The 44,810-nt window shown below is 65.2% G+C and carries 42 protein-coding genes, 1 tRNA gene and 1 pseudogene; 30 read left to right on the forward strand and 14 right to left on the reverse strand.

What is annotated here, in order from left to right:
* Positions 1 to 1,319, forward strand: a 1,319-nt coding sequence (locus tag LK542_RS23865) for a DUF4832 domain-containing protein (RefSeq protein ID WP_227813872.1), incomplete at its 5' end; no start/stop codon positions are given.
* Between the two features lie 94 nt (positions 1,320 to 1,413).
* Here the strand turns inward: LK542_RS23865 and LK542_RS23870 are convergent.
* Positions 1,414 to 1,971 carry a PAS and helix-turn-helix domain-containing protein gene (locus tag LK542_RS23870; protein WP_227813873.1) on the reverse strand — a complete coding sequence of 186 codons (558 nt, stop codon included), beginning with the start codon at positions 1,969 to 1,971 and terminating at the stop codon, positions 1,414 to 1,416.
* A 140-nt stretch (positions 1,972 to 2,111) separates the two neighbouring features.
* On the opposite strand from LK542_RS23870, the gene LK542_RS23875 reads away from it, so the two are divergent.
* Positions 2,112 to 2,810: a CoA transferase subunit A gene (locus LK542_RS23875; protein ID WP_227813874.1), complete on the forward strand. Its 699-nt coding sequence runs from the start codon at positions 2,112 to 2,114 to the stop codon at positions 2,808 to 2,810.
* 20 nt (positions 2,811 to 2,830) lie between these two features.
* Positions 2,831 to 3,481 carry a 3-oxoacid CoA-transferase subunit B gene (locus LK542_RS23880; protein WP_227813875.1) on the forward strand — a complete coding sequence of 217 codons (651 nt, stop codon included), beginning with the start codon at positions 2,831 to 2,833 and terminating at the stop codon, positions 3,479 to 3,481.
* Positions 3,482 to 3,559: 78 nt separating this feature from the next.
* On the opposite strand, the gene LK542_RS23885 is transcribed toward LK542_RS23880, so the two are convergent.
* The 9 genes from LK542_RS23885 to LK542_RS23925 form a co-directional block, all read right to left on the reverse strand.
* Entirely contained in the window at positions 3,560 to 4,600 is a 1,041-nt protein-coding gene (locus LK542_RS23885) for a S41 family peptidase (RefSeq protein ID WP_227813876.1), read from the reverse strand.
* 47 nt (positions 4,601 to 4,647) lie between these two features.
* Complete coding sequence (locus LK542_RS23890) at positions 4,648 to 4,809, reverse strand: hypothetical protein (RefSeq protein ID WP_227813877.1); 162 nt, start codon at positions 4,807 to 4,809, stop codon at positions 4,648 to 4,650.
* A gap of 152 nt (positions 4,810 to 4,961) precedes the next feature.
* Complete coding sequence (locus LK542_RS23895; protein WP_227813878.1) at positions 4,962 to 5,324, reverse strand: energy transducer TonB; 363 nt, start codon at positions 5,322 to 5,324, stop codon at positions 4,962 to 4,964.
* Positions 5,324 to 6,580 (reverse strand): M56 family metallopeptidase, encoded by a 1,257-nt coding sequence (locus LK542_RS23900; protein ID WP_227813879.1) that lies wholly within the window; start codon positions 6,578 to 6,580, stop codon positions 5,324 to 5,326. Before LK542_RS23900 ends, LK542_RS23895 begins: the two co-directional genes overlap by 1 nt.
* Positions 6,577 to 6,972, reverse strand: coding sequence for a BlaI/MecI/CopY family transcriptional regulator (locus LK542_RS23905; protein WP_227802648.1), 396 nt, complete (start codon positions 6,970 to 6,972; stop codon positions 6,577 to 6,579). Before LK542_RS23905 ends, LK542_RS23900 begins: the two co-directional genes overlap by 4 nt.
* Positions 6,973 to 7,125: 153 nt before the next feature.
* On the reverse strand, positions 7,126 to 8,427 hold the full coding sequence (locus tag LK542_RS23910; RefSeq protein WP_227813880.1) for a dicarboxylate/amino acid:cation symporter: 1,302 nt from the start codon (positions 8,425 to 8,427) through the stop codon (positions 7,126 to 7,128).
* Between the two features lie 150 nt (positions 8,428 to 8,577).
* Positions 8,578 to 9,864: an amidohydrolase family protein gene (locus LK542_RS23915; RefSeq protein ID WP_227813881.1), complete on the reverse strand. Its 1,287-nt coding sequence runs from the start codon at positions 9,862 to 9,864 to the stop codon at positions 8,578 to 8,580.
* A gap of 41 nt (positions 9,865 to 9,905) precedes the next feature.
* Positions 9,906 to 10,286 carry a hypothetical protein gene (locus tag LK542_RS23920; protein ID WP_227813882.1) on the reverse strand — a complete coding sequence of 127 codons (381 nt, stop codon included), beginning with the start codon at positions 10,284 to 10,286 and terminating at the stop codon, positions 9,906 to 9,908.
* Positions 10,287 to 10,293: 7 nt separating this feature from the next.
* On the reverse strand, positions 10,294 to 11,088 hold the full coding sequence (locus tag LK542_RS23925; RefSeq protein WP_227813883.1) for a 3-hydroxybutyrate dehydrogenase: 795 nt from the start codon (positions 11,086 to 11,088) through the stop codon (positions 10,294 to 10,296).
* A gap of 126 nt (positions 11,089 to 11,214) precedes the next feature.
* Here LK542_RS23925 and LK542_RS23930 point away from each other — a divergent pair, with 126 nt between their 5' ends.
* From LK542_RS23930 to LK542_RS23960, 7 genes are all read left to right on the forward strand, one after another.
* The gene (locus tag LK542_RS23930; RefSeq protein ID WP_227802643.1) at positions 11,215 to 12,096 is read left to right on the forward strand and encodes an alpha/beta fold hydrolase; all 882 of its coding nucleotides are present in this window, start codon (positions 11,215 to 11,217) and stop codon (positions 12,094 to 12,096) included.
* A 34-nt stretch (positions 12,097 to 12,130) separates the two neighbouring features.
* The gene (locus LK542_RS23935) at positions 12,131 to 12,481 is read left to right on the forward strand and encodes a RidA family protein (RefSeq protein ID WP_227813884.1); all 351 of its coding nucleotides are present in this window, start codon (positions 12,131 to 12,133) and stop codon (positions 12,479 to 12,481) included.
* An 8-nt stretch (positions 12,482 to 12,489) separates the two neighbouring features.
* Positions 12,490 to 14,730 (forward strand): bifunctional (p)ppGpp synthetase/guanosine-3',5'-bis(diphosphate) 3'-pyrophosphohydrolase, encoded by a 2,241-nt coding sequence (locus LK542_RS23940; RefSeq protein ID WP_227813885.1) that lies wholly within the window; start codon positions 12,490 to 12,492, stop codon positions 14,728 to 14,730.
* A gap of 72 nt (positions 14,731 to 14,802) precedes the next feature.
* A complete protein-coding gene (locus LK542_RS23945; protein ID WP_227802640.1) occupies positions 14,803 to 15,609 on the forward strand; it encodes an ABC transporter permease in 807 nt (268 codons plus the stop codon).
* Between the two features lie 14 nt (positions 15,610 to 15,623).
* Entirely contained in the window at positions 15,624 to 16,556 is a 933-nt protein-coding gene (locus LK542_RS23950) for an MlaD family protein (RefSeq protein WP_227813886.1), read from the forward strand.
* On the forward strand, positions 16,553 to 17,185 hold the full coding sequence (locus LK542_RS23955; protein WP_227813887.1) for a hypothetical protein: 633 nt from the start codon (positions 16,553 to 16,555) through the stop codon (positions 17,183 to 17,185). The genes LK542_RS23950 and LK542_RS23955 overlap by 4 nt, the downstream gene beginning before the upstream one ends.
* Before the next feature lie 60 nt (positions 17,186 to 17,245).
* The gene (locus LK542_RS23960; RefSeq protein WP_227813888.1) at positions 17,246 to 18,274 is read left to right on the forward strand and encodes a chemotaxis protein CheB; all 1,029 of its coding nucleotides are present in this window, start codon (positions 17,246 to 17,248) and stop codon (positions 18,272 to 18,274) included.
* 13 nt (positions 18,275 to 18,287) lie between these two features.
* Here the strand turns inward: LK542_RS23960 and LK542_RS23965 are convergent, their stop codons facing one another.
* A complete protein-coding gene (locus LK542_RS23965; protein ID WP_227813889.1) occupies positions 18,288 to 19,235 on the reverse strand; it encodes an NAD(P)/FAD-dependent oxidoreductase in 948 nt (315 codons plus the stop codon).
* A gap of 69 nt (positions 19,236 to 19,304) precedes the next feature.
* Positions 19,305 to 20,234 carry a cation diffusion facilitator family transporter gene (locus tag LK542_RS23970; RefSeq protein ID WP_227802635.1) on the reverse strand — a complete coding sequence of 310 codons (930 nt, stop codon included), beginning with the start codon at positions 20,232 to 20,234 and terminating at the stop codon, positions 19,305 to 19,307.
* Between the two features lie 110 nt (positions 20,235 to 20,344).
* On the opposite strand from LK542_RS23970, the gene LK542_RS23975 reads away from it, so the two are divergent.
* The 11 genes from LK542_RS23975 (at position 20,345) to LK542_RS24025 (ending at position 31,204) form a co-directional block, all read left to right on the forward strand.
* A tRNA-Val gene (locus tag LK542_RS23975) sits at positions 20,345 to 20,421 on the forward strand.
* A 228-nt stretch (positions 20,422 to 20,649) separates the two neighbouring features.
* Positions 20,650 to 22,560, forward strand: a complete 1,911-nt coding sequence (gene thrS, locus LK542_RS23980; protein ID WP_227813890.1) for a threonine--tRNA ligase — start codon at positions 20,650 to 20,652, stop codon at positions 22,558 to 22,560.
* A gap of 43 nt (positions 22,561 to 22,603) precedes the next feature.
* Positions 22,604 to 23,149 (forward strand): translation initiation factor IF-3, encoded by a 546-nt coding sequence (infC, locus tag LK542_RS23985; protein WP_227802666.1) that lies wholly within the window; start codon positions 22,604 to 22,606, stop codon positions 23,147 to 23,149.
* Positions 23,150 to 23,444: 295 nt separating this feature from the next.
* Positions 23,445 to 23,642, forward strand: coding sequence for a 50S ribosomal protein L35 (gene rpmI / locus LK542_RS23990; protein ID WP_026354218.1), 198 nt, complete (start codon positions 23,445 to 23,447; stop codon positions 23,640 to 23,642).
* A gap of 30 nt (positions 23,643 to 23,672) precedes the next feature.
* On the forward strand, positions 23,673 to 24,032 hold the full coding sequence (rplT, locus tag LK542_RS23995; protein ID WP_027865360.1) for a 50S ribosomal protein L20: 360 nt from the start codon (positions 23,673 to 23,675) through the stop codon (positions 24,030 to 24,032).
* A gap of 130 nt (positions 24,033 to 24,162) precedes the next feature.
* Positions 24,163 to 25,179: a phenylalanine--tRNA ligase subunit alpha gene (gene pheS, locus LK542_RS24000; RefSeq protein ID WP_227813891.1), complete on the forward strand. Its 1,017-nt coding sequence runs from the start codon at positions 24,163 to 24,165 to the stop codon at positions 25,177 to 25,179.
* Between the two features lie 30 nt (positions 25,180 to 25,209).
* Positions 25,210 to 27,636: a phenylalanine--tRNA ligase subunit beta gene (pheT, locus tag LK542_RS24005; protein WP_227813892.1), complete on the forward strand. Its 2,427-nt coding sequence runs from the start codon at positions 25,210 to 25,212 to the stop codon at positions 27,634 to 27,636.
* 155 nt (positions 27,637 to 27,791) lie between these two features.
* Positions 27,792 to 28,136 carry an integration host factor subunit alpha gene (locus LK542_RS24010; RefSeq protein ID WP_227802631.1) on the forward strand — a complete coding sequence of 115 codons (345 nt, stop codon included), beginning with the start codon at positions 27,792 to 27,794 and terminating at the stop codon, positions 28,134 to 28,136.
* 11 nt (positions 28,137 to 28,147) lie between these two features.
* On the forward strand, positions 28,148 to 28,552 hold the full coding sequence (locus LK542_RS24015; protein ID WP_227802630.1) for a MerR family transcriptional regulator: 405 nt from the start codon (positions 28,148 to 28,150) through the stop codon (positions 28,550 to 28,552).
* Positions 28,553 to 28,771: 219 nt separating this feature from the next.
* Positions 28,772 to 29,404, forward strand: a complete 633-nt coding sequence (locus tag LK542_RS24020; RefSeq protein ID WP_005667428.1) for a response regulator transcription factor — start codon at positions 28,772 to 28,774, stop codon at positions 29,402 to 29,404.
* A 285-nt stretch (positions 29,405 to 29,689) separates the two neighbouring features.
* Entirely contained in the window at positions 29,690 to 31,204 is a 1,515-nt protein-coding gene (locus LK542_RS24025; protein WP_227813893.1) for a CHASE3 domain-containing protein, read from the forward strand.
* On the opposite strand, the gene LK542_RS24030 is transcribed toward LK542_RS24025, so the two are convergent.
* On the reverse strand, positions 31,201 to 32,001 hold the full coding sequence (locus tag LK542_RS24030) for a Crp/Fnr family transcriptional regulator (protein ID WP_227802628.1): 801 nt from the start codon (positions 31,999 to 32,001) through the stop codon (positions 31,201 to 31,203). The two genes, LK542_RS24025 and LK542_RS24030, sit on opposite strands and share 4 nt — an antisense overlap.
* A gap of 267 nt (positions 32,002 to 32,268) precedes the next feature.
* Here LK542_RS24030 and LK542_RS24035 point away from each other — a divergent pair, with 267 nt between their 5' ends.
* The 9 genes from LK542_RS24035 to LK542_RS24080 all read left to right on the forward strand — a co-directional run bounded on the left by LK542_RS24035 (position 32,269) and on the right by LK542_RS24080 (position 44,107).
* On the forward strand, positions 32,269 to 32,946 hold the full coding sequence (locus LK542_RS24035) for a response regulator transcription factor (protein WP_227813894.1): 678 nt from the start codon (positions 32,269 to 32,271) through the stop codon (positions 32,944 to 32,946).
* Between the two features lie 10 nt (positions 32,947 to 32,956).
* A complete protein-coding gene (locus tag LK542_RS24040) occupies positions 32,957 to 34,297 on the forward strand; it encodes a sensor histidine kinase (protein ID WP_227813895.1) in 1,341 nt (446 codons plus the stop codon).
* A gap of 129 nt (positions 34,298 to 34,426) precedes the next feature.
* Positions 34,427 to 34,858: a type IV pilin protein gene (locus LK542_RS24050; RefSeq protein WP_267877571.1), complete on the forward strand. Its 432-nt coding sequence runs from the start codon at positions 34,427 to 34,429 to the stop codon at positions 34,856 to 34,858.
* Positions 34,846 to 35,478 (forward strand): prepilin-type N-terminal cleavage/methylation domain-containing protein, encoded by a 633-nt coding sequence (locus LK542_RS24055; RefSeq protein ID WP_227813896.1) that lies wholly within the window; start codon positions 34,846 to 34,848, stop codon positions 35,476 to 35,478. The genes LK542_RS24050 and LK542_RS24055 overlap by 13 nt, the downstream gene beginning before the upstream one ends.
* Complete coding sequence (locus tag LK542_RS24060) at positions 35,475 to 35,912, forward strand: hypothetical protein (RefSeq protein WP_227813897.1); 438 nt, start codon at positions 35,475 to 35,477, stop codon at positions 35,910 to 35,912. The genes LK542_RS24055 and LK542_RS24060 overlap by 4 nt, the downstream gene beginning before the upstream one ends.
* Positions 35,909 to 37,096 (forward strand): PilW family protein, encoded by a 1,188-nt coding sequence (locus LK542_RS24065; RefSeq protein ID WP_227813898.1) that lies wholly within the window; start codon positions 35,909 to 35,911, stop codon positions 37,094 to 37,096. The genes LK542_RS24060 and LK542_RS24065 overlap by 4 nt, the downstream gene beginning before the upstream one ends.
* Entirely contained in the window at positions 37,093 to 37,683 is a 591-nt protein-coding gene (locus LK542_RS24070) for a hypothetical protein (RefSeq protein WP_227813899.1), read from the forward strand. Before LK542_RS24065 ends, LK542_RS24070 begins: the two co-directional genes overlap by 4 nt.
* 25 nt (positions 37,684 to 37,708) lie before the next feature.
* Positions 37,709 to 42,313 carry a pilus assembly protein gene (locus tag LK542_RS24075; RefSeq protein ID WP_227813900.1) on the forward strand — a complete coding sequence of 1,535 codons (4,605 nt, stop codon included), beginning with the start codon at positions 37,709 to 37,711 and terminating at the stop codon, positions 42,311 to 42,313.
* Between the two features lie 129 nt (positions 42,314 to 42,442).
* The gene (locus LK542_RS24080; protein WP_227813901.1) at positions 42,443 to 44,107 is read left to right on the forward strand and encodes a peptide chain release factor 3; all 1,665 of its coding nucleotides are present in this window, start codon (positions 42,443 to 42,445) and stop codon (positions 44,105 to 44,107) included.
* A gap of 17 nt (positions 44,108 to 44,124) precedes the next feature.
* Here the strand turns inward: LK542_RS24080 and LK542_RS24085 are convergent.
* Positions 44,125 to 44,810, reverse strand: a pseudogene (locus tag LK542_RS24085) (DUF3108 domain-containing protein); the annotation flags it as partial.

Consider the following 44,810-nt stretch of genomic DNA (forward strand, 5'->3'; position numbering starts at 1 on the left):
CGCCGACGCCGACGCCGACCCCGCCGGCCGGCGCGCCGATCGCCGTCAGCTACACGGCCAACAACGCGGTCATCGCCAACCCGGAGCGCGGCTTCTATCGTCACGTCGGTTGCGAAACCCCGCTGAGCCAGAGCCAGCTGACCAACTTCCGCACCGCCGACGGCGAAACCCTGATGCTGTGCGTGTTCTACCTGCGCGAATTCGTCAACGCGCCGATCAGCCAGGCCAAGCTGAACCTGTTCCAGCAGCAGATGGACACCGTCCGCAAGGCCGGCCTGAAGGCGATCGTGCGCTTCGCCTACAACGACAACAACAACCCGGCCGACGCCAAGCCGGCGATGGTCGAGACCCACCTGACCCAGCTGGCGCCGATGCTGGCCGCCAACAAGGACATCATTAGCGTCGTCCAGGCCGGCCTGATCGGTGCGTGGGGCGAGTGGGGCAACACCCAGAACTACGGCGACAGCTACAACATGACCGCGCAGAACCAGGCCGATCGCAAGCGCGTCGTCGACAAGCTGCTGGCCGTGGTGCCGAAGGAGCGCCAGGTGCAGCTGCGCATGCCGCTGTTCAAGACCAAGCTGTACAGCCCGACCGCGCTGACCGCCCTGGAAGCCTTCACCGGCACCGCCAAGGCACGCCTGGGCCACCACAACGACTGCTTCCTGTCGAACAGCTCGGACTACGGTACCTATATCAACCCGTCGGTCGAGTACCCGTACCTGGAGGCCGAGACCAAGTACCTGGCTTCCGGCGGCGAGACCTGCGCCTACACCGCACCGCGCAGCGCCTGCCCGAGCGCGCTCACGGAGATGGGCCGTTTCCACTGGTCCTACCTGAACCTGGACTACAACACCACCGTGCTCAACAACTGGAAGAGCCAGGGCTGCTTCACCGAAGTCGACAAGAAGCTGGGCTACCGCTTCGTGATGCAAAAGGGTTCGTTCTCGAGCACCGCCAAGCCGGGCGGCAGCTTCGTGGTCAACCTGACCCTGCAGAACCAGGGCTGGGCCGCGCCGTTCAACGGTCGCGATGTGGAACTGGTGTTCCGCAACACCGCGACCAACGCGCTGTACCGCGTCAAGCTGGCAACCGATCCGCGCCTGTGGCTCGCCAACCAGACCGTCACCATCAACCAGACCGTGACGCTGCCGGCCGACATGCCGAAGGGTTCGTACGCGCTGCTGCTGAACCTGCCTGATCCGCAGGCTTCGCTGCGCAACCGTCCGGAGTACGCGATCCAGATGGCCAACACCAATACCTGGGAAGCGTCGACCGGCTTCAACAAGCTGAACCACACCGTCGGTATCGCGCCGTAATCCGGCGAAGACGAGCGGGCAGGGAAGGACATCCTGCCCGTGAGCGACAAGAAGCACGCGGACCGCGCTGGTCCGCGTGCTTTTTTATTTGCGCTTAGCGCGCGCCGACCAGCTTGTTGACCAGCTCGGACGAGGTCGATGCGGAGAACTTGCGCATCAGGCTGGCGCGGTGCATCTCCACCGTGCGTGGGCTGAGGTCGGTGTCGCGCGCGATCATCTTGCTGGTCTTGCCCTCGACCAGCAGTGCCGCGATCTCGCGCTCGCGCGGCGTGAGCTCGGCCGAGACCGGCCGCTTCTCGCTGACATCCTCGAAGGTCCAGACGCCGGCGCCCAGCGGCTGGCCCGGATCGAGCGCGCGCCCGGTGACGTGGCACCAGAACAGTTCGCCACTGGCGCGGCGCATGATGCGCTCGTCCGAATAACGTCCCTTGGCGTTCATGATCGGCACGATGCGGTCGCCCGTGCGCAGGAATTCGTCCATGGTCGGATACAGGATGCTGAACGACTGTCCCTGCAGTTGCCCCTGCGCGTACCCGAACATCCCCGCCAGCGCCCCGTTGCAGGACTGGATCACCCGGTCCACCGACACGCACATGCCCACGGGTGCATGCTGGAATATCATCTCGTAATCAATGGCGTAGGATGGGTTCATCTGATCTGGATCGACTGCCGGGCATCTCAAGCGCCGGCCCGTATTTCTACGGTATTGTTATTCGGTACAGGCTATTTTATGCTGAGAATCTACTCTGCAGTACAGAAGAGCTACGGGCTTAATCTATTAAAGGGACGGGTATGAACAAAGTGTATCCTGATGCGAAGTCGGCGCTCGCCGGCATCGTGGCAGATGGGCAGACCATCGCCGTGGGCGGCTTCGGCCTGTGCGGCATTCCGGAAGCGCTGATCGCAGCGCTGCGCGACTCCGGCGTCAAGAACCTGACGGCGATCTCGAACAATGCGGGCGTGGACGGCTTCGGCCTGGGCCAGCTGCTGGAAACCCGCCAGATCAAGAAGATGATCTCGTCCTACGTCGGCGAGAACAAGGAATTCGCACGCCAGTTCCTGGCCGGCGAACTCGAACTCGAATTCACCCCGCAGGGCACGCTGGCCGAGAAGCTGCGCGCCGGCGGCGCCGGCATTCCGGCCTTCTTCACCAAGACCGGCTACGGCACCATCGTTGCCGAAGGCAAGGAGACCCGCGAATTCGACGGCGAACACTATGTAATGGAACGCGCCCTGGTGCCGGACGTCTCCCTGGTCAAGGCGTGGAAGGCTGACAAGGCGGGCAACCTCATCTTCCGTAAGACGGCGCGCAACTTCAACCCGAACGTGGCCACTGCCGGCAAGATCTGCGTCGTGGAAGTCGAAGAGCTGGTCGAGATCGGCGAGATCGATCCGGACCAGGTGCACACCCCGAGCATCTTCGTGCACCGCATCGTCCACAACCCGACGCCGGAAAAGCGCATCGAGCAGCGCACCGTGCGCGCCAACTAAGATCAGACCGGAGACAGAACATGGCATGGACTCGTGATGAAATGGCCGCGCGCGCGGCGAAGGAGCTGCAGGACGGCTTCTATGTGAACCTGGGCATCGGCCTGCCGACCCTGGTGGCGAACTACGTCCCGAACGATATCGAAGTCTTCCTGCAGTCGGAAAACGGCCTGCTGGGCATCGGCCCGTTCCCGACGGAACAAGAGGTGGACGCCGACCTGATCAACGCCGGCAAGCAGACCGTGACCGCGCTGCCGGGCTCCGCCTACTTCAGTTCGGCCGACTCCTTCGGCATGATCCGCGGCGGCAAGATCAACCTGGCGATCCTGGGCGCGATGCAGGTGTCGCAACAGGGCGACCTGGCGAACTGGATGATCCCGGGCAAGATGGTCAAGGGCATGGGCGGCGCGATGGACCTGGTCGCCGGCGTCAAGCGCGTGGTCGTGGTGATGGAACACGTCGCCACCGCCAAGGACGGTTCGACCAGCCACAAGATCCTGGAAAAATGCGACCTGCCGCTGACCGGCGTGGGTGTGGTCGACCGCATCATCACCGACCTCGGCGTGATCGACGTCGCGGACAGTGGCCTGAAGCTGGTCGAACTGGCGCCGGGCGTCACCAAAGAACAGGTGCTGGCGGCGACCGGTTGCGAGCTGGACGTGTCGGCAGTCTGAAAAAAAACCGCGGGGGCGGCCATCCGGCCCCGCGGTGCGCGTTCCCGAAGCCCGCAGTTTTTCGACTGCGGGCTTCGCTTATTTCAGCTCGTCCAGACGCTTGCGCAGCCGCTGCGCATGTTCATCGTCGCTCGGCGATTTCAGCAGCTCGGTCAGGGCCAGGCGTTCCGCCATGCGCAGCGCATCCTCCGCATCGACCTTCACGTCCGGCACCACGCCGCTGCCTTCCCAGTTGGTCTTGCTGATCGGGTTGATCGCACGTCCCATCGGGATGAACGCCCTCAGGTGCTGGTGAATGCGGTGCACGCCGCCGGGATGGGCGCCGCCGCCCGTGGTTTCTCCGACGATCACACCGCGACGCAACTGCTGCAGGTTGTAGCTGAATTCTTCCGCACCGGAGAAGGTCTTCTTGCTGGTCAGGACATACACCTTCTTGGATCCGCCAAATTTCTTGCCGGGCAGGTCCTCCTCGGTCCAGAAAGCATCGGTGCGATTGCCTTCGCGCCAGTACATGTTGTTCAGGTGGGTGCGTTTGTCGAACAGGTAGCCCGACATGAAGGCGACTGTGTGGGGATCGCCGCCGCCGTTGTAGCGCAGGTCGACGATCAGGGCATCGGTATCGGCAACCAGGCTCATCATGGCGCCGAGCGCAGGCCTGGCAGCTTTCACCGGCGCAAAGCTGCGCAGGTCGATATAGCCAATGTTGCCGGGCAGTGTTTCCACCTTGCGGATGTCGTAGTTGCGCGACTTCAGGAAGTTGCCGAATTCGCGCTCCTGCTCTGGCGTTGGCCCCTTGCTGCCGGAATCAGGCGGGATCGGCGTAGCGCGGTAGCGCACGCCCAGGTGCTTGTCGTTGGTCGGTTGGCGCAGGTCCTCGGTCAGCATCGCCGCAAAGGCCGTGAGATCCGCGGCAGAGCGGTAGGCCCCGCTTTGCTCGCGTGCGTTCAGGCGTTCGGCGACGAGCCTGGCCTTGTCCGGGAAAACGTAGAACTCGTTCATTTTTGCGCCGAGCTCGGCGATCACTGCTTTGCGGGTCGCTTCGTCGACCTCCGCGCTGGCATCGCAGGCGAAGGAAGCGAGCAGCGCGGGTACGAGCAGGAGTGTGCGAATCGTATTCATGGGCTTGTTTCCAGAGAGGGAGGGTACAGGCAGCGCGCGTTGGAGATCTATTCCGCCTGGCCGTCGTCGTCGGCGCCCGCGGCAGGCGACCCGAGGCAGATCGCACCGATGTGCTCCTTCAGGGCTTGAATCGCGGTGGCTGGCGCTGCCCCTAAGGCCAGATTGACAGACAGGAGAATCGTGCTTGCCAGTAAGAGGAATTTTGCCATGCTATCTCCGAGTAGTTGTTTTGCCTCATCGTAGCAATCGTTCCTCCGCTCGGCAATGCGGCACGCATAATCGGCAGAAAAAGCTGGCCGTGCAGTTTTAAGAGAAGCAGGAGGAATCGTGGGGACGGCGTCCCGTCACCACGATCGGAGGACTAGCGCAGCCGCCATGCGTACTGGACATCCGTCCATTGCTGCGTCGCTGCGCCGGCCAGGAGGGCAGGACGGAAACTGCAGGTGGAGAGGGCGCGCAAGGCGGCCAGGTCGAGCGACTCGTCACCGCTTGAACGCCTGACCTCGGCATCCCTTACCTTGCCGTCGGCGCCAACCAGCATCGCCATCCCGACCTTGCCCTGCACGCGCTGCATCAGGGCTTCCCTGGGATAGGACGGCCTGGCGCAGCTCTCAGGCAGGATCCGGGCCTGGCGTTCTGCCGGCGCCATACTGGCGCAGCCCGACAGCGCGGCGCCGACGACCGTGGCGCCAATGCCGAGCACGAACGCTGGGCGCCGTTTCATTACTCGAGCGTCCAGACATACTTGACGGCGGTAAACTCCTCGACCGGTTTGCCTTTGGCAGTGGCCGGCTTGAACGTGCACTTCGCCAGCGCGGTATGCGCCGCTTCATCGAGTGCCACATGGCCGGACGACTGCGTGACCTTCGACTCCTTCACCGTGCCGTCCTTCGCCACCAGGAAGCCCAGGCTGACGGTGCCGGTATGATTCTGCTTGATCGACTCGGCCGGGTAGTTGGGCCGTTTGCAGCTACTGAAGTCGGCCACGGCCGGGGCATCCGCCTTGACCTGCTTGGCAGGCGCCGCGTGGGCAAGGCTCGCCGCGCCGATGACCAGTCCCAGTACGGGAATGGCCGCCTTCCAGTTCAACGCCTGCGTATCGGGACGAACCAATCGTTTGATGCGTGACATAAGATCTCCTCCGTTGGCCGCCTGGGCCAGGTGGTGGGTGGAAAACTGGAGTTTCTCCAGTTCGGAAAGGGCCAGGGCCAGGCGCCGCGGTTCGCCCAGTTGCCGTGCCGCGAAATCGTCGGCGATCTGTTCCCGCTCCACACGGATGCGGCTTGAAATCCACCAGACCGCCGGATGGTAGAAGAACAGGGTTTCGACCACGTTCTGGCCAAGGTTGACCAGGTAGTCGTGGCGCTTGATGTGCGCCATTTCATGGGCCAGCAAGGCTTCCAGCAGGTGGGGCGGCATGCCCGACACCAGCGCGGCCGGCACCAGCACCACGGGGCGCCACCAGCCGGCCGTGACCGGACTGCCGAGGCGTTCCACCACGCGCAGGCGCACCGCGCGGGTGATGCCGAACTGCGCGGCGAGGCGCTCGGCGCGGGCCTGCCAGGCCGGATCCTGGCGCTCGTGCAATGCCGCGCGGCTGATCCACAGCAGGCCCGCGACCATCCGCAGCGCCATCGCCAGCGCGCACACGGCCCAGGTGCCGACGATCCAGGTGAGCTGGTCGGCCAGCAGGGCGCCCCAGCCATCGTCAACCGGCGTACCGACAACCAGGCCGGCGGCGAACAACATCATCGCATCGCCGCGCGCGCCGCTCTCGCCCGTCAGGCGCAGCGCGAGCTCGAGGGCGGGCCAGGCCAGGCACAGGGTCAGGCCAAGGCAGGCAACCAGGTAGCGCGCCTGCGGGCGGGCATTTCGCAGCGTGGTGAGAAAGACGGCGGTGGCGCAGCCGATGAGCGCACCCTGCCACAGGAAGTGGACCAGGGTCCAGCCAATGCTGGCGACGATGTCGGCGGCGCTCATTTGCCGTCCTCCGGCTTGTCTTCACGCAGCAGCTCCTCGATCTCTTCCCGTTCCTTCTTCGAGATGCCGGTCTTCAGCGCCGCCAGCACCAGCGCCTTGGCTGAACCGGCAAAGGCGCGCTGCATCAGGTCCTTGAGCAGCTTGGTCTCGACCGAATCCTGGGCTTGCGCCGGGGCGTAGACGTGCGAGCGTTCGCTCTCGTCGCGCACCAGCAGGCCCTTGCCGTGCATGATCTGCATCAGGCGCAGCACGGTGGCATAGGTGACCTCCGGCTTGGTCTTCTGCATTTCCTGGTGCACCTGCTTGGCGGTGCCGGAGGCCATCGGCCACAGGACCTGCAGCAGTTCGAGTTCGGCCGGGGTCGGCTTGGGGGTATCGGGTTTGCGTGGCATGAGCGTCCTCATTGGTTGATGGACCTAGAATAGTCTGTCTAGACAGTGCTGTCTACCGTTTTCGTGCGCCGTGCAGACTTTATGCGTGAGGGGTAGGGGCCAAAAAAAAACGCGCTTCGAAGAGCGCGTTCGCGGGGCGATGCGTGTGGCGGATCAGGCGGCGGCGCGCACCGGCTCCAGGTCTTTCTCGCCGTCGAGCGGCACGCGGCCGTGCAGGACGTCGTCCATGCGCTGGGTATCCAGTTCCTTCTCCCACTTCGACACCACCACCGTGGCCACGCCGTTGCCGACGAAGTTGGTCAGGGCGCGCGCTTCGCTCATGAAGCGGTCGATGCCGAGGATCAGGGCCATGCCGGCCACCGGGATGGTCGGGACCACGGCCAGGGTCGCGGCCAGGGTGATGAAGCCGGCGCCGGTGATGCCCGAGGCACCCTTGGAGGTGAGCATCGCCACTGCCAGGATGGTCAGTTCCTGCATCAGGGTCAGCTCGGTGTTGGTAGCCTGCGCCACGAACAGGGCCGCCATCGTCATGTAGATGTTGGTGCCGTCCAGGTTGAACGAGTAGCCGGTCGGGACCACCAGGCCGACCACCGGCTTGGAGCAGCCGAGGCGCTCGAGCTTGCGCATCAGGGCCGGCAGGGCGCTTTCCGACGAGCTGGTGCCGAGCACGATCAGGAGCTCTTCCTTGATATAGGAGATGAAGCGGAAGACCGAGAAGCCGGTGAACTTGGCGATCAGGCCCAGCACGACGGCGACGAACAGGAAGCAGGTCAGGTAGAAGGAGCCCATCAGCTTGGCCAGCGGCAGCAGGGCATCGAGGCCGTATTTGCCGATGGTGAAGGCCATCGCGCCGAAGGCGCCGATCGGGGCGGCTTTCATGACGATGTTCACCACGCCGAAGATCACGTGCGAGAAGTCCTCGATCATCTTGGTGACCGGACGGCCACGCTCGCCCATCATCGACAGCGCGAAGCCGAACAGGATCGCGATGAGCAGCACCTGCAGGATGTCACCCTTCGCGAAGGCATCCACGAAGGTGTTTGGGATGATGTTCATGATGAAGTCCACCGTCGACTGGTGCTGCGCCTTTTCGGTGTACTGGGCGATCGACTTGGTGTCGAGGTGGGCGACGTCGACGTTGAAGCCGGCGCCCGGCTTGATCAGGTTGGCGACGACCAGGCCGATGGCCAGGGCGAAGGTCGAGACGATCTCGAAATAGAGCAGGGCCTTGCCGCCGACGCGGCCGATCTTCTTCATGTCCTGCATGCCGGCGATACCGGCAACGACGGTACAGAAGATCACGGGGGCGATGATCATCTTGATCAGTTTGATGAAGCCGTCTCCCAAAGGCTTCATCTTGGCGCCCAGTTCAGGGTGGAACACCCCGAGCAGCACGCCAAGCACGATGGCGAACAGCACCTGGACGTACAGGATTTTGTAAAAAGGCTTTTTCATGGCAACTCTTCATAGAGAAGTTTGTGGTGTTGCCATCTTGTCGGAAGCGGCCTGCCTTATCTATTGTGGATATCCGCAGGCCTTATAACTAGTCATGCGTTCGCCACGCGATATGTTAATGCCTTATCGCATGGTATTTCCGGAAAGCGCTTATTGGCGCCGGAACACTTCGCCGCCCTTCATCACGAAACCGACCTTGGAGGCGGCGCCGATGTCGCGCGTCGGATCGCCGTCGACCGCCACCACGTCGGCCAGCAGGCCGGCCTTGAGCTGGCCCAGGTCCTTGCGGCCGAGGATATCGGCCGCCACCACGGTGGCCGCGCGCATTGCTTCCAGCGGCGACATGCCGAGCTTGACCATCCATTCCAGTTCGCGCGCATTGGTCCCGTGCGCGAACACGCCGACGTCGCTGCCGTTGCCGATCGTGACGCCCAGCTTGCGTGCCAGCGCGAAGGCGCGGTGGGCCTGCTGCATGGCTGGGGTGGGTGCGCCACCGCGCACGTGCTTCTGGAAGTATTCGCCGGTCGCTTCCGGCGCGGTGAGCGTCGGGATGTAGGCGGTGCCGCGCTCCTTCATCAACCTGAAGGTCGCCTCGGAAGCGCCGTAGCCGTGCTCGATGGTGTCGGCGCCGGCCAGCACCGCCATGCGGATCGCGTCGTCGCTGCTGGCGTGGACCGCCACCTTGCGGCCGGTGACGTGGGTGGCGGCGACCATCGCCTTCATCTCGTCCATCGTGAAGGTCGGGCGCGAGCTGCCGTCGATGCCGGTGCGGTAATCGCCGTAGATCTTGATCCAGTCCGCACCGCGCGCCGACTGCTCGCGCACTGCCTTGGTCGCTTCAATGATGCCGGTGGCCGGCTGGGCGCCGTAGGGGATCTCCATGTCCGGGCGGTAGCTCTTCTCGGCCGGGCCATAGCTGTAGCTGGCCACGATGGCCTTCGTCGCCACCAGTAGCCGCGGTCCGGGCGCCACGCCTTCGTCGATGGCGCGCTTGATGCCGACGTCGGCGTAGTCCGCACCTTCGGTGCCGAGGTCGCGCAGCGTGGTGAAGCCGGCCTGCAGGGTGCTTGCGGCATGGCGGCCGGCCAGCATGATGCGGTACGCCACCGGCTCCTTGATCACCTGGTCGTCCCAGGTGGTCTCGTTATACGGGTGCAGCAGCACGTGCGAGTGCAGGTCGATCATGCCCGGGATGAGGGTCTTGCCGGGCAGGTCGATGCGTTCGGCGCCGGCCGGCACCGTCATCTTCTCGAGCGGTCCGACGGCCTCGATGCGGCCTTTCGCTACCAGCACGGCCCAGCCCTGGTGCGGCGCGCCTTCGCCGGTCCAGACCCTGTCGGCCGTGATCAGGACTGGGACTGGCGCGGGCGCCGCCTGGGCTTGAATGGCAAAGGCCGTGAACAGGGATAGGGCGAGCTGCTTGAGGCGGATCGTCATCTGGGAATTCCTTGTAGTTGTTATGTGCAGGTAGTGTGCGCTCAGCCTTCCAGGTCGCCGAGCGACTGCTCGACGCCGAGCTGCACGTCGCGCAGGAAAGCGCCGCCCTTGTCGGACAGCGCGATGCTGGGTGCGGCCAGTTCGACCAGGCACACCAGGGTCTGGCGGAACCACTCCATGTCGGTGCCCATCAGCGGCAGGGCGTGGGCGTCGATCAGGTAGTAGACCGCGCGCGTGAGCAGGTTCGGATCGCGTCCGGCGCGCGCGATGCCGGGCGCGAAATCGACGACTTCACGCTGGAAGCGGTCGGCCAGGGTCTCGAGGATGTCGTTCGAGACCTGCGGCTGGCCGGCGGCGAGCACCACGCGGGCCAGGTCGAGGCAGGCTTCCTGCAGCTGCTGTTCGTCGAGGGATTGGCTCATCGAACGCTTACTGCGCGGCCCAGCCGCCGTCCATGTTCCACGCCACGCCGCGCACCTGGTCGCCCGCCGGGCTGCAGAAGAACACTGCCAGCGCGCCCAGCTCGGCGGGCGTGACGAATTCGCCGGACGGCTGCTTTTCGCTCAGCAGCGCCTTCTTGGCCGCGTCGTTCGACAGGCCGTCGCGCGCGGCGCGGTCGTCCACCTGTTTCTGCACCAGCGGGGTCAGCACCCAGCCCGGGCAGATCGCGTTGCAGGTCACGCCGCTGTGCGCGTTTTCGAGTGCGGTGACCTTGGTGAAGCCCACCAGGCCATGCTTGGCCGCGACGTAGGCCGACTTGCCTGCGGAGCCGACCAGGCCGTGCACCGAGGCCAGGTTGATGATGCGGCCCCAGTTCTTCTGCTTCATGCCAGGCAGGGCCAGGCGGGTGGTGTGGAAGGCGGAGGTCAGGTTGATGGCGATGATCGCGTCCCACTTCTCGGTCGGGAATTCGTCCACCGTCGCCACGTGCTGGATGCCGGCATTGTTGACCAGGATGTCGACGCCGCCGAATTTGTCAGCCGCGAACTTCATCATCGCCTCGATCTCGGCCGGTTTGCTCATGTCGGCGTTGTGGTAGGCCGTCTGTACGCCGAATTCCGCGCCGACATCCGTGTACAGCTTCTCGATCTGCTGGGCGTCGCCGAAGCCGTTGAACACGATATTGGCGCCCTGTTCCGCCAGCGAGCGGGCGATGCCCAGGCCGATGCCCGAGGTCGAGCCGGTGACGAGAGCGGTTTTACCGCTGAGCATACTGGATTTCATTGCGTCCTCTAGTTTGAAGGGTGAACGGATTGCTTCCTCAGAATTGGTAGAATTCTAATAGCAATGCCAAGTAAAATGGTGCGTTGCGATAGCCGGACCGATAATATTGTCACGATGGAGCAGGGGATGAGCGAAGCCAGATTGAAAAGCGTGCAGTGCAGTTCGCCCGCCGGCCTGCACCGCATGGCCTACAAGGAATGGGGCGATCCGCTCAACCCCAGGGTGCTGGTGTGCGTACACGGCGTCACCCGCGTGGCCGACGACTTCGACCACCTGGCTGCCGCGCTGAGCGGCGAATACCGCGTGGTGTGCCCGGACGTGGTCGGCCGCGGCAGGTCGGGCCGCCTGCGCGATCCGCAGTACTACACGGTGCCGCAGTACGTGGCCGACATGGTGACGCTGATCGCACGCGTCACGCAGGACGACACGGCGGGCGTGCACTGGTTCGGCACCTCGATGGGCGGCCTGATCGGCATGATCCTGGCGTCGCTGGACGAAACCCCGATCCGCAGGATGGTGCTGAACGATATCGGCCCGGTGCTCGACGGTGCGGCGATCGCCCGCATCGGCGAGTACATCGGCCAGGACATCCGCTTCCCCGATTTCGACACCGGCGCCGCCTACGTCAAGGCGGTCTCGATGTCGTTCGGCCCGCATACCGAGGAAGAATGGTTCAAGCTGGCGAACGACGTGCTGCGCCAGGAACAGGATGGCCAGTGGGTGCGCCACTACGATCTGGGCCTGGCCCAGCCTTTCCGCGCCATCACGCCCGAACGCGCGGCCGGCGACGAGGCGATGCTGTGGGCGGCCTGGGACGCGATCCGCTGTCCGACCCTCCTGGTGCGCGGCGAACAGTCCGACCTGCTGTCGCGCGCGACGGCGCTGGAGATGTGCGCGCGCGGGCCAAAGCCGCGCCTGGTCGAGATCCCGGGCGTGGGCCACGCGCCCACCTTCGTGCGGCCGGAGCAGATCGCGATCGCACGTGAATTTTTAGTTGGCGGGGCGTGACGCCCCGCCCTCATGTTTTTAGAAGAAAGCAGCTATGGAAATCAAACGACTCCACGTAGGCAAGCGCCTGTCCGAAACCGCCATCCACAACGGCACCGTGTACCTGGCCGGCCAGATCGCCGAAGACACCAGCCAGGGCATCGATGGCCAGATGCGCGAGGTGCTGGGCCACGTCGACCGCCTCTTGAACGAAGCGGGCAGCGACAAGTCCTGCATCCTGATGTGCCAGATCTTCATCTCCAGCATGGAGCACTTCGCCGGCATGAACGCTGTGTGGGACGAGTGGGTCCCCCAGGGCCACACGCCGCCGCGCGCCACGGTCGAAGCCAAACTCGCCAACCCCGCATGCCTGGTCGAGGTCTGCGTCACCGCCGCATTGCGCTGATCCCCTAGATGGTTTCATCGGTTTTACTGGGCGACGCGACCACCCAGCTGGTCCAGGGACTGAGCGTGGAGGACTGCGCGCGCGTCCAGGGCGCGCTCGACTACGCCAGCAACGCCTATGGCGAACGGATCGCGGCGACAGGACAGAACGCCTTCGAGTTTTCGCTCGGCGTGGCCGGCTCGCTGTCGATCCTGCGCACCGACGCCGAGACCCGTATCGCCGGCCTGCTGTTCGAGCTGGCGATGATGGACCCGCAGGTGGCCGGCTCGCTCGAGGAACGCTTCGGCAAGGAAGTGTCGGACCTGGTGCAGGGCGTGTACCAGCTGATCCGCCTGCGCGACCTTACGGCCGGCAAGGAGCAGATCGGCAGCGGGAAGAACGCAGCCCAGCAGGCCGCCGCCCAGGTGGAAACCCTGCGCAAGATGCTGCTGGCGATGGCGTCCGACATGCGCGTGGTGCTGATGCGCCTGGCTTCCTGCGCCACCACGCTGCGCTATTTCGCCGAACAGAAGCGCTTCGACGACGTCACCCGCGCCTATGGCCGCGAGGTGCTCGACTTCTATGCGCCGCTGGCCAACCGGCTCGGCATCTGGCAGCTCAAGTGGGAGCTGGAAGACCTGTCCTTCCGCTTCATCGAGCCCGATACCTACAAGCGGATCGCCAAGATGCTCGAAGAGAAGCGCATGCAGCGCGAAGGCTTCGTGGAAGCCTCGATCGCGCGCCTGCAGGGAGAACTCGCGGCGGCCGGCATCAAGGCCGAGGTCTCGGGACGTCCGAAACACATCTACAGCATCTGGAACAAGATGCGCGGCAAGGAGCTCGATTTCTCCTCGCTGTACGACGTGCGCGCCTTCCGCGTGATCGTGGAGGACGTCAAGACCTGCTACACGGTGCTCGGCATCATCCACAACATCTGGACCCCGATCCCGAAGGAATTCGACGACTACATCTCGCGCCCCAAGCCCAACGGCTACCAGTCGCTGCACACGGTCGTCACCGCAGAGGACGGACGGCCGCTGGAAGTGCAGATCCGCACCCAGGAGATGCACAACTTCGCCGAGTACGGCATCGCCGCCCACTGGCGCTACAAGGAAGAAGGCGGCTCGAACTTCAAGAGCCAGAAGTACGACGAGAAGATCGCCTGGCTGCGCCAGCTGCTGGCATGGAAGAGCGATGTGGCCGACGTGGTCACCGGCCAGGAAGACCTGCAGAAGGAGTGGGTCGAGAAGCTCAAGGCCACCACGCTGGACGACCGCATCTTCGTGCTGACGCCGCAGGCGCGCGTGCTCGAGCTGCCGCAGGGCGCGACGCCGATCGACTTCGCCTACCACCTCCACAGCGAGGTGGGGCACCGCTGCCGCGGCGCCAAGATCGACGGCGTGATGGTGCCGCTGAACACCCCGCTGAGAAACGGCCAGACCTGCGAGATCATCACCGCCAAGGGACCGGCGGGCAGCGCCGGCCCCTCGCGCGACTGGCTCAGCCCCGGCTACACGGTCAGCAGCCGCACGCGTTCGAAAATCCGGGCCTGGTTCCACGCACAGGAGCAGGCCGAAACCCTGGCGCAAGGCCGGGCCCTGGTCGAAAAGTCGCTGCAGCGCGAAGGCAAGACCGCGGTCAACCTGGAAGCGCTGGCCCACAAGCTGGGCTTTGCCAAGGTGGACGAACTGTTCATCCAGGTCGGCAAGGAGAAGTTCAGCCTGCGCCACGTGGAAGCGGCCCTGCACGACGAGGTCGAAGCGCCACCGGTGGTCGACGAAGCGGTTGTCAACAAGAGCCGTGCATCGAGTGTGGAGCAGGGCGCCAAGTCGGGCGTGCTGGTGGTCGGCACCGAAGGCCTGATGACGATGCTGGCCAAGTGCTGCAAGCCGGCCCCGCCGGACCCGATCTGCGGCTTCGTCACGCGCGGCAAGGGCGTCTCGATCCACCGCCTGAGCTGCAAGAACTTCGCCGAGATGCGCGCCAAGTCGCCCGAGCGCGTGATCCAGACCGAATGGGGCTCGGCGGGGCTGGAGACGGTGTACCCGGTCGACCTGTTCATCCTCGCGATGGACCGGCAGGGCCTGCTGCGCGATATCTCGGACGTGTTCATGCGTGAGAAGATCAATGTGATCGGGGTGAATACCCAGAGCGCGAAGGGACAGGCGCGCATGGTGTTCACGGCGGAGATCGGCTCGACCGGGCAGCTGCAGAAGGCGCTGGGCGCGATCGGCGAGGTGAAAGGGGTGATGGAGGCCCGCAGGCAGTAAACGCTGTCACGACAGTATCAATTTGATACAAAATCCAGGCAAACTCATCAAAATTTGTATCATATTGACACCATGCGCCGATCCCTCAACCTGACTGCTCACCCAAGCCTGTGGGGCCTCGCTGCCGCCCGCTACCTGCGCAGTTGGTGGTACATGGTGCACCTGGGCGCGGTGGCGCTGGTCATGGCGCTGTCGCCCTCGACCTACAACCGCGAAAACCGCCTGGCCTGTGCGCGCTACATCTATGCCAGCACCTGGCAGGTGCTGCCCTGGTTCTCGCTGGCTTCAGCCCTGATCAGCCTCGTCATCATCCGCATCGTGCTGGTCACGGCCAAGAGCTACGGCCTGTCGCACTTCGCCCTCGAAATGGTCGTGCGGGTGCTGGTGCTGGAACTGATTCCCTTGTCGGCCGCCATGTTCGTCGCCCTGCGCGCCAGCATGGCCTTCGACGCCTCGGCCCTGGGCCTGGCGCGCGCCGGCATGTCGCCGCAGGCCGCCAACGACGAAGCGCTGCGCCGCCTGCGCCGCGACATCGTGCCGCAGCTGCTGGCGAATTCCTTCGGGGTCTTGAGCCTGGCCATGGTCACCAGTACCATCGTGCTGGTGCTGGCTTACCTGAACGTGTATGGCCTGCTGCCCTGGGGACTGAACGACTACACCCGCACCGTCGGGCGCGTGTTCTCGCCCGCGGTGACGATCGGCTTCGTGCTCAAGACCGTGTTCTTCGGTTTGGCCGTGGCGCTGATCCCGACCGCCGCCATCCTCGAGCTGCAGCGCTACCCGCGGCGCGTCAACTTCACCGTGCAGCCGGGCGCACTGCGCCTGCTGTTCGTGCTGCTCGTGATCGAAGCGGCCTCCCTCGCACTCAAGTACATCTAATAAAAACAGACACCATGACCGAACCCCTGCCGGACGAACCGAAACACGTTGAACTCAAGGCCCTGATCCTGTTAGTTGCGATCGGCATCCTGGTCGTATCCTTCATCGGCTACGTGATGCAAGCGCGCGGGGTGTTCGAGCCGACCCAGCGCCTGGTCCTGGAGGCCGACGATTCGTCCGGCGTCATCCCCGGCATGGACATGACTTTCGCCGGCTTTCCGATCGGGCGCGTGAGCCAGGTCGAGCTTGCCCCCGACGGGAAGGTGCGCATCCTGGTCGACGTGCAGAGCAAGGACGCCAAATGGCTGCGTACCTCGAGCGTGTTCACGCTGGAGTCCAGCATCGTCGGCGAGACCCGGCTGCGCGCCTTCACGGGCCTGCTGAACGACCCGCCCTTGCCGCCGGGCGCCACCCGTTCGGTGCTGCGCGGCGACGCCACCGCCGAGATCCCGCGCATCGTCGCCACCGCCAGGTCCCTGCTGGAGAACCTGGAGACCATGACGGCAACCGACTCCGACATCAACGCCAGCCTGTCCAACATCAACACCCTGACCGGCCGCATGAACGGCCCCGGCGGGGTGCTGGGCGGGGTGATGGGCGGCGACGCCGAGGCGCGCAAGCTGCGCGAAGCGCTCGATCGCGTCAACTCGCTGCTGGGCAAGACCGAGCAGCGGGTCTACGGCAAGAACGGGGTGATGGACGACACCCAGGCCGCGATCCGCCAGCTGCATGTGGTGCTGCAGGACGCCAGCACCACGCTCAAGAAAGTCGATGCGGTGCTGGTCGAGGCCCAGGCGGTGGGCAAGAACGCTAGAGTCGCCACCGAAGACCTGGGCGCGCTGCGCGGCGAGGTCGACGCCAGTCTGCGCAAGGTGAACCGCCTGGTCGACGAGATCAACCGCAAGTGGCCCTTCGCCGGCAAGAACCAGGAGATCAAGCTGCCATGAGACTGTCCGCCTTCCTCGCTGTCGCATTGCTCGCGGCCTGCGCCGGCAAGCCCTTGGCACCCGACTGGCAGGCGGACGCCAAGGGCGCCCTCGACGCCTCGGTCGACGATTACCTGAAAGGACATACGCTCGCCTCGGCCTCGGAATTTCGCACGGCGCGCGCAGCCACCACCAGCACCGGCCGCGCCGACTACGTGGCCCAGGTCGAGCTGGTGCGCTGCGCCGCCCGCGTGGCCAGCCTCGACGTCGACGACTGCCCCGGCTACGCGGCGCTGGCCGGCGACGCCACGCCCGAACAGCGCGCCTACGCCGACTACCTGTATGGCCGCTGGCAGGGCCTGAACGCCGCGCTGCTGCCCGAGCAGCACCGGCCCGTCGTCGCCAGCGGCCAGGTCGGGGGCGTGGCCGACCCCTTGTCGCGCCTGGTGGCCGCCGGCGCGGCTTTCCAGGCCGGCCGCATCACGCCGGAGGGAATCGCCCAGGCGATCGACACCGCGTCGAACCAGGGCTGGCGCCGTCCGCTGCTGGCCTGGCTGGGGGTGCAGGCAAAGCGCGCCGAGGCGGCCGGCGACACGCAGGAACTCGAGCGCATCCGGCGCCGCATCGCGCTGGCTTCCGGACAAGGATAAGCGTATCCGCGACCGTCAATACCTGCGACAATGCAGATACCACAATGACGGGAGACGGACATGAATGCGCTCACCGATACCGGCAAGCGGGACATCGTCGTCGTCGGCAGCTCGACGGGCGGAATCGATGCCTTGCGCCGCCTGTTTTCACGGCTGCCGTCCGATAGCGGCGCCAGCTTCCTCGTGGTCCAGCACCTGTCCGCGCATTCCCCCAGTGAGTTCGACCGCATCCTGCAGGGGAGCACCCGCATGCGGGTTGCCTTTGCCAGCGACCGCCAGCAGCTGTTGCCGAATACGGTGACGATTGCCGCGCCCGACCGCCACCTGATGATCGAAGACGGCCGCATCAGGGTCACGCGCGGCCCCAAGGAATGCCGCGCCCGGCCTTCGGTCGACGTCCTGTTCCGCTCGGCCGCGCTGGCCTACGGGCCGCGCGTGATCGGCGTCGTCCTGACCGGTGCGCTGGACGACGGCACGGCCGGCCTGTGGCAGGTGAAAGACCGCCAGGGCCTTGCCTTCGTGCAGGACCCGGACGAGGCGGTATGCCGCTCGATGCCGGAAAGTGTGCTCGAGTACGTCGATGTCGACGGCATCGGGACCATCGAGGCGCTGGCAGCCCGGCTGTGCCGGGAAATCGGCAGCGTGGTAGCGTGGAAGGGCCCTGCGGCGCCGAGCGCGCGCCAGCAGGCGGAACACCAGGTCGGATTGGAGGGCAATGCCATGCAGGCGGGTGTCATGGAACTTGGGAAGATGTCGAAATACAGCTGCCCTGAATGCCACGGCGTGCTGGTGCAGATCGAGGACGGCAAGCTGGTGCGCTTTCGCTGCCATACCGGCCATGCCTATTCCCTGAAGTCGCTGCTGGCCGACGTGGACGACGCCATCGACAAGGGTCTGTGGGATGCGGTGCGCGCCATCGAAGAACGCATCCTGATCCTGCGCCAGCGCGCCGATATTGCCGAAGCGGCGGGCGACGCGGCAGCAGGCGCGCGCCTGCGCGCCGAGGCCGAGCGCGCCTCCAGCAAATACCAGCCGCTGCGCGAACTGGTGCTGGACAGCGGCTTTTTCGATGTCGAGGCCGACAAGTGAGTGCTGCCGGCGCTCAGGCGGCGTTCGCGGCTGGACGCAGTGCCCAGGGCAGGGTGTTGTGGATGGTGGTGGCAGCCAGCGCCGCCTGACCGGTCGCCACCGCGATCTGGTTCAGCCCGCGCGTCACGTCGCCCACGGCGAACAGGCCCGGCACCGTGGTGCGGCAGTGGTCGTCGACCAGCAGCTTGCGGCACTCGACGGTCTCGGCCCCCAGTTTGCTGGCCAGGTCGGAGCGCGCGTTCTCGCCCAGCATCGGGTAGAACACGTCGCAGAGGTAGTCTTCACCGTCCTTCGTGTGCAGGACCGGCTTCATGTCCTCGCTCATGGTCACGCCAGCCAGCGGCGATTCGATCAGGCGCACCCCTGCGGCGGCCAGGCGCTGGCGCTCCTCGTCGTTGAGCGTGGAGACCGGACCGCGCTCGAACAGCAGCACGTCGGCGCTGAAGGTGCGCATGAAGAGGGCGTGGCCGACCGGGTTGGCGTCCGAAGTGACGACACCGATGCGCTTGTCGATCACGTCCCAGCCGTCGCACACCGGACACAGGCGCACGGCGCCGCAGCGCACCGCTTCGTCCCAGCGCTCGACCGGCATGCCGGCGTCGGCCACGCCGCTGGCCAGCAGCACGGTCATGGCGCGGATCTGGCAGGGTTCGCCCTCGGCCGGCACGTAGTCGCCGACGAAGACGCCGTCTTCCAGGCGCAGGTCGAGGATTTCGCCCGGCATGACGCTGCCGCCGTAGTTGGCGAGCTGGGCGCGCAGGTTGTCGAGCAGTTGCACCCCGTTGATGCCTTCCGGGAAGCCCGGATAGTTGTGCGAGACGGGAATCCAGGACAGGCGGCTATTGCCCTTGTCGACCAGGGCGATGTGGCGGGTGAAGCGGCGCAGGTAGACCGCAGCCGTCAGGCCTGCCGGGCCGCCGCCGATGATGAGGGTGTCGAATACTGTGCGGGCGCAATCCATGGGGAGATTATGCGATCCGCGCTTGCGCCCGCGTATCGGCGTGCGGGCTAGCCACGGGTAAGAAGGCGCTTACAAGGACTTGCCGCCGGCGGCCTCCGGCTGCAGGGTGACATGGTCGATGCCATGCTTTTCGCGCAGCATCGCGCGCACGGCGGCCAGCACGGCCGGCCACTGTTCCAGGCTGGCGATTTCCAGGTGGCCGATGAGGGCAGGGTGGCCGGGTGACATGTCCCATACATGCAGGTCGTGCACGTCGAGCACGCCCTGCACCGCCTTCAGGTCCGCGCCGACCGCCAGGTAATCGATCTCGTGTGGCACGCCTTCCATCAGGAAGTGGTAGGACTCGCGCAGGATGCCGCTGGTCGAGCGCAGGATCAACAGGGCCACGAAGATCGACAGGATCGGGTCGACCCGCACCCAGTCGGTGACATAGATGATGGCGCCGGAAGCGATCGCCGCAAGCGAGCCGAGCAGGTCGCCCATGACGTTGACCAGCGCGGCGCGGGTGTTGATGCTCTGGTTGTCGCGCGACAGCACCCAGGCTACGAGCAGGTTGATCGAGGCGCCGATCGCGGCCACCACCAGCACCACGCCGCCCTGCACGGGTTCCGGATGCAGCAGGCGCTGCACGGCTTCCCAGGCGATCCAGGCCACCAGCGCCAGCATGGCCAGGCTGTTGACGAAAGCGGCCAGCGCTTCCGCGCGCACGAAGCCGAAGGAGTGGCGGCTCGAGGGCGGCCGCTTGGCGATCGCCTGGGCCATCAGGGCCAGGGCGAGCGCGGCGGCGTCGGTCACCATGTGGCCCGCGTCCGAGATCAGGGCCAGCGAGTTGGACATGAAGCCGGTGATGACTTCGATGAGGGCGAACAGCAGGGTCAGGCCGAGTGCGACCGACAGCGCCAGCTGGCTGCGTCCTTCGATCACGTGGCTGTGCTGGGCGTCGCCATCCAGGTGGGCGTGCAGGTGTTCGGAAGCGGGTTCGACTTGTTGGCTTGACATCCCTCCAGTGTAAATCAAAGCGCCGAAGGACAGCGAGCCAGGCTCGCCAGGAAACTTTTTCCGGGACAAGCCTTGCTTATCGCCTGTGCGCTCCTTATAATGGCGGCATCGGGCGGTTAGTTCAGCTGGTTAGAATACTTGGTCGACATCCAAGGGGTCGCAGATTCGAATTCTGCACCGCCCACCAGAATACACAGCAGCACTTTGTAAGAGCGAGAAAGGCACCGACGGTTATGACACCGCGAACTACGACTATGTTGTGGGGGAATCGCTAGACGCGGTACGGTGGTCTTTTGTCCAAAGAAGCTCGACAACACTGAAGAAAACGCGCCTAGGGCGCGTTTTTTTTCGTCTCAAGCATTCGGCTTTCAATATTTTTAACTTTTAGCGGCATTGCGCCACATTGGAGAACAGCATGCTCAACGTCCGACTTCCAGATGGTTCCAGCCGTCAGTTCGACGGTCCCGTCACCGTCGCCCAGGTTGCCCAGAACATCGCGCCGAGCCTGGCCAAGGCCGCGCTCGCCGGCAAGGTCAACGGCAAGGTCGTGGACACCTCGTTCCTGATCGAGTCCGATGCCGACCTGGCCATCGTCACCGACCGTGATGCGGACGGCCTGGAAGTGATCCGCCATTCGACCGCCCACCTGCTGGCCCATGCCGTCAAGGAACTGTTCCCGGAAGCCCAGGTCACCATCGGCCCGGTCATCGAAAACGGCTTCTATTACGACTTCTCGTACAAGCGCCCGTTCACCCCGGAAGACCTGAGCGCGATCGAAAAGAAGATGGCGGAACTGGCCAAGAAAGACGATGCGGTGACCCGCAAGGTGCTGCCGCGCGACGAGGCGGTCGCCTATTTCAAATCGATCGGCGAAGACTACAAGGCCGAGATCATCGCCTCGATCCCGGCCAATGAAGACGTGTCGCTGTACTCGCAGGGCGGCTTCACCGACCTGTGCCGCGGCCCGCACGTGCCCTCGACCGGCAAGCTGAAGGTCTTCAAGCTGATGAAGCTGGCCGGCGCCTACTGGCGCGGCGACTCGAAGAACGAGATGCTGCAGCGCGTGTACGGCACCGCCTGGGCCAAAAAGGAAGACCAGGAGCAGTACCTGCACGTGCTGGAGGAAGCGGAGAAGCGCGACCACCGCAAGATCGGCAAGCAACTGGACCTGTTCCACTTCCAGGACGAAGCCCCGGGCCTGATCTTCTGGCACCCGAAGGGCTGGACCGTCTGGCAGCAGGTCGAGCAGTACATGCGCAAGAAGTACCAGGTGAACGGCTACGACGAGGTCAAGGCGCCGCAGATCCTGGACGTCACCCTGTGGCAGAAGACCGGCCACTGGGATAACTACCGCGAAAACATGTTCACCACAGATTCGGAGAACCGTTCCTACGCGCTCAAGCCGATGAACTGCCCGGGTCACGTGCAGATCTATAACTCGGGCATGAAGAGCTACCGCGACCTGCCGCTGCGCTACGGCGAGTTCGGCCAGTGCCACCGCAACGAGTCCTCGGGCGCCCTGCACGGCATCATGCGCGTGCGCGGCTTCACCCAGGACGATGGCCACATCTTCTGCACCGAAGAGCAAATCGAGGCCGAAGTGACCGCCTTCCACGCCCAGGCGATGCAGGTGTATGACGATTTCGGCTTCAATCACATCGATGTGAAGCTGGCGCTGCGCCCGGAAAACCGTATCGGCACCGACGAAGTGTGGGACGAAGCGGAAGAGGCGCTCCGTTCGGCGCTGCGCGCCTGCGGCGTGGAATGGACCGAGCTGCCGGGCGAGGGCGCCTTCTATGGCCCGAAGATCGAGTACCACCTGAAGGACAGCCTGGGTCGCCCATGGCAGGTCGGCACCATGCAGGTCGACTTCTCGATGCCGGGCCGTCTCGGCGCCGAATATGTCGCCGAGGACAACACCCGCAAGGTGCCGGTGATGCTGCACCGTGCGATCGTCGGTTCGATGGAACGTTTCATCGGCATCCTGATCGAAAACTACGCCGGCGCGCTGCCGCTGTGGCTGGCCCCGGTCCAGGTTGCTGTTTTGAACATTTCTGACGCGCAAGCAGACTACGTGAAGCACGTCGAAGCGAAGCTGCGCGCGGCGGGACTGCGCGTTCACGCTGATTTGCGGAACGAGAAGATTACTTATAAAATTCGCGAGCATTCTGTCCAAAAACTGCCTTACATTCTGGTTGTTGGCGATAATGAACGTGAAGCAAATACCGTGGCCGTGCGTGCCCGCGGCAATGTCGACCTCGGCGTGATGCCGGTCGACGCGCTCGTGGAGCGCCTGGTGGGCGAAGTCGCCGCCAAGGCGAAGTAAGCGCGAAGTAATCGAGAATCCGCTACACTAAGCGCCGGTCTATATTCATACTTTCAAAGGAAACAACATAGCTACTGACAAACAGCATCGCATCAACGGCGAGATCACCCATCCCGAAATGCGCCTGAACGGTGTGGAAAACGAACCGCTGGGCATCGTGAGCCTGGCGGAAGCGTTCCGCCTGGCCGAGGAAAAGAACGTCGACCTGGTCGAAATCGCGCCGAACGCGAGTCCGCCGGTTTGCCGCCTGATGGACTACGGCAAGTTCAAGTACTCCGAGCAGAAGAAGGCGCACGAAGCCAAACTGAAGCAGAAGATCATCCAGGTCAAGGAAGTCAAGTTCCGTCCGGGTACCGATGAAGGCGACTACAGCATCAAGCTGCGCAACCTCATCAAGTTCCTGGAAGACGGCGACAAGACCAAGATCACGCTGCGTTTCCGTGGCCGCGAAATGGCGCACCAGGACATCGGCATGCGCATGCTCGAGCGCCTGCGTACCGACCTGGAAGAATATGGCCAGGTCGAGCAGTTCCCGAAGCTCGAAGGTCGCCAGATGATCATGGTGGTCGCGCCGAAGAAGAAGAAATAATTCTTCGCGCCGTCAGATGAATGGGCCGGGTCCGGGTTCCAGTGAAAGCTGGGGCCTGGACCTGGCCTGTGTTCGTTTGTGGGGGCTGGACCTTCCGGCGATAATTCCCATCCGCACTGCAACAATTCCCATCAAACCTGTGCTATCATCTGCGGTTCCTGTTTTTAACAAGCAGGTTGTAGTCGGCAAGTAGTGGCGTCGGCTGCAAGACAAGTGAAAGCAGGCATCCAAGAGCGGCGTTGCCGCCACCTGCAATCCTGTCGTATAGAGGCTGCCGTTAAACCGGCAGAATACTATGCCAAAAATGAAAACCAAAAGCTCCGCGAAGAAGCGTTTTCGCGTGCGTCCGGGTGGTACCGTCAAGTCGGGTATGGCGTTCAAGCGTCACATCCTGACCAAGAAGACCACCAAAAACAAGCGTCAACTGCGCGGCACCCGTAACATCAATGCATCGGACGTGACGAGCGTCTACCGCATGATGCCTTCCGCTTAATCTCACTAATCATCTACAAAGGGAGCTACCATGCCTCGAGTAAAACGTGGGGTTACTGCACGTGCCCGTCACAAGAAGGTCCTTGAACTTGCTAAAGGCTACCGCGGCCGTCGCAGCAAGGTATTCCGTATTGCCAAGCAAGCAGTCATGCGCGCTGGCCAGTACGCCTACCGCGACCGTCGTAACAAGAAGCGCGTCTTCCGCGCCCTGTGGATCACCCGTATCAACGCAGCATCGCGTTCGCACGGCATGACCTACAGCGCCTTCATGAACGGCCTGAAGAAGTCCGGGATTGAACTGGACCGTAAAGTCCTGGCCGACATGGCTGTGCACGACAAGCCGGCATTTGCCGCGATTGTCACCGCCGCCAAGGCCAAGCTGGCTGCCTAATCAGTCAGTTAGCTAGCAAGACCAGCTTGCCCGGCAACGGGGGAGCGAAAAGAGCGGGGCACGGTTAATCAACCTGTGCCCCGTTTTTGATTGTGGCTCCTGCCACCACACAAACAGGAAAAGAACAAGCATGCAATCGCTGGAAGATCTCGTCTCCTCGGCCCAGGCTGATTTCACCGCCGCCGCGGACGCCGCCGCGCTCGAAAATGCAAAAGCCAAATACCTGGGCAAGACCGGCCAGGTCACCGACCTGATGAAGGGCCTGGGCAAGCTCGACCCGGAACAGCGCAAGGCGCAGGGCGCCCTGATCAACGCCGCAAAAGAAAAAATCGAACAGGCCTTGAGCGCCCGCCGCGACGACCTCGCGAACGCGCAGCTGATGGCGCGCCTCAACGCAGAAAGCATTGACGTGACCCTGCCGGGCCGCGGCCGCGCCAAGGGCGGCATCCACCCGGTGATGCGCACCTGGGAACGCGTGGAGCAGATCTTCCGCTCGATCGGCTTCGACGTTGCCGACGGTCCCGAGATCGAGACCGACTGGACCAACTTCACCGCACTGAACAGCCCGGAAAACCACCCGGCCCGTTCGATGCAGGACACCTTCTACATCGAAGGCAATGACAGCACCGGCAAACCGCTGCTGCTGCGCACCCACACCAGCCCGATGCAGGTGCGCTATGCGCGCACCCATACGCCGCCGATCAAGGTGATCGCGCCGGGCCGCACCTACCGCGTCGACAGCGACGCCACCCACTCGCCGATGTTCCACCAGGTCGAAGGCCTGTGGATTGGCGAGAACATCAGCTTCGCCGACCTCAAGGGCGTGTACCTGAACTTCGTCAAGGCCTTCTTCGAGACCGACGACCTGCAGGTCCGTTTCCGTCCGTCCTACTTCCCGTTCACCGAACCGTCGGCCGAGATCGACATCGCCTTTGGCTCCGGTCCGCTGAAGGGCCGCTGGCTGGAAGTGTCGGGCGCTGGCCAGGTCCACCCAACTGTCGTACGTAATTTCGGACTGGATCCGGAACGGTTCATCGGTTTCGCGTTCGGCTCCGGCCTCGAGCGCCTGACCATGCTGCGTTACGGGATCAACGACCTGCGTCTCTTCTATGAAGGCGACCTCCGTTTCCTCAAGCAGTTCAATTAACCCTCGCGGCAAGAAGAAGGTACAACGAATATGCAATTCTCTGAAAACTGGCTCCGCTCGATGGTCGATCCGACGATGAGCTCTAGCGAGCTGTCGCACCTGCTCACCATGTCCGGCCTGGAAGTCGAGGAAGTCGAACCGGTCGCGCCGCCGTTCACCAATGTGGTGGTGGCCGAAGTCAAGGAAGTGGCCAAGCATCCGGACGCCGACCGCCTGAACGTCTGCCAGGTGGACGTCGGCACCGGCACGCTCTTGAATATCGTCTGTGGCGCGCCGAACGTGCGTGCGGGCATGAAGGCGATCTGCGCCAAGGCCGGCGCCGTGCTGCCGCCGGGCGCGGATGGCAAGCCCTTCGCGATCAAGGTCGGCAAGCTGCGCGGCGTCGAGTCGCAGGGCATGATGTGCTCGGCCAAGGAACTGAAAATCTCGGAAGAGAGCAGCGGCCTGATGGAGCTGCCGGCTGACGCGCCAGTCGGCACGGATATCCGCGACTATCTCGGCCTCGACGACCTGAAGTTCACCATCAAGCTGACCCCGAACAAGGCGGACTGCCTGTCCGTGCTGGGCGTGGCGCGCGAAGTCTCGGCCCTGACCGGCACCCCGCTGCACGTGCCGACCACCAAGCAGGTCGCCGTGAATACCGACGAAAAGCTGCCGGTGAAGATCTCGGCCCCGGACCTGTGCGGCCGTTTCTCGGGCCGTGTCATCCGCGGCCTGAACGCGCGCGCCGCCACCCCTGACTGGATGAAGCAGCGCCTCGAGCGCAGCGGCCAGCGTTCGGTGTCGGCCCTGGTCGATATCTCGAACTACGTGATGCTGGAAGTCGGCCGTCCTTCGCACGTGTTCGACCTGAACAAGATCCACGGTGGCCTGGATGTTCGCTGGGGCAAGAAGGGCGAGACCCTGAAGCTCCTGAACGGCAATACCATCGAGGTCGACGAGTGGGTCGGCGTGATCGCCGACGACAAGGAAATTGAATCGCTGGCCGGCATCATGGGCGGCGACTCCACTGCCGTGACGCTCGACACCACCGACATCTACCTGGAAGCGGCATTCTGGTGGCCGAACGCCATCCAGGGCCGCGCCCGCAAGTACAACTTCTCGACCGACGCGGCGCACCGCTTCGAGCGCGGCGTGGACTATGCGACCACGGTGGAACACATCGAGCGCATCACCGCGCTGATCGTCGAGATCTGCGGCACCCCTGACACCAAAGTGGGCCCGGTCGACGACCAGTCCGTGAACCTGCCGCAGCCCCAGGCCGTGAGCATGCGCACCGCGCGCGCCGCCAAGGTGATCGGCGTGCCGCTCACCGACGCCGTCGTGGCCGACATCTTCACCCGCCTGCAGCTGCCGTTCACGCATTCGGACGGGGTATTCCAGGTGACCTCGCCTTCGTACCGCTTCGACATCGAGATCGAGGAAGACCTGATCGAGGAAGTCGCGCGCGTCTACGGTTTCGAGAACATCCCGGCCAATCCGCCAGTCGCCCCGAGCGCCATGCTGATCGAGCCGGAAAACACCCGCTCGCTGTTCGCGATCCGCCACCAGCTGGCCGACCTGGGCTACCAGGAAGTGGTCAACATGAGCTTCGTCGAAGCCCAATGGGAGCAGGACTTCGCGGCGAATGCCGACCCGATCCGCCTGCAGAACCCGATCGCCAGCCAGATGAGCGTGATGCGCTCGAACCTGGTCGGCAGCCTGCTGGCCAACGTGCGCTACAACATCAACCGCAAGGCTGGCCGCGTGCGCGTGTTCGAAATCGGCGCCGTGTTCAAGCGCAATCCGGAGGTGCAAGACGCCCCGCTGGCAGTCGCCGGTTTCGAGCAGCCCAAGCGCGTCGCCGCGATCGCCTACGGTCCGTCGGTCGACGAACAGTGGGGCGAGAAGACCCGCGCGGTCGACTTCTTCGACGTCAAGGCCGACCTGGAAGCCCTGTTCGCCCCGGCCTCGCTGCGCTTCGTGAAGGGCGAGCATCCGGCCCTGCACCCGGGCCGCAGCGCCTTCGTCGAGCTCGACGGCAAGCACATCGGCTTCATCGGCGAACTGCACCCGCGCTGGCTGCAGAAATACGACCTGCCGCAGGCGCCGGTCCTGTTCGAGGTCGATGCCGAAGCCCTGCGCCAGCGCAGCGTGCCGAGTTATACCGAGATTTCCAAGTTCCCGGGCGCCACGCGCGACCTGGCGCTGGTGGTGAAGCAGGGCGTGTCGGCCCAGGAAGTGCTGGACACTTTCCATGCCGAGCTCGCTGCCAATCCTGGCGGAAAGATCGTGCAAGCCGTTGTTTTGTTTGATGAATACCGCGGCAAGGGCCTGGAGACGGATGAAAAAAGCCTTGCTTTCCGCTTTGGCTTGCAAGATACTCAATCGACGCTGCAGGACGACGCGGTGGACGCCATCATGGTGGCCGTGGCCCGTTCGGCACAAGAAAAAGTCGGCGCAAAACTGCGCGCATAAGAGCTGGACCGAGGCGCTTCATCGAGCGCCTCACACCGTTCCAAAACATCGTTTCTTGAAGGTAGGGCTTCAAAATTAATAACAACGACGTTGACTCGGCCGTATTCCAGGAAGCCCTGGCGGCCGATCTGCATCGCGCCACACAAGTCGCGCGGATGCGGAAGGAAGCAGAGAAGGAACTGCCAACCCTGACCAAGGCCGAGCTGGCCGAACTGCTGTTCGAGCAGGTCGGCCTGAACAAGCGCGAAGCCAAGGACATGGTCGAGACCTTCTTCGACGAAATCCGCAACGCGCTCGAGCGCGGCGAGGCGGTCAAGCTGTCCGGCTTCGGCAATTTCCAGTTGCGCGACAAGCCGCAGCGGCCCGGCCGCAATCCGAAAACCGGGGAAGAAATCCCCATCACGGCGCGCCGCGTCGTGACTTTCCACGCCAGCCAGAAGCTCAAGGGAATGGTCGAGGAGACTAGTCCCCCGAGTAACTCGCTGGCCCGAGCTGCCTGACTGAGTGCTAGATGAGCGAACGACCGAACAAGCCTGAACCCGTTGTGCTGCCGCCGATCCCGGCGAAGCGCTATTTCACGATTGGTGAAGTGAGCGATTTGTGCGGCGTCAAACCGCATGTGCTGCGCTACTGGGAACAGGAATTCACCCAGCTTAAACCGGTCAAACGCAGAGGTAACCGTCGCTATTACCAGCATCACGAAGTGCTGCTGATCCGCCGCATCCGCGAACTGCTCTACGAGCAGGGCTTCACCATCAGCGGGGCGCGCAACCGCCTCGACGGCCGCGGCCACGAACTGGCCAGTGCACCCGAAGCCGAGCTGCCGCCGCCGGCGCCCACTGTCGATATCGACAACATGCGGGCCCGCTTGCAAGACATTCTCGCGCTTCTGAAACACGGCACGGGCGTCGCCTGATCTCGGCCCGCCGGCATCCGCGCACCCGCGCGGCATGCCGGGACTTGCGTCGGCAGGCGAGCGCCCATATATGGCCCGCATAACTCAGCAAGTGTGTGCCTTGATGCCCCGCGCCATAGTGATAGAATGTCACTTGCGGTCATGCTGAACATGCATGCATGCCGGGGCGTCTGCACGGACCTGGCACTTTCCTGAAAAGGGAAAATTTAAGGGAAGATAATGATACGCGTTGCCATTTGTGACGATCACCAAATAGTTCGAGCAGGGTTCAAACAGATTTTCTCGTCGTCCGGCGATTTCGAAGTCGTCGCCGAAGGCGCTACCGGGCGCGAAGCCCTCGACATCGCACGCCGCGAGATCTGCGACGTGCTCCTGCTCGACATCGCCATGCCGGACCAGTCCGGCATCGATATCCTGCGCACGATCCGCCAGGGCCAGCCGAACCTGCCGGTGCTGATCCTGTCCGGCTATCCGGCGCAGCAGTACGCGCTCAATCTGTTCAAGATGGGCGCCAACGGCTACCTGAACAAGGAATGCGAAGCCGACGAGCTCAAGACCGCGGTGCGCACCGTCTACCAGGGCCGCCGCTACGTGAGCTCGACCGTGGGCGAACTGCTGGCGCAAAGCTTCGACCGCGACCCGAATACGGCGCTGCACACCGAGCTGTCGGACCGCGAGTTCCAGGTCTTCCTGCGCCTGGCAAAGGGCGCCACCGTGTCGGACATCGGCAATGCGCTGTCGCTGTCGATCAAGACCGTGTCGACCTACCGTACCCGCATCATGGAAAAAATGGGCCTGCAGTCGAACAGCGACCTGACCTATTACGCCATGAAGAACAACCTGCTCGACTGAGCATCTGCACCAACGCGCCGGCAACCGGCGCGTTTTCTTTCCGGCGGAAAACTCTTTCCAGCCAACACTTGTTTCTAAACGTTACAAAATATTCGCCGCAGTGCAACATTTGTATTGCGCGCCGCCGTGGATACGCGCACACTTGCATTTGTCGGCCACCCAGCATTCCGCGTCCACTGAGGCTGGCATCCGCGTAAGCTTCGTATCCGCACGGCCTTGAAAGCATTGTCGCGCTAACGCGACTATAATCGGCCCGGACGGCACAAGTTGCGCGAAAGGAAGCCAATGTATTTTTCTACTGCTTTCGACGGCAAGCGCTTGCGCGGCCTGCCTCTCTCCAAGACCCTGTTGTGCGTGGCCTGTGTGGTCATCCTGGTCATCAACGCGGTCTTCCTCATCCGCAATCTCGACGACCTGCGCTCGGCCAATGCCCTGCAGGCCCAGACCGCCCGCGTCACGGACGAGCTGCAGCTCCTGAACCTGCTCGTCACCGATTCCGAAAGTGGATTGCGCGGCTATTTCCTGTCCGGCTCGGAAGTCAATCTCGGCCCCCTGCATGCGGCGCCCCAGCAGATCGACAACCAGCTGCGCGCCCTCGGTGTCCTGCTGGCCGACAGTCCCTCCCAGACCAGGAACCTGGCTCAGTTGCGCAGCCTGGTGCAGCGCAAGCTCGGCCTGATGCACCAGTCGCTCGAGGTCTACCGCCAGGGCGGGCTGGTCGATATCGTCGCCATTTCCGCCGCCGCCGACGAGCGCGGCGAGATGGACGAAATCCGCCTGCAGGTCGTGATCATGACGCGCGAACAGAACGAACTGCTGGCCGCGCGCACGAACGCGTTCTACGAACAGTCGCGCCGCACGGTGCTGTTCGGCGTCGGCATCAATGCCGTCGCGATCCTCGTGATCCTGCTGTTCCACCGCCTGGTGCAGCGCAGCTTCGGCCTGCGCCTGGAAGCCGAGCGCGCCCTTCAGAGCACGAACGATAGCCTGGAGGCCATTGTTGCCGAGCGTACCGAGCAGCTGTCGGTGCTGTCGCGCCACCTGATCCGGGTGTCGGAGGAAGAAAAATCGCGCCTGGCGCGCGAGTTGCACGACGAGATGGGGGCCAACCTGACCGCCATCGGCATGGACATGACGTCCGTCAGCGAGAAACTGAAGGGCACGCATCCGGAGCTGGTGGCAATGCTGGGCCGGGCACGCAAGACCCTGGTCGACACCGTCCAGCTCAAGCGCCGCATCATCGAAAACCTGCGCCCCAGCCTGCTGGACAACATGGGCCTGTCGGCGGCGCTCCAGAGCTACTGCGCCGATTATGCGCGCGTGACCGCGCTCGACTGCGACGCCCTGGTCGATGCCGAGGCCGACGAGGCTGGGCCGATGCAGGCAATCGCGCTGTTCCGCATCACCCAGGAAGCCCTGAACAATATCGCCAAGTATGCCAAGGCGCGCACCGTCATCGTCAACCTGACGCGCGAACCGGACGGTTGGGAACTGGAAATCACCGATGACGGCATCGGCATCGCGCAGGATGCGATGACCCGCTCGAAATCGCATGGCCTGCTGGGCATGCGCGAACGCGCGCTGCTGCTGGGCGGAACGCTGCATGTGGCGCGCGGCGTGAACAACGTCGGCACCTGCGTGCGCGCCTGGATTCCGGCCTCCGCGCCAGGCGGCGAGGGCAGGCCCGTTCCCGCGCAGCTGCGCGAAACCCCGGAAATGAAAACGCCGTCCCTGTTACTGGGGACGGCGTTCGAAGCGAGAAGCGGTACGGCGCCGGATGGGGCGCCGGTCAATTCTTAACGGGCCACGTCGCTCAGCAGGCGGTCGTATTCCGACTTGGCCACTTTGTAGCACTCGCCGGCGTATTCTTCCAGGCCGGCACGGTCCAGGACGGTGATGTTGCCGCGGCGGTACTGGATCAGGCCTTCGTCCTGCAGCTTGCCGGCAGCGGCGGTGATGCTTTCGCGGCGCACGCCCAGCATGATCGAGATCAGTTCCTGGGTCACTTTCAGCTCGTTGCTGGCCGAACGGTCCAGGCGGTCGAGCAGCCAGCGGCACAGCTTCTGTTCGATCGAGCTGTGGCGGCCGCCGACGGCGTTCTGGGCCATCTGGGCAAACAGGGCGTTGGTGTAGCGCATCAGGAGTTGGGGCAGGGCGCCGCCCTTGTTGAATGCGTCGCGCAGGAACTGGGTCTTGAGGCGGTAGCCGTAGCCGGCGCTCTGGACCACAGCGCTGCAGGTGGCGCGTTCACCCATGAACAGCGACACGCCGACTGCGCCTTCGTGGCCGACCACCGCGATCTCGGTGGTGGCGCCATCTTCCATCACGTACAGCAGCGACACGATTGCGGTGGTCGGAAAATACACGTATTCCAATTTGCTGCCATACTCGAACAACTCCTTGCCGAATGGCAGCGGAACGAGCTCCAGTTGCTCGAACAGGCTTTCCAGGTCTTGGCGGGGCAGGGCGCCGAGCAGTTCGTTCTGCTGGGTGCCGCTGTAGCTGACAACGGGGCGGGACGCGGCTTTCACAGTCTCACTAGTGGCTGGGATCTTGTGTTGCGCTTTGTGCATACCACCAAGTTGAGTGTTGTTCATTTTATGTCCTCTTATCTCTAACGTGCGTCGGGTGCGAATGTTTGAGGTCTTTTTTCTTTGCCTCATCGCGATGTGTGTACATTAAAGCTATAGTCCGTTGGCGAACATAAGACTGGCAGTCGCACCTGTGTAGGCTTGGCGCAGGCCATTTTGTCAGCCCAGTCCTACTAGAGAGATATCGTTTTGTCATCGCGTTTTCTTTTGTTGTGGAAACGCTTATGCGCCGAATTCGCGCATAATGTGATTTTGCATTTGCGCTGACACGACATGCCCTTGCCCTTGCTGCTGGTCGAAGACGACGCCGTGCTGGCCGACGGGCTGGTGCGCACCCTGCAGGCCCAGGACATGGGGGTGGAACTCGTCGTCGACGGGCTCGCCGCCGACGCCCGGCTGCAGGCCCAGCCCCTGCCGTTTTCCGTGATCGTGCTCGACATCGGCCTGCCCGGCATCGACGGCTTCGAGGTGCTGCGCCGCCTGCGTGCCCGGGGCGCCGCCTGCCCGGTCCTGCTCCTGACCGCGCGCGACGCCGTCGAAGACCGGGTGCGCGGCCTGGAAGCCGGCGCCGACGACTACCTGGTCAAGCCCTTCGCCAGCGCCGAACTGGTCGCGCGCATCCGCGCCCTGGCCCGGCGCGTGGCGCCGCCTCCCGCCCAGCTCGGCCTCGGCCAGCTCAGTCTCGACAGCGCGACCCGGCGCGCACGCGTGGGCGAGCGCGTGCTCGACCTGTCGGCGCGCGAGTGGGGTGTGCTGGAGTACCTGCTGCAGCACGCCGGCCGCGTGGTCTCCAAGCAGCAGATCATCGACGCCATCGCACCCTGGGGCGACGACCTGACCCTGAACGCGGTCGAGGTCTATGTCTCGCGCCTGCGCCTGAAGCTCGACGGCGCCAGGGTGGCGATCCGCACCATCCGCGGCTTCGGCTACCTGCTCGAAGCCGCCGCTTGAGCCCTCGCCCATGAGCAGCATCCGCCTGCGCCTGCTGAAATGGCTGGTCGCTCCCATCCTCGTGTTCAACCTGCTGGCCGCCAGCCTCACCTACCTGCTGGCCTGGACGCCGGCCCAGCTCGCCTTCGACCAGGGCTTGCTGGACGCAGCCGCCGGCCTGGCCGCGCGCCTGCGGCCGGGTAATGCTTCCACAAGTATCGAACTATCCGGCGCCGGCGGACCCGTGATCGGCGCCGCCGCCCAGGACCCCAGCTGGTTCGTGGTGCGCGACGCGGGCGGCCGGGTGCTGGCGGGCGAACCCGCCTTCCCGCGCCGCCCGGGCGCCGAGCCGGTGCGCGACGACCGCCTGCACGGCCAGCCGGTACGGGTCGCCAGCCTGATGGTGCCGGGCCCCGGCGGCCAGGTCGAAGTGGCGGTGGCGCGCACCCTGAGCCAGCGCCAGGGGGTGAGGGCGGCCATCGTGCGCGCCCTTTTGCTGCTCGAGCTGCTGTTCAGCCTGGCCCTGGTGGGTCTGGTGTGGTTCTCGGTCGGCAATGGCCTGGCGCCGCTGGCGCGCCTGCGTGCTCGCCTGGATGCGCGCGGCAGCCACGACCTGGCGCCGCTCGACGACAACGGGATGCCGCGTGAACTGGCGCCGCTGGTCAGTGCCTTCAATGCGCTGCTGGGGCGGATCGCGGCCGGCGCCCGCGCCCAGGACGATTTCCGCGCCAATGTCGCGCACCAGCTGCGCACGCCGCTGGCCGGACTGCGGCTGCAGCTGGAGTGGCTGCAGGCGCGTCACCGCGACGATCCCGAGACGGGGCGCACCGTCGACCTGCTGTTGCGCGCCAACGAACGCATGATCCGCCAGGCCAATCAGCTGCTGTCGCTGGAACGCGCCGCCCCCGACCGCTTCGAGCGCGCCCAGCTGGCGCCGCTCGACCTGGCCGACATCGTGGCCGAGGCAGTCCAGGCGTTCGTCGAGCAGGCCCTGCGCAAGGACATCGACCTCGGCTTCGAGCTGGCCAGTGCGAAGCTCATGGGCGACCGCCACATGCTGCGCGACCTGGTCGACAACCTGGTCGACAACGCGCTGCGCTACACGCCGGCGCAGGGCAGGGTCACCGTGCACTGCCAGGCCACGCCCGACGGCGCCCTGTTCGCGGTCGAGGATTCCGGGCCCGGTATTCCGCCCGAGCAGCGGGCGCAGGTGTTCCAGCGCTTCGTGCGCCTCGACCAGCACAGCAGCGGCAGCGGGCTGGGCCTGGCGATCGTGCGCGACATCGCCGACGCCCATGGCGCCGAGATTGCGCTGGACAGCGGCCCGGGCGGGCTGGGCGCGACCTTCAGCGTGGGCTTCCCGCCCGCATAAACGCGTCTCCGCGTCCTGTGCGCTTGTCAGGATTCTGTCAGGTTTTCCTCAGGGAAATGCAAGCTTCGTGGGTTATGATTCCACATGGAAACATTCCGGCAGTCCGCCGGACCCTTCGGAGACTCATCCATGAACAAGCGCCAGGCCGGTTTTTCCCTCATCGAACTCATGATCGCGGTGGTCGTCGTCGGCATCCTGACGGCCGTGGCCCTCCCGTCCTACAACAGCTACATGATGCGTGCGCGCCTGACCGAAGCCTTCAGCGGCCTGGCCGGCATCCAGCCGAAGATGGAGCAGCACTGGGCAAACACCCGCAGCTACGCCGGCTTCGACGCCGACGCCCTGGGCCTGATGCCGAGGGATTCCGAACATTTCACCTTCACCCTGACCGAAGCCAGCGCCAGCGCCTACGTGGTGACCGCCACCGGCCAGGGCAGCGCCGACGGCTTCGTGTTCACCATCGACCAGAACGGCGGCCGCGCGACCACCAGTGCGCCGACCGACTGGGTTACCAATGACGCCTGCTGGGTCGACCGCAAGGAGGGCCAGTGCGCCGAGTAAGCGCCACCCCGCACCAAGGCGGCTTCACGCTGGTGGAGGCGATGATCACGCTCGCCGTGTTCGCGCTGCTGCTGGCGCTCGGCGTGCCGCGCATGGTCGACTGGGTGGCTGCCACCAAAGCCGCCGCCGCCACACAGTTCTATGCTGAAGGCCTGATTCTCGCGCGCGCCAAGGCGCTGGCACACAACAGCGCCAGCCGCCTGGTCCTGAGCCGCAACGCCGTCAGCGGCCAGTACGACTGGCAGGTCGACCTGTGCTTCCCGACGCCCGAAGAGCCGTGCAACGAAGCCGACGGCGACTGGTCGACCGTCGAGGAAGGCGTCAAGCCGGAAGACAGCGCCGGCGCGAGCTTCACTTCGGTGGCGCGCCGTGCCGACGCGCTGCCCGCTACCAGCCGCCTGGTCGTGTCCCCGGGCCCGGGCGCCGCCACCGCGGTTTATTTCACCCCGCTGGGATGGGTCGATTCACGCGTCGGCACACGCATGATGCGCATCGACCTGGACCCGGCCGCGGGCGCAGAACCTTTCCCCGCCAGCAGCGTGGTGCTGACCCTGGCCGGCATTGCCACCCAGTGCAATCCGGATGTCGCCGACGACGATTCACGCAGGTGCCCCGAATGAACAGACTCCCTAGCGTCCGCAGGCAAGCCCAGCAGGGCATCGCGCTGCTCGAAGCCCTGCTGGCCGCCGTGATCCTGGCGATCGGCCTGCTCGGCACCATCGGGCTCCAGGCGCGCTCGTATGCGGCCCTGTCCGACGCCGGCATGCGCGCCGAGGCCGCGATCGCCGCCGACAAGCTGCTCGGCATCATGAATACCGACCTGGGCAACCTGGAAGACTACGAGATTGCCGCCGGCGAAGAGCCGTCGGCGCGCCTGGAGCAGTGGTACGACGAGACCGCCACCCTGATCCCGGGCGCCGCCGTGGTCATCAGCGTGACGCCGGCCGCGGGCGCGGCCCCTGCAGCGGTGGACATCGCGATTAGCTGGCGCCGCAAGGCCGACACGCCGGTCAACACCCACCGTATCACTTCCTACTTCGCGGGGTCGACATGAAGCGCCCGGGCTTGACGCGCGCGGCCGGCTTCTCGCTGGTCGAACTGATGGTCAGCGTCGTGATCGGCCTGCTGGCGGTGCTGTTCGCCACCCGCCTGATGACCGATTCCGAACGCAACAAGCAGGCCGCGCTGGGCGGCTCCGACTCGATGCAGAACGGGATGCTCGCCATGTTCTCGATCAGCGGCGACGTCGAGGGGGCCGGCTTCGGCCTGAACGATCCGCTGATCGTCGGCTGCGACACCGTGCTGGCGGACACCGAGGGCTTCGAGATGACGGCAGCCACGCGCGACGGCGACAGTATCCATCCGCTCGCCGCGGCCGTGATCGTGCCGGGCGGCGCGGACGCTTCCGACAGCCTCACCCTGTACACCGGCAGCTCGTTCAGCGGCACGGGCACCCTGCGCATCACCACCAACTACATCGGCGGCACCCGCATCGACGTCGACCGCGTGCCCTACGGTTTCGCCAAGGGCGACGTCATCCTGGTGGCGCCCGAAAAACTGGGCGAGCAGTGCTCGCTGGCCCAGATCTCGTCCGACACGGGGGCGCTGCCGCCGCCGCCGTCCCAGCAGTATGTGATGATCGCCGGCGCCGGCAACCGCTACAACAGCGGCGCCCTCGGCGCCCACTACACGGGCGGCGCCTCGCGCATCTTCAACCTGGGGCCGACCGCCAGCCTGTCCTTCCGCACCTGGTCGGTCGAGGGCGGCTTCCTGCGCCTGCGCGCCACCGACCTGGCCGGCGCCGGCGCGGCCTCGCAGCCGGTGGCCGACAACATCGTCGCACTCAAGGCGCAGTACGGCTTCGACACGCGGACGGGCGACCTGTTCGCGCCCGAGCAGGGGCTGCAGCTTTCCGCCTGGTCGAGCACCATGATCGACGCCGACGGCGATGGCGTCGAGGGCGGGGCGGGCGACTACCAGCGCATCGCCGCGCTGCGCATCGCCGTGGTGGCACGCGCCAGGAACCCGGAACGCGCCGACCCGGCCACCGGCGAATGCACGGCGACCACCGTGCCCCCGACGGTGTTTGCCGTCCAGGACGCGGTGAACACCGACGCCGAGCCGGTCGAGGTGAACGTGGAAGTCGACGGCGATCCGGTCGACTGGAAGTGCTACCGCTACCGCGTCTTCGAAACCATCGTCCCGCTGCGCAACGCGGGCTGGAGACCGACCGCATGACACGTCCACATCTCCCTCGCCAGCGGGGTATCGCGCTGCCGGTCATGCTGATCATGCTGCTGGTGCTGCTGGTCTCGAGCATCTATCTGCTCCGTTCCAGCAATTCGACCACGCTGACCGCGTCCAACCTGGCCTATGACGCCAGCCTGGCGCGTGCCGCCGATTACGGCCTGCACCAGGGATTCGCCTGGCTCAGCGACACCGCGAAGAACAACAAGATCCAGCTCGACGGCCACGTGCCGGGCGAGGGCTACCGCGCCACGCTCGACACCACCCAGACTGTGCGCTCGAGCGGATTCTGGGACGGCTCCAAGGAAGTCGACGACGGCAAGGGCAACCGGATCCGCTACGTCATCCACCGCATGTGCCGCCTCGACGTGGTCTACAGCGACCCGGATAACGCATGCGTCCAGACCGCCGCCAACACCTCCACGCTTGGCAACACCGTGCGCCTCGGCGACAGCATGGCCTCGGATGCGCCCGTGTACGCGGGCGTGCCGCAACTGCACTACGTGATCACCGCGCGCATCGATGGTCCGCGCGGCGGCAATGTGATCACCCAGATGGTGGTCCTGATCGGCGCCTGAGCCGCAAACTGCATACGGAACGCGCATGAAGATCCTATCCAACCGACTCCCCGCCATCCTGGCGTTCGCCATCGCCATCGTCGTGGCCCTCGCGGCCTTGCCGGCGCGCGCCGCGCCCACCGCGATCGCCCAGCTGCCCCTGCTGAACATCACCGGCAGCGGCACGGTCAAGCCGAACCTGATGCTCTTGTACGATAACTCGGGCTCGATGACCAGCACCTTCACCCCTGACTACGTGGACGACAGCATCACCTGCCGCTCGCGCGCCACGATGGCGGGCGGCACGCGCGGCTGCCGCGCCGGCGATCCGCCGTTCGCCAGTCCCGATTTCAACAAGCAGTACTACAACCCACGCGTGCGCTACAGCCCCCCGGTCAAGGCGGACGGCAGCACCTACCCGAGCCTGACCGCAAGCCAGACCAGCAACTGGACCTCGGTTACCACCGACGGTTTCGGCATCAACGATACCGACCTGCTCGGGAACAGCACCTCGCGCACCAACCTGGTGACGGGCTTCCCGGACATCCGCTGGTGCGACACCAGCAACAACAACTGCCAGGTCAACCGCAACGGCTACAACTACCCGAGCAGCAACCGCTATACCGGGCAGGTGTTCCTCGCCAATCCCTATTACTACACCATCAACGTAGCGGAATACTGCACCAACGCCGCCATGACCAACTGCCGGGCCACCGATGTCAACGCCCCGGCGCCGGCCGGCTATCCCGTCCCGGCCAAGGTGCGCTGGTGCGACTCGACCGCGTTGACCAATTGCCAGGCCAAATACGTCGGCAACTTCAAGTATCCGCGCTACGGGGACATCTCGCGTCCCGCCGTCTGGTACGGCACCATTACCGTCGGCGCCTCGCCCGGCAGCACTCCGGTCAGGCTCGACGCCGTCACCGCCACGACCGAGGCCGGCACCGCAACCATCACCAACGGCCCCGTGACGGCCGCCACCGGGACCAACAGCGCCACCTTGCAGCAGGAGGCGGCCAATGCCCTGGCCGCGTCGATCATTGCCAAGACCGGCCTGGCCAACCAGTTCCTGGCCTGCGTGCGCACGCCTACCGGCGGCGGCGTGCCGGCCTGCAGCACCTACGGCATCACCCTTTCGGCCAACAACGTGGTGGCTGTGGTGCCAATCGCCTGCCCGGCGAGCACGAGCCCCAAGACGATCGGTCCGTGCTGGCTGCAGGCTGACGAAAGCCGCGCCGGCACCGTCCTGGCGCTTGACACCGGCGGCGCCTCGACCGCGCTGCTGAAGGTGAGCGGCTCGGTCAACAACAGCAAGAACCAGGTCCTGTCGCAAGTGAGCTTCGGCGGCGTCAACCTGTTTGACACCAGTCTGACCCTGACCAAGGGCTGGAACGCCGCCTCGGTCGCGCTGGCGATCCGCAACAAGATCGGGACCCAGGGCACGGTCACCGCCTATGTCGGCGGCACCGCTGGCAGCGGCGCCATTTGCCAGGCCGCTCCGAACACGACCGTCTGCCTGGTCGATACCGGCGCCGCCTCGGGCAAGAACATCACGGTCGGCAACCTCACCAACCAGGGTAACGTCTCGTTCAGCACCACGGCCTCCGTCAGCGACGTGTTCCCGGCCACGACCAATGACCTGGGCGCCACGACCTTCGCGCGCACAGACATCGTCGCATCGCGCAACAATTATCCGAAGGCGCCGAATCGCACAGACTGTGCCGGCGCGACCTGCACCTACGCCGAGGAGATGACCAACTTCGCCAACTGGTACGGCTACTACAAGACCCGCAACCAGGCGATGAAGACAGCGGTCGGCCATGCCTTCCAGCCGATCAACGACAACTACAACGTCGGCCTGGTCTCGCTGTCGAGCGCGGCGGCCGAGGGCAGCATGACCAAGCCCAAGCCGTTCGGGGGCAACCATCGCGCGGACTGGTACAGCGCGCTGTATGCCATGGACGGCAACCAGTCGACCCCGATTCGCCAGGCGCTGCATGCGATCGGCAAGCTGTACGCGAACCAGTCGCCCTACAACTATTCGACGGACAACGCGGTGGTGCAGTTCCCCTGCCAGCAGAACTTTACCTTCGTCACCACCGACGGCTACTGGAACGGCAATGCCGCGGCCAGCGTGACCAACAACGACAACCGCGAAGACGCGTCGCGTTTCTGCCTGCGCTCCAAGGGCTGTGTCGACACCTCGGCCCAGAGCGGAAACTCGCTGGCCGACGTCTCGCTGTACTGGTACAACGGCGGCACCAATACCGGCACCACCTCGCTGCGCCCCAGCCTCGAAGACTGGAGCAGGCCGGGCCTGGTGCCGGCCGGGGCGGGGGAGAACACGCGCCTGCACATGAAGACCTATGCGCTCGGCCTGGGCGTGGACGGGGTCATGACCTATGAACCCGATTACGACGGCGCGGCCGCGCTGGGCGGTGACTTCTACAAGCTGATCACCGGTGTCACCAGCGGCTGCCCGTGGAACAACAATGGCCCCTATGTCTGGCCCGATCCGAAGACCAATGACAACAGCGGGTCCGCCGCCTACCAGTCGCGCGTGGACGATTTGTGGCACGCCGCGATCAACGGCCACGGCAAGTACTTCTCGGCCTCGGATCCGCTGCAGGTGATCGACGGCCTGCGCGAGGCGCTGGCCAACATCGAGGTCAAGGTCGGCGCGGCCGCGGCCTCGGCGACCTCGACGCCGAACATTTCGCAGTTCGACAACGACATCTTCTCCGCCACCTTCACCACCGTGAAATGGCATGGCCAGCTCACCAAGCGCAAGATCGACACGGTCACCGGCGTGGTCGGCAACACCGACATCTGGAACTCGTCGATGCGGCTCGGGCGCAAGGTGGTGGATACCACCGACCCCGAGGTCGCCGTCGATCGCCGCATCCTGATGCTGGACCTGTCCACGGGCGGGCTCAAGAACTTCGACTACACGCTGATGAGCGACGTCGAAAAAGCCTGGTTCGACAACAAGTGCGGCGCGCTGTCGCAGTGCGCCAACCTGTCGGCCGGCAACCGCGCCATCGTGAATGCGGGCGCCAATATCGTCGACTGGCTGCGCGGCCGCCAGCTGTATGCCAACGACACCGTGCTGCGCGCCTATTCGCGCACCGAGACCATCCCGCAGGGGATGAGCACGACCTTGCCGATCGTCCTGGGCGACATCGCGTCGGCCAAGCCGGCCTTCATGCGCGACCCGCGCAAGAGCTACCAGCGCGACGGCTACAACGCCTACAAGGTGGCGCAGGCGGACCGCGCCGCCACCGTGTTTGCGGCCGCCAACGACGGCATGCTGCACGCCTTCGACGCCGCCAACGGCGACGAACTGTGGGCCTACGTGCCGCGCATCACGATGAAGAAGCTGCACGTGCAGGCCAGCGTCTCGTATGGCACCAATCACCAGTACACCGTGGACGGCTCGCCGGAAGTGGGCGACGTCATGATCGGCGGCAGCTGGCGCACTGTGCTGGTGGCGGGCCTGAACGCCGGCGGACGCGGCTACTATGCGCTCGACGTCACCGACCCCGATGCGCCGCGCGCGCTGTGGGAGCTGTGCGCGGACGCCAGCGTGTGCAGCGGCGACAGGCTCGAAACGGAGATCGGCCTGAGCTTCGGCAACCCGCAGTTCGGCACCTGGAAGGACAGCGACGGGGTAGAAAAGTGGGTCGTGTTCCTGACCTCGGGCTACAACAATATCCCGGGTGCGGACGGCGTCAATGCGGGCGGCGGCGAAGGCTGGCTGTTCGTGGTGGACATCGCCACCGGCAGGGTCCTGAAGCGCATCTCGACCGGTAGCGGCAGCACCGCGACCCCGTCCGGGCTGGCCAAGATCACCGCCATTACCAGCAATCCGACCACCGACCCGCTGGTCACCTATGTCTACGGCGGCGACAACCTGGGCCAGATGTGGCGCTTCGACTTTACCGTTCCTGGCCAGGTGAGCAAGCTGAAGATGGGCGACGCCGGCAGCAACCAGCCGATCACGACCCGTCCCGACGTGGCGCTGTGCCGGGTCGACGCCACCGCGGAAGACGGCACCGTCACGCCCGGGACCCAGCGCGTGGTGGCCTTCGGTACCGGCCGCCTGCTCGACATCACCGACGTCGGCAGCACCGCGGTGCAGTCGGCCTACGTGCTGAAGGACAGCGGTACGGCGATCGGCGCCGACGCCTGGCGCGGTGCGGGCATGTCGAGGCGGACGCTGACCAAGATCGAGGGTGCCGGGGGCGACACCTATACGATCGCGGGCGGGGAAGTCAACCTGGCCAGCCAGGCCGGCTGGTACGTCGACTTCGACCGCGACAGCGGCGAGCGGGTCAACCTCGACCCGAAGATCGTGCTGGGCACGCTGACCGTGGTAACCAACCTGCCGAGTTCCTCGTCGGCCTGCTCGGTCGGCGGCACCAGTAACATCTATGAACTCGACGTGTGCACGGCGCGCCCGGTGCGCGAGGTCGCTGGCTCGACCCTGTCGAACAACTCGGCGGTGGTCGGCTTCATCAACATCGGCCTGCCGAACGGCGAAACCAAGACCATCGCGACCACCGCCGACGGCAAGACCGTCACCAAGGATCACAATCCGGCGTCGACCATGCCGACCCGCCGCGCCGGCTGGCGCCGCGTGCGCGAGTGAGTTGACAGTCGCGTAACACCAGTCGAGGGGCCGCCGCGCGCGGCCCCTTGCACATTCTCCACACGGCGGGTCGCGGAATCGGTAAAATCGAGGGTTTTCTTACCAAGGGCCGCTTTGCAAGGCTCGACTATGGCCAACGACACCGAATTCACCGCCGACGACAGCGCCAGCGCCGCCGAAGGCACCACGACCCGCCAGGCCGGCCACGTGACGCGCGAAGTCGCGCGCCGCCGCACCTTCGGCATCATTTCCCACCCGGACGCGGGTAAGACCACCCTGACCGAGAAGCTGCTGCTGTTCTCGGGCGCGATCCAGCTCGCCGGTACCGTCAAGGGTCGCAAGAGCGGCCGCCATGCGACCTCGGACTGGATGGACATCGAAAAGCAGCGCGGGATTTCGGTCGCATCCTCGGTGATGCAGTTCGAATTCCGCGAGCACGTCATCAACCTGCTCGACACCCCGGGCCACCAGGACTTCTCGGAAGACACCTACCGCGTGCTGACCGCGGTCGATTCGGCCCTGATGGTGATCGACGCGGCCAAGGGCGTGGAAGAGCAGACCATCAAGCTGCTCGACGTCTGCCGCATGCGCGACACCCCGATCGTCACCTTCATGAACAAGATGGACCGCGAGACCCGCGATCCGCTCGAACTGCTGGACGAGGTCGAGTCGGTGCTGAAGATCGAGTGCGCGCCGGTGACCTGGCCGATCGGCATGGGCAAGAACTTCCGCGGTGTGTACCACCTGCTGAAGGACGAGATCATGCTGTTCAAGGCGGGCGAAGAAAAGGCCGACGGCGCCTTCGAGATCGTCAAGGGCATCGACAACCCGAAGCTGGCCGAGATGTTCCCGCTCGAGATCGAGCAGCTCAAGATGGAAGTGGAGCTGGTCCACGGCGCTTCGCACGTGTTCGACATCGAGCGCTTCCTGTCGGGCGTGCAGACGCCGGTGTTCTTCGGCTCGGCGATCAACAACTTCGGCGTGCGCGAGATCCTGTCGGCCCTGGTCGACTGGGCGCCGGCGCCGCGCGAACGCGACGCCACCGTGCGCGCGGTCGAGCCGACCGAAGCCAAGTTTTCCGGCTTCGTCTTCAAGATCCAGGCCAACATGGACCCGGCCCACCGCGACCGCATCGCCTTCCTGCGCGTGTGCTCGGGACGTTTCGAAAAGGGCATGAAGGTCAAGCACCTGCGCCTCGGCCGCGACGTGAAGCTGTCGTCCGTCGTGACCTTCATGGCGTCCAGCCGCGAACAGGTGGAAGAAGCCTACGCCGGCGACATCATCGGCCTGCCGAACCACGGCAACATGCAGATCGGCGACAGCTTCACCGAAGGCGAAATGCTGACCTTCACCGGCATCCCGTACTTCGCGCCGGAGCTGTTCCGCACGGTGCGCATCCGGAATCCGTTAAAAGTAAAACAGCTGCACAAGGGCTTGCAGCAGCTGGGCGAAGAGGGCGCGGTGCAGGTGTTCAAGCCGGTGCTGGGTTCGGACCTGATCCTGGGCGCGGTCGGCGTGCTGCAGTTCGAAGTGGTGGCGAGCCGCCTGCTGAACGAGTACGGCGTCGACGCCGTGTTCGAAAGCAGCAGCATCTCGAGCGCGCGCTGGGTGTCGAGCGAGGACAAGAAGGCCTTGTCCGACTTCGAGAACCAGCTCGGCCACCAGGTCGCCTACGATGCGGCCGGCAACCTGGCCTTCCTGGCGACTTCCGGTGTCAACCTGCGCCTGACCCAGGAACGCTGGCCCAAGCTGACCTTCCACGCGACCCGCGAGCACGCGGCCAAGCTGGGCTGACCGGCTTCACGCGCCGGCTAGCCGGCCGGCGCGTTCCTGATCTCCTTCACCACCTGGGTGCGCCCGCCTGCGCGCAGCTGCACCGGCAGCCAGCCCTGTTGCGGCGCCAGCCATATCTCCAACTGAAGCTTGCCCTGGCGCGCCAGGTGCAGCGTATCGAGCTCGCCCAGCGGCGTCGCGATGCGTTCCTGACCGATGACCTGGTAGCGCTCCACCGTGGCGGCATCCGCACGGCCGACGTAGATCTCGACCGCTTCCTGCAGCTGGTCCGGGTCGGCCAGGCCGATCCCGGCCAGTTGCATCAGCATCGTGGCGCCGTCCTGGCTGCCGGGCAGGTCCTGGGCGCTGCGCCCGAGGCTCTCGAACACGATGGCGCGCCGTTCGCGGTCGAAGGCGACCGAGGCGCTGCCGGCGCCATAGGCATAGGTGGCGCGCTGGGGCGCGATGCCGGCGTCGTCAGTGCCGCCTTCGCTGTCGATGCGGCCCAGGATGCCGTCCAGTGTCATGCGGTACTGCACGCCGTCGGTCTGCCATGAGAGCGACGCATCACTGGTCCCACCCTTCGCGTCGCGCAGTTCGTAGAGCAGGGTCACGGTGGGCGGCATGGCGACGCGGTAGCGGCTCGGCGTTTGCATGGGTTCGGGCTGGCCCGCCGGCGCCGGGGACGCCGTGGAGGGCGCTGGCGCGTCGGCACGTGCAGGGG

It is taken from the genome of Massilia sp. IC2-477, assembly GCF_020707265.1.
GTDB lineage: Bacteria > Pseudomonadota > Gammaproteobacteria > Burkholderiales > Burkholderiaceae_D > Telluria.

Excerpts from the sequence above, each read along its gene's own strand:
- LK542_RS23870 (WP_227813873.1), bottom strand. The coding sequence starts at position 1,971 with ATGAACCCATCCTACGCCATTGATTACGAGATGATATTCCAGCATGCA.
- LK542_RS23875 (WP_227813874.1), top strand. The coding sequence starts at position 2,112 with ATGAACAAAGTGTATCCTGATGCGAAGTCGGCGCTCGCCGGCATCGTG.
- LK542_RS23880 (WP_227813875.1), top strand. The coding sequence starts at position 2,831 with ATGGCATGGACTCGTGATGAAATGGCCGCGCGCGCGGCGAAGGAGCTG.
- LK542_RS23885 (WP_227813876.1), bottom strand. The coding sequence starts at position 4,600 with ATGAATACGATTCGCACACTCCTGCTCGTACCCGCGCTGCTCGCTTCC.
- LK542_RS23890 (WP_227813877.1), bottom strand. The coding sequence starts at position 4,809 with ATGGCAAAATTCCTCTTACTGGCAAGCACGATTCTCCTGTCTGTCAAT.
- LK542_RS23895 (WP_227813878.1), bottom strand. The coding sequence starts at position 5,324 with ATGAAACGGCGCCCAGCGTTCGTGCTCGGCATTGGCGCCACGGTCGTC.
- LK542_RS23900 (WP_227813879.1), bottom strand. The coding sequence starts at position 6,580 with ATGAGCGCCGCCGACATCGTCGCCAGCATTGGCTGGACCCTGGTCCAC.
- LK542_RS23905 (WP_227802648.1), bottom strand. The coding sequence starts at position 6,972 with ATGCCACGCAAACCCGATACCCCCAAGCCGACCCCGGCCGAACTCGAA.
- LK542_RS23910 (WP_227813880.1), bottom strand. The coding sequence starts at position 8,427 with ATGAAAAAGCCTTTTTACAAAATCCTGTACGTCCAGGTGCTGTTCGCC.
- LK542_RS23915 (WP_227813881.1), bottom strand. The coding sequence starts at position 9,864 with ATGACGATCCGCCTCAAGCAGCTCGCCCTATCCCTGTTCACGGCCTTT.
- LK542_RS23920 (WP_227813882.1), bottom strand. The coding sequence starts at position 10,286 with ATGAGCCAATCCCTCGACGAACAGCAGCTGCAGGAAGCCTGCCTCGAC.
- LK542_RS23925 (WP_227813883.1), bottom strand. The coding sequence starts at position 11,088 with ATGAAATCCAGTATGCTCAGCGGTAAAACCGCTCTCGTCACCGGCTCG.
- LK542_RS23930 (WP_227802643.1), top strand. The coding sequence starts at position 11,215 with ATGAGCGAAGCCAGATTGAAAAGCGTGCAGTGCAGTTCGCCCGCCGGC.
- LK542_RS23935 (WP_227813884.1), top strand. The coding sequence starts at position 12,131 with ATGGAAATCAAACGACTCCACGTAGGCAAGCGCCTGTCCGAAACCGCC.
- LK542_RS23940 (WP_227813885.1), top strand. The coding sequence starts at position 12,490 with ATGGTTTCATCGGTTTTACTGGGCGACGCGACCACCCAGCTGGTCCAG.
- LK542_RS23945 (WP_227802640.1), top strand. The coding sequence starts at position 14,803 with ATGCGCCGATCCCTCAACCTGACTGCTCACCCAAGCCTGTGGGGCCTC.
- LK542_RS23950 (WP_227813886.1), top strand. The coding sequence starts at position 15,624 with ATGACCGAACCCCTGCCGGACGAACCGAAACACGTTGAACTCAAGGCC.
- LK542_RS23955 (WP_227813887.1), top strand. The coding sequence starts at position 16,553 with ATGAGACTGTCCGCCTTCCTCGCTGTCGCATTGCTCGCGGCCTGCGCC.
- LK542_RS23960 (WP_227813888.1), top strand. The coding sequence starts at position 17,246 with ATGAATGCGCTCACCGATACCGGCAAGCGGGACATCGTCGTCGTCGGC.
- LK542_RS23965 (WP_227813889.1), bottom strand. The coding sequence starts at position 19,235 with ATGGATTGCGCCCGCACAGTATTCGACACCCTCATCATCGGCGGCGGC.
- LK542_RS23970 (WP_227802635.1), bottom strand. The coding sequence starts at position 20,234 with ATGTCAAGCCAACAAGTCGAACCCGCTTCCGAACACCTGCACGCCCAC.
- thrS (WP_227813890.1), top strand. The coding sequence starts at position 20,650 with ATGCTCAACGTCCGACTTCCAGATGGTTCCAGCCGTCAGTTCGACGGT.
- rpmI (WP_026354218.1), top strand. The coding sequence starts at position 23,445 with ATGCCAAAAATGAAAACCAAAAGCTCCGCGAAGAAGCGTTTTCGCGTG.
- rplT (WP_027865360.1), top strand. The coding sequence starts at position 23,673 with ATGCCTCGAGTAAAACGTGGGGTTACTGCACGTGCCCGTCACAAGAAG.
- pheS (WP_227813891.1), top strand. The coding sequence starts at position 24,163 with ATGCAATCGCTGGAAGATCTCGTCTCCTCGGCCCAGGCTGATTTCACC.
- pheT (WP_227813892.1), top strand. The coding sequence starts at position 25,210 with ATGCAATTCTCTGAAAACTGGCTCCGCTCGATGGTCGATCCGACGATG.
- LK542_RS24010 (WP_227802631.1), top strand. The coding sequence starts at position 27,792 with ATGCGGAAGGAAGCAGAGAAGGAACTGCCAACCCTGACCAAGGCCGAG.
- LK542_RS24015 (WP_227802630.1), top strand. The coding sequence starts at position 28,148 with ATGAGCGAACGACCGAACAAGCCTGAACCCGTTGTGCTGCCGCCGATC.
- LK542_RS24020 (WP_005667428.1), top strand. The coding sequence starts at position 28,772 with ATGATACGCGTTGCCATTTGTGACGATCACCAAATAGTTCGAGCAGGG.
- LK542_RS24025 (WP_227813893.1), top strand. The coding sequence starts at position 29,690 with ATGTATTTTTCTACTGCTTTCGACGGCAAGCGCTTGCGCGGCCTGCCT.
- LK542_RS24030 (WP_227802628.1), bottom strand. The coding sequence starts at position 32,001 with ATGAACAACACTCAACTTGGTGGTATGCACAAAGCGCAACACAAGATC.
- LK542_RS24035 (WP_227813894.1), top strand. The coding sequence starts at position 32,269 with ATGCCCTTGCCCTTGCTGCTGGTCGAAGACGACGCCGTGCTGGCCGAC.
- LK542_RS24040 (WP_227813895.1), top strand. The coding sequence starts at position 32,957 with ATGAGCAGCATCCGCCTGCGCCTGCTGAAATGGCTGGTCGCTCCCATC.
- LK542_RS24050 (WP_267877571.1), top strand. The coding sequence starts at position 34,427 with ATGAACAAGCGCCAGGCCGGTTTTTCCCTCATCGAACTCATGATCGCG.
- LK542_RS24060 (WP_227813897.1), top strand. The coding sequence starts at position 35,475 with ATGAACAGACTCCCTAGCGTCCGCAGGCAAGCCCAGCAGGGCATCGCG.
- LK542_RS24065 (WP_227813898.1), top strand. The coding sequence starts at position 35,909 with ATGAAGCGCCCGGGCTTGACGCGCGCGGCCGGCTTCTCGCTGGTCGAA.
- LK542_RS24070 (WP_227813899.1), top strand. The coding sequence starts at position 37,093 with ATGACACGTCCACATCTCCCTCGCCAGCGGGGTATCGCGCTGCCGGTC.
- LK542_RS24075 (WP_227813900.1), top strand. The coding sequence starts at position 37,709 with ATGAAGATCCTATCCAACCGACTCCCCGCCATCCTGGCGTTCGCCATC.
- LK542_RS24080 (WP_227813901.1), top strand. The coding sequence starts at position 42,443 with ATGGCCAACGACACCGAATTCACCGCCGACGACAGCGCCAGCGCCGCC.